The 56,207-nt window shown below is 65.6% G+C and carries 49 protein-coding genes, 1 tRNA gene and 1 pseudogene (1 of these 51 running past the window's edge); 25 read left to right on the top strand and 26 right to left on the bottom strand.

What is annotated here, in order from left to right; translation table 11 throughout:
• The coding region (locus QO033_RS25355; RefSeq protein WP_456107298.1) for a transposase domain-containing protein at nt 1-92 on the top strand (92 nt) is incomplete at its 5' end.
• Nucleotides 93-183: 91 nt separating this feature from the next.
• Here QO033_RS25355 and QO033_RS12180 read toward each other — a convergent pair.
• Entirely contained in the window at nt 184-1,248 is a 1,065-nt protein-coding gene (locus tag QO033_RS12180) for a DUF262 domain-containing protein (protein ID WP_284481254.1), read from the bottom strand.
• Between the two features lie 354 nt (nt 1,249-1,602).
• Entirely contained in the window at nt 1,603-2,607 is a 1,005-nt protein-coding gene (locus QO033_RS12185) for a hypothetical protein (RefSeq protein WP_284481255.1), read from the bottom strand.
• 120 nt (nt 2,608-2,727) lie between these two features.
• Here QO033_RS12185 and QO033_RS12190 point away from each other — a divergent pair, with 120 nt between their 5' ends.
• The 4 genes from QO033_RS12190 (at nt 2,728) to preA (ending at nt 7,472) form a co-directional block, all read left to right on the top strand.
• Nucleotides 2,728-3,387 carry a hypothetical protein gene (locus tag QO033_RS12190; protein WP_284481256.1) on the top strand — a complete coding sequence of 220 codons (660 nt, stop codon included), beginning with the start codon at nt 2,728-2,730 and terminating at the stop codon, nt 3,385-3,387.
• 157 nt (nt 3,388-3,544) lie between these two features.
• On the top strand, nt 3,545-4,882 hold the full coding sequence (locus tag QO033_RS12195) for an NAD(P)-dependent oxidoreductase (protein ID WP_284481257.1): 1,338 nt from the start codon (nt 3,545-3,547) through the stop codon (nt 4,880-4,882).
• 55 nt (nt 4,883-4,937) lie between these two features.
• Nucleotides 4,938-6,164: a glycosyltransferase gene (locus QO033_RS12200; protein WP_284481258.1), complete on the top strand. Its 1,227-nt coding sequence runs from the start codon at nt 4,938-4,940 to the stop codon at nt 6,162-6,164.
• Nucleotides 6,165-7,472, top strand: coding sequence for an NAD-dependent dihydropyrimidine dehydrogenase subunit PreA (preA, locus tag QO033_RS12205; protein WP_284481259.1), 1,308 nt, complete (start codon nt 6,165-6,167; stop codon nt 7,470-7,472). It begins immediately after the preceding gene.
• 175 nt (nt 7,473-7,647) lie between these two features.
• Here the strand turns inward: preA and QO033_RS12210 are convergent, their stop codons facing one another.
• From QO033_RS12210 to QO033_RS12225, 4 genes are all read right to left on the bottom strand, one after another.
• Nucleotides 7,648-8,859, bottom strand: coding sequence for a multidrug effflux MFS transporter (locus QO033_RS12210; RefSeq protein ID WP_284481260.1), 1,212 nt, complete (start codon nt 8,857-8,859; stop codon nt 7,648-7,650).
• A 76-nt stretch (nt 8,860-8,935) separates the two neighbouring features.
• On the bottom strand, nt 8,936-9,325 hold the full coding sequence (locus tag QO033_RS12215; protein ID WP_284481261.1) for a potassium channel family protein: 390 nt from the start codon (nt 9,323-9,325) through the stop codon (nt 8,936-8,938).
• The gene (locus QO033_RS12220) at nt 9,325-10,014 is read right to left on the bottom strand and encodes a DsbA family oxidoreductase (protein ID WP_284481262.1); all 690 of its coding nucleotides are present in this window, start codon (nt 10,012-10,014) and stop codon (nt 9,325-9,327) included. Before QO033_RS12220 ends, QO033_RS12215 begins: the two co-directional genes overlap by 1 nt.
• The gene (locus QO033_RS12225; RefSeq protein ID WP_284481263.1) at nt 10,011-11,540 is read right to left on the bottom strand and encodes a class I adenylate-forming enzyme family protein; all 1,530 of its coding nucleotides are present in this window, start codon (nt 11,538-11,540) and stop codon (nt 10,011-10,013) included. Before QO033_RS12225 ends, QO033_RS12220 begins: the two co-directional genes overlap by 4 nt.
• 65 nt (nt 11,541-11,605) lie before the next feature.
• On the opposite strand from QO033_RS12225, the gene QO033_RS12230 reads away from it, so the two are divergent.
• Nucleotides 11,606-12,229 carry a helix-turn-helix domain-containing protein gene (locus QO033_RS12230; protein ID WP_284481264.1) on the top strand — a complete coding sequence of 208 codons (624 nt, stop codon included), beginning with the start codon at nt 11,606-11,608 and terminating at the stop codon, nt 12,227-12,229.
• 99 nt (nt 12,230-12,328) lie between these two features.
• On the opposite strand, the gene QO033_RS12235 is transcribed toward QO033_RS12230, so the two are convergent.
• The 3 genes from QO033_RS12235 to QO033_RS12245 all read right to left on the bottom strand — a co-directional run bounded on the left by QO033_RS12235 (nt 12,329) and on the right by QO033_RS12245 (nt 15,262).
• Nucleotides 12,329-14,116, bottom strand: coding sequence for an extracellular solute-binding protein (locus QO033_RS12235; RefSeq protein ID WP_284481265.1), 1,788 nt, complete (start codon nt 14,114-14,116; stop codon nt 12,329-12,331).
• A 325-nt stretch (nt 14,117-14,441) separates the two neighbouring features.
• Nucleotides 14,442-14,927: a hypothetical protein gene (locus tag QO033_RS12240; RefSeq protein WP_284481266.1), complete on the bottom strand. Its 486-nt coding sequence runs from the start codon at nt 14,925-14,927 to the stop codon at nt 14,442-14,444.
• 47 nt (nt 14,928-14,974) lie between these two features.
• A complete protein-coding gene (locus QO033_RS12245; RefSeq protein ID WP_284481267.1) occupies nt 14,975-15,262 on the bottom strand; it encodes a sll1863 family stress response protein in 288 nt (95 codons plus the stop codon).
• Between the two features lie 310 nt (nt 15,263-15,572).
• Here QO033_RS12245 and QO033_RS12250 point away from each other — a divergent pair, with 310 nt between their 5' ends.
• Nucleotides 15,573-16,346 (top strand): 3-hydroxybutyrate dehydrogenase, encoded by a 774-nt coding sequence (locus tag QO033_RS12250; protein WP_284481268.1) that lies wholly within the window; start codon nt 15,573-15,575, stop codon nt 16,344-16,346.
• A gap of 166 nt (nt 16,347-16,512) precedes the next feature.
• Nucleotides 16,513-17,547, top strand: coding sequence for a patatin-like phospholipase family protein (locus tag QO033_RS12255; protein ID WP_284481269.1), 1,035 nt, complete (start codon nt 16,513-16,515; stop codon nt 17,545-17,547).
• 54 nt (nt 17,548-17,601) lie between these two features.
• On the opposite strand, the gene QO033_RS12260 is transcribed toward QO033_RS12255, so the two are convergent.
• The 6 genes from QO033_RS12260 to QO033_RS12285 all read right to left on the bottom strand — a co-directional run bounded on the left by QO033_RS12260 (nt 17,602) and on the right by QO033_RS12285 (nt 23,419).
• A complete protein-coding gene (locus QO033_RS12260) occupies nt 17,602-18,267 on the bottom strand; it encodes a cytochrome b/b6 domain-containing protein (protein WP_284481270.1) in 666 nt (221 codons plus the stop codon).
• Entirely contained in the window at nt 18,260-19,927 is a 1,668-nt protein-coding gene (locus QO033_RS12265) for a tetrathionate reductase family octaheme c-type cytochrome (protein WP_284481271.1), read from the bottom strand. The genes QO033_RS12260 and QO033_RS12265 overlap by 8 nt, the downstream gene beginning before the upstream one ends.
• Nucleotides 19,928-20,128: 201 nt before the next feature.
• On the bottom strand, nt 20,129-20,806 hold the full coding sequence (locus QO033_RS12270; protein WP_284481272.1) for a DUF502 domain-containing protein: 678 nt from the start codon (nt 20,804-20,806) through the stop codon (nt 20,129-20,131).
• Nucleotides 20,807-20,884: 78 nt separating this feature from the next.
• Nucleotides 20,885-21,799, bottom strand: coding sequence for a pseudouridine-5'-phosphate glycosidase (locus QO033_RS12275; RefSeq protein WP_284481273.1), 915 nt, complete (start codon nt 21,797-21,799; stop codon nt 20,885-20,887).
• Nucleotides 21,796-22,695, bottom strand: coding sequence for a PfkB family carbohydrate kinase (locus QO033_RS12280; RefSeq protein WP_284481274.1), 900 nt, complete (start codon nt 22,693-22,695; stop codon nt 21,796-21,798). The genes QO033_RS12275 and QO033_RS12280 overlap by 4 nt, the downstream gene beginning before the upstream one ends.
• Before the next feature lie 103 nt (nt 22,696-22,798).
• Nucleotides 22,799-23,419, bottom strand: coding sequence for a thiamine phosphate synthase (locus QO033_RS12285; protein ID WP_284481275.1), 621 nt, complete (start codon nt 23,417-23,419; stop codon nt 22,799-22,801).
• A 183-nt stretch (nt 23,420-23,602) separates the two neighbouring features.
• Between QO033_RS12285 and QO033_RS12290 the strand changes: the two genes are divergently transcribed.
• Complete coding sequence (locus tag QO033_RS12290; RefSeq protein WP_284481276.1) at nt 23,603-24,349, top strand: RNA methyltransferase; 747 nt, start codon at nt 23,603-23,605, stop codon at nt 24,347-24,349.
• 31 nt (nt 24,350-24,380) lie between these two features.
• On the opposite strand, the gene QO033_RS12295 is transcribed toward QO033_RS12290, so the two are convergent.
• Nucleotides 24,381-25,196 carry an SH3 domain-containing protein gene (locus QO033_RS12295; protein ID WP_284481277.1) on the bottom strand — a complete coding sequence of 272 codons (816 nt, stop codon included), beginning with the start codon at nt 25,194-25,196 and terminating at the stop codon, nt 24,381-24,383.
• 213 nt (nt 25,197-25,409) lie between these two features.
• A complete protein-coding gene (locus tag QO033_RS12300; RefSeq protein WP_284481278.1) occupies nt 25,410-25,853 on the bottom strand; it encodes an SH3 domain-containing protein in 444 nt (147 codons plus the stop codon).
• Between the two features lie 207 nt (nt 25,854-26,060).
• Between QO033_RS12300 and ctaA the strand changes: the two genes are divergently transcribed.
• A complete protein-coding gene (ctaA, locus tag QO033_RS12305; RefSeq protein WP_284481417.1) occupies nt 26,061-27,215 on the top strand; it encodes a heme A synthase in 1,155 nt (384 codons plus the stop codon).
• On the top strand, nt 27,212-28,681 hold the full coding sequence (locus QO033_RS12310) for a carboxypeptidase M32 (protein WP_284481279.1): 1,470 nt from the start codon (nt 27,212-27,214) through the stop codon (nt 28,679-28,681). The genes ctaA and QO033_RS12310 overlap by 4 nt, the downstream gene beginning before the upstream one ends.
• 39 nt (nt 28,682-28,720) lie before the next feature.
• Here QO033_RS12310 and QO033_RS12315 read toward each other — a convergent pair whose 3' ends face one another.
• The 3 genes from QO033_RS12315 to gyrA all read right to left on the bottom strand — a co-directional run bounded on the left by QO033_RS12315 (nt 28,721) and on the right by gyrA (nt 32,725).
• On the bottom strand, nt 28,721-29,164 hold the full coding sequence (locus QO033_RS12315; RefSeq protein WP_284481280.1) for a GNAT family N-acetyltransferase: 444 nt from the start codon (nt 29,162-29,164) through the stop codon (nt 28,721-28,723).
• Nucleotides 29,165-29,229: 65 nt separating this feature from the next.
• Entirely contained in the window at nt 29,230-29,937 is a 708-nt protein-coding gene (locus QO033_RS12320) for a BUD32 family EKC/KEOPS complex subunit (RefSeq protein ID WP_284481281.1), read from the bottom strand.
• A gap of 82 nt (nt 29,938-30,019) precedes the next feature.
• Nucleotides 30,020-32,725 carry a DNA gyrase subunit A gene (gene gyrA / locus QO033_RS12325; protein ID WP_284481282.1) on the bottom strand — a complete coding sequence of 902 codons (2,706 nt, stop codon included), beginning with the start codon at nt 32,723-32,725 and terminating at the stop codon, nt 30,020-30,022.
• Nucleotides 32,726-32,960: 235 nt separating this feature from the next.
• Here gyrA and QO033_RS12330 point away from each other — a divergent pair, with 235 nt between their 5' ends.
• Together QO033_RS12330 and QO033_RS12335 are read left to right on the top strand one after the other, a co-directional pair.
• Nucleotides 32,961-33,242, top strand: a complete 282-nt coding sequence (locus QO033_RS12330; protein WP_284481283.1) for an usg protein — start codon at nt 32,961-32,963, stop codon at nt 33,240-33,242.
• A gap of 182 nt (nt 33,243-33,424) precedes the next feature.
• Nucleotides 33,425-34,486, top strand: coding sequence for a hypothetical protein (locus tag QO033_RS12335; protein WP_284481284.1), 1,062 nt, complete (start codon nt 33,425-33,427; stop codon nt 34,484-34,486).
• An 18-nt stretch (nt 34,487-34,504) separates the two neighbouring features.
• Here the strand turns inward: QO033_RS12335 and QO033_RS12340 are convergent, their stop codons facing one another.
• Nucleotides 34,505-35,455, bottom strand: coding sequence for a radical SAM protein (locus QO033_RS12340; RefSeq protein WP_284481285.1), 951 nt, complete (start codon nt 35,453-35,455; stop codon nt 34,505-34,507).
• Nucleotides 35,456-35,616: 161 nt separating this feature from the next.
• Here QO033_RS12340 and zwf point away from each other — a divergent pair, with 161 nt between their 5' ends.
• Genes zwf through pgi form a run of 3 tightly spaced genes read left to right on the top strand, consistent with a single transcriptional unit; the run spans nt 35,617 to nt 39,397 of the window.
• Nucleotides 35,617-37,083, top strand: coding sequence for a glucose-6-phosphate dehydrogenase (gene zwf / locus QO033_RS12345; RefSeq protein WP_284481286.1), 1,467 nt, complete (start codon nt 35,617-35,619; stop codon nt 37,081-37,083).
• The gene (gene pgl / locus QO033_RS12350; protein ID WP_284481287.1) at nt 37,080-37,751 is read left to right on the top strand and encodes a 6-phosphogluconolactonase; all 672 of its coding nucleotides are present in this window, start codon (nt 37,080-37,082) and stop codon (nt 37,749-37,751) included. The genes zwf and pgl overlap by 4 nt, the downstream gene beginning before the upstream one ends.
• 29 nt (nt 37,752-37,780) lie before the next feature.
• On the top strand, nt 37,781-39,397 hold the full coding sequence (gene pgi, locus QO033_RS12355) for a glucose-6-phosphate isomerase (RefSeq protein WP_284481288.1): 1,617 nt from the start codon (nt 37,781-37,783) through the stop codon (nt 39,395-39,397).
• A gap of 88 nt (nt 39,398-39,485) precedes the next feature.
• On the opposite strand, the gene QO033_RS12360 is transcribed toward pgi, so the two are convergent.
• Nucleotides 39,486-39,962: an acyl-CoA thioesterase gene (locus QO033_RS12360; RefSeq protein ID WP_284481289.1), complete on the bottom strand. Its 477-nt coding sequence runs from the start codon at nt 39,960-39,962 to the stop codon at nt 39,486-39,488.
• Nucleotides 39,963-40,240: 278 nt separating this feature from the next.
• Between QO033_RS12360 and QO033_RS12365 the strand changes: the two genes are divergently transcribed.
• Nucleotides 40,241-41,878: a long-chain-fatty-acid--CoA ligase gene (locus QO033_RS12365; protein WP_284481290.1), complete on the top strand. Its 1,638-nt coding sequence runs from the start codon at nt 40,241-40,243 to the stop codon at nt 41,876-41,878.
• Between the two features lie 102 nt (nt 41,879-41,980).
• Here the strand turns inward: QO033_RS12365 and QO033_RS12370 are convergent, their stop codons facing one another.
• Complete coding sequence (locus QO033_RS12370; RefSeq protein ID WP_284481291.1) at nt 41,981-42,610, bottom strand: MSMEG_1061 family FMN-dependent PPOX-type flavoprotein; 630 nt, start codon at nt 42,608-42,610, stop codon at nt 41,981-41,983.
• A 475-nt stretch (nt 42,611-43,085) separates the two neighbouring features.
• On the opposite strand from QO033_RS12370, the pseudogene QO033_RS12375 reads away from it, so the two are divergent.
• From QO033_RS12375 to QO033_RS12385, 3 genes and pseudogenes are all read left to right on the top strand, one after another.
• A pseudogene (locus QO033_RS12375) lies at nt 43,086-43,725 on the top strand (transposase).
• Between the two features lie 217 nt (nt 43,726-43,942).
• Nucleotides 43,943-45,727 carry a GAF domain-containing protein gene (locus QO033_RS12380; RefSeq protein WP_284481292.1) on the top strand — a complete coding sequence of 595 codons (1,785 nt, stop codon included), beginning with the start codon at nt 43,943-43,945 and terminating at the stop codon, nt 45,725-45,727.
• A gap of 175 nt (nt 45,728-45,902) precedes the next feature.
• Entirely contained in the window at nt 45,903-46,052 is a 150-nt protein-coding gene (locus QO033_RS12385; protein WP_284481293.1) for a helix-turn-helix domain-containing protein, read from the top strand.
• Nucleotides 46,053-46,151: 99 nt separating this feature from the next.
• Here QO033_RS12385 and QO033_RS12390 read toward each other — a convergent pair.
• Nucleotides 46,152-46,225, bottom strand: a tRNA-Gly gene (locus QO033_RS12390).
• 185 nt (nt 46,226-46,410) lie between these two features.
• Nucleotides 46,411-48,447, bottom strand: coding sequence for an ASKHA domain-containing protein (locus QO033_RS12395; RefSeq protein ID WP_284481294.1), 2,037 nt, complete (start codon nt 48,445-48,447; stop codon nt 46,411-46,413).
• Between the two features lie 305 nt (nt 48,448-48,752).
• On the opposite strand from QO033_RS12395, the gene guaB reads away from it, so the two are divergent.
• The 4 genes from guaB to QO033_RS12415 all read left to right on the top strand — a co-directional run bounded on the left by guaB (nt 48,753) and on the right by QO033_RS12415 (nt 54,595).
• Nucleotides 48,753-50,201: an IMP dehydrogenase gene (gene guaB / locus QO033_RS12400; RefSeq protein ID WP_284481295.1), complete on the top strand. Its 1,449-nt coding sequence runs from the start codon at nt 48,753-48,755 to the stop codon at nt 50,199-50,201.
• Nucleotides 50,198-50,998 (top strand): MBL fold metallo-hydrolase, encoded by an 801-nt coding sequence (locus tag QO033_RS12405; protein ID WP_284481296.1) that lies wholly within the window; start codon nt 50,198-50,200, stop codon nt 50,996-50,998. The genes guaB and QO033_RS12405 overlap by 4 nt, the downstream gene beginning before the upstream one ends.
• Entirely contained in the window at nt 50,995-52,170 is a 1,176-nt protein-coding gene (locus tag QO033_RS12410; protein WP_284481297.1) for an RsmB/NOP family class I SAM-dependent RNA methyltransferase, read from the top strand. Before QO033_RS12405 ends, QO033_RS12410 begins: the two co-directional genes overlap by 4 nt.
• 118 nt (nt 52,171-52,288) lie before the next feature.
• A complete protein-coding gene (locus QO033_RS12415) occupies nt 52,289-54,595 on the top strand; it encodes an ATP-binding protein (protein ID WP_284481298.1) in 2,307 nt (768 codons plus the stop codon).
• A gap of 18 nt (nt 54,596-54,613) precedes the next feature.
• On the opposite strand, the gene QO033_RS12420 is transcribed toward QO033_RS12415, so the two are convergent.
• Nucleotides 54,614-55,207, bottom strand: coding sequence for a gamma-glutamyl kinase (locus QO033_RS12420; RefSeq protein ID WP_284481299.1), 594 nt, complete (start codon nt 55,205-55,207; stop codon nt 54,614-54,616).
• 193 nt (nt 55,208-55,400) lie between these two features.
• Between QO033_RS12420 and recA the strand changes: the two genes are divergently transcribed.
• Nucleotides 55,401-56,207 carry the 5' portion of a recombinase RecA gene (gene recA / locus QO033_RS12425; protein WP_284481300.1) on the top strand. Its footprint extends 273 nt past the window's final position, so 807 of the gene's 1,080 nt are visible here — the first part of the coding sequence; its start codon is at nt 55,401-55,403; its stop codon lies off the right edge, out of view.

Consider the following 56,207-nt stretch of genomic DNA (forward strand, 5'->3'; position numbering starts at 1 on the left):
ATCTCAAGACCACCCTCGAGGCCATCGCCGCCGGCCATCCGCAAGGCCGCATCGACGAACTTCTCCCGTGGAACTTCAAGCCGTCAAGCTGAACCTGAGGTGGGATGCAGCCGCCGCTTACATTCATCTCATCAACTAAAGAGTTGATCCTAGAAAAGTGCTCTCGAAGCTCATCCGGCAGCATTAGATAATCTGCTTTGCTATCTCTATTCTTTTTTGAACCATGAGGGTGTCAGTGGTTCCGCCTGTTATCCGCTCGAGGAATGCCGCATTATTCAAGAGGGCTTCATAACCCACTTTAAGCCTAGTTCCGTCAATCGAGGGGTCTTCGAGCAAGGTTACCATCACGGCTTCTAGAACGGCGGAGTTTATCACGCCCTTTGGTCGAAATGGCTTGGGGATATTAATATTTACAAGCGCCGCAACGACTGGGAAGCGTTCGAAGAACTCCAGATCAGAATCAGATTCAAAATCTCTATTCTGCTTCATGAACTTATTCAAATGGCTAAGCATTGGCTTCTCGTACTCAGTCCACCTGTGATAAAGGGACAAAAGGCGCAAAACTAGCTCTACATCTTTCTGGTTTTTATCTGGCTTCTTCAAGCCAAGGATGTTTTGCCAGTCCTCATTCTCATTGAGCTCCCAAAGCCGGTCAACGATTTCACCTCGATACACGGCGTTTCTGATTTCTTGTGGTTTAAGCTGCGTTCCACCCGTGTTGAGCCTTTCGAAAATATGGAAAACGCTATCGCCGCTGCCGCTTGGTGTTAGCTGGCGGATATTAATTGCCCTCAAGGTGGAGTTTCTTAGTTTTCGTTGATATTTAGGGGGGAGATCATCAAACCGCTTCCCGTTAAATTCCGATCTCTCGGACAACCCTTTGAGGCGGAATACTTTTCGGTTTCCTTTGTCATCGGGCTCCCCGAAATACCCCTCAATAAAATACTTGACTGACATCAGTCTTTGCTGGCCATCTATGACCTCAAGCTCCCCCTCATCATTCTCGTAAAGAAAAACTTGCGGAACAGGAAGTCCCATCAGGAAAGACTCAATCAGTCTTGATGATTGCTCAATCTTCCAGACGAATTTTCTCTGGTAGAATGGAACGACGATGTCGCCGCGTTCAATTTGCGAAGATAGAAGTTCCAAAGATGGGTCTGATGGAGCAACGGAGATATCGAATTCAACATATGGCTGATCATCATTTTCTTCGACTACTTCGAGAAGTGCGTCATCTTCCTCAGCCACTATTCACCTCAAAAGTGCATTTCATAAGGATTGCCTCTCGCTGAAGGTAAGACTTTATGTGGGACACATGCAAGCCCCCTCGCGGAGCGCCTATACACGCATGTATGCGAAGTAGTGGGTGTCAAGAGAAGTAGCTAGGCTGCGTCTTCGACAAGGCGGCTCGCCCGGCGCATCTGGCCAACGTCCGCTTCGTTGCGCGGTGCTGCCGTTCGTGCAGGACGCAGCGAACTTCCGCTCCCCGCCCTTCGTTCTAGTGCGACTTGCCTTTCCGAATTGAGCATTCTGGCCCGAGAAGCGATGGAAACACGCCCTCATGCGGTTATCCCCGAAGCGGATGCCCCGTCCCGAAAGCCGTCACCGCATCCAGAACCCGTTCGCCTTGATCCTGTTGCGGATCGCCTGTTCCTTGCGGGGCAGGTTGTCCCGGTCGAACAGCGCCCGCACCTTGGTGCCGCGGCCCTGATAGATCAGCCGCTTGATCGGTTCGTATTGCTTCAGCACCTTCTTGATCCGGTTCGGTGCCGTGACCGTTTCCAGCACCTCGACCACCCGGTCGCTTTCGCGGGCGTAGAGCAGTGGGAACAGCCTGTAGTGGCAGCTGACCGACCCGTCGAGATAGCCCTGCGGCAGCGCATCGCGGCTGCCGCCGAAGGAATGGATCACCAGCGGCAGCGCCACCTGGTCCAGCCAGGGATCTAGGCTCTGGCCGGCCAGTTCCACCGGCGGATCGTCGCGGATCGACAGCGCGTATTCGCGGAACCTCTCCCCGAACAGCCTGGGGCAGCGGTAATAGAACCAGCCGGCGTTGAAATAGAGATAGCGCTCCCAGTATTCGTCCGGCTGGTTGAGGTCGAGGCTGCTGTCGAAATCCAGCCCGAAGCGGTCGTAGAGCGATTTCCAGATACCGCCGTAGCCGGGGCCATAGAGCGTCGGTTCGGGCCAGGTGCCCTCACGCCGCAGCGAGGCGGCGGGGCGGTCGAAATCGAAGGGCACATCGGCAAGCTCGCCGGTGATCAGCGTGTCGGTGTCGAAGAAGACGAAGGGTTCGCCCGCGGGCAGGGCGGCCAGCGCCTCGATCTTGTTGCCCTGGGGATAGCTCTCGCCGAAGGCGCGGCATTCGAATGGCAGGATCTCGGCCCCGAGGTCGTCCAGCGCCTGCAGCACCGGGGCGTTGCGGATGGCCGGATCGCCGGACCACAGCGGCCCGGGTTGCGGCACCGCGACGAACAGGCGACCGGCGAAGCCTGGGCTCATCGCCCGCAGCGCGGCGGCGAACAGCACCGCCTCATATTGCAGCCGGCCGGACTGGCCGACGATCAGAATATTGAACCCTTGGCGGGATGCGGGATTATTTGCCATAGTTTTTCCTGCCGCGCCGGTATTTCTGCGGCGACTGCCTGTTTTGACTATAGGGGGTGAGGGCGTCTCCCTAAACCCCGCAAACGCATGATTTTGAGGTCGGATTTCGGGAGGATCACGATGTTGGACATTATTCTGTTTCTGGTTGCCGCCGCCGCGCAGGCGGCGGGGCAGGACGTGCCCCCGCCACGGGCGAGCGCCGTCCCCGGGATCGCGCCCCCGAGCTTTCTGGCGATCGATGTCGCACAGGCCCCCGCATCTGTGGCGCCCCCCAGTTTCCTGAGCCCGACGCCCGCCCAGAGCGCGCAGGGAGAGGCGCCGCCCAGCTTCCTCGCCCCGGCGCCGGCGCAGCAGGGAGCCACGGCGCCACCGGTATTCCTCGCCCCAGATCCGTCGGGGCTGGTGGCGGAGCCGCAGGTGCCCAGCGGCCAGTTCACCACCGCGGTGGAGGTCAAGCCGATCCTGACCTTGACCCGGGCGAATTGGGTGGCGCTGCGCGCATATGACGGGCAGGATCTTCTCTATCTGACCCAATTGCTGTCCTGGCGCTGCGGCCTCCTGCAGATCCGGCTGGGGATCAACGGCGGACCGCTGCAGGTCTTTCCGCTGCCGCCCTGCCATCTGGACACCGCCGCGCCCAATGCGGTGACAGACGGCGACGGGCCGATCTACCTCAGCTATCCGCTCGGCGCGGTGCAGAGCGTCGAGGTCGAACTGACCTATGACGATCTGACCACCGACCGCGCTGGTTTCCCGCGGTCCAGCGTGCTGATGCCCTGATCGGCGCCCCGCGTCGGGGTCTGTCGCGACCGCCTGCCTGTTTTAGCAGCAGCTCGCCGGAGAGGCTGCATTTTTCTGCCCGCCGGCAAATTTTACCAATTGATAAAAAATATGGCTGTGTCAGTCTGACCAAAAGATCAAAACAGGGAGACACCCAATGGCGAATGGCCATCAGGCATCCGGGGTCGTGGCGCAGCGCCTGGCGCCCGAGGAGATTGCCGCCAATTTTTCCGATCTGCACGCGCCGCTGGCGCCGCATGAGGCCGCTGTGGCAGCGGACCGGTGCTATTTCTGCTATGACGCGCCCTGCGTGACCGCCTGTCCGACCGACATCGATATCCCGATGTTCATCCGTCAGATCCAGACCGGCCACCCGGAAGCGGCGGCGAAGACGATCTTCGATCAGAACATCCTGGGAGGCATGTGCGCCCGGGTCTGCCCGACCGAGACCCTGTGTGAACAATCCTGCGTGCGCGAAACTGCCGAGGGCAACCCGGTGGAGATCGGCCGACTGCAGCGCTATGCCACCGATCAGCTGATGGCTGCGGAGGTGCATCCCTTCTCCCGCGCGGCGGCGACCGGCAAGACCGTGGCGGTGGTAGGTGCGGGGCCGGCAGGGCTCTCCTGTGCGCATCGTCTGGCGATGCTGGGCCATGACGTCACCGTCTTCGATGCCCGCCCCAAGGCCGGTGGCCTGAACGAATATGGCATCGCCGCTTACAAGAGCACCGAGGATTTTGCCGCGAAAGAGGTGGAGTGGCTGCTGAAGATCGGCGGCATCACGCTGGAGGCCGGCAAATCGCTGGGGGCGGAACTGACGCTCGCCGCGCTGCAGGCCGACTACGACGCGGTGTTCCTCTCCATTGGTCTGGCCGGGGTCAATGCATTGCGCCTGGCGCAGGAGGAGATGCCCGGTGTTCTGGACGCGGTGGCCTTTATCGCCGAGCTGCGCCAGGCCGAAGACAAGGGCGCGCTGCCGGTGGGGCGCAATGTGGTGGTGATCGGTGGCGGCATGACCGCGATCGACGTCGCGGTGCAGGCGAAACTTCTGGGGGCGGAGAATGTCACCATCGCCTATCGCCGCGACCGCGCCGCGATGCCGGCCAGCCGGTTCGAACAGGATCTGGCCGCCAGCCACGGGGTCAAGCTGATGTTCAACGTGATGCCGACGGCGATCCTGGGCGATGGCGCGGTGACCGGGATCGAGCTGGAATACACCCGTATTCACGACGGCCGGGTCACCGGCACCGGCGAAAAGCTGACGCTGGCGGCGGATCAGATCTTCAAGGCCATCGGCCAGACGCTGGAAGGCGTGCCCGAAGGTCTCGCCATCGTCGGGGGCAAGCTGGCGGTGACCGGGCCGGGCCGCACCAGTCTGGACGGGGTCTGGGCCGGCGGCGACTGCGCCAGCGGTGGTGAGGATTTGACCGTTACCGCCGTTGCCGAAGGCCGCGATGCGGCGATGGATATCCATTCGACGCTGACTTCATGCTAGGTTTCCGCGGGGGGAAGCTGTTCCCCCGCTCTGGACCTGCACGGGAGACTGCATCTTGGAGACCATTTTTCTGACGCTGGGGGCGCCCTTTTTTCGCCATGAGGGCCGGCTTTTCATCGAAGCGCAGACCGCAAGCGGTCTGAAGGCCTGGCAACGGGAATTCTCCAGGGTGATCACCTGCTCGATCTGCCACGCCGGCCCGCCGCCGGCGGGCTGGATCGATGCCGAGACGGGGGGGCTTGTCCTGCCGGAATATGAACTGATCGAACTGCCGGATGGCTATCGCATGCCGACCTATGTCAAAACCAGACCGCAGGTGAAAGCGCTGCTGCGCGACGCGCTCCGGCGTGCCGATTATAGGCTGTTCGCCATTGGCGGCTGGATCGGCGACTGGGGCATCTTCGGCGCCCGGCTGGCCGCGGCAGAGGGGCTGTCGCATGGCATCTGGTTCGACCGGGTGGAATCTCAGGTCTTTGCCACCACCCATGACGGCTCTCTCAAGGGCCGGCTGCGGGCCTGGCTGAAATCCCGCATCACCGCCGTGCGCGAGGACGAGGTCCTGGCCAAGGCCGATCTGGCCTTGCTGCACGGGCAGACCGTCTTCGACCAGTTCCGGGACAAGACCCGCAACCCGCAGATCGTCGAGGATATCCATCTCGAGGAAAGCGACCGCATCCCGGCGGAGGCGCTGCAGCGCAAGCTCTCCGGCGCGGCGACGGATGTGCTGAGGATCCGCTATGTCGGGCGGGCCGACCGGATGAAGGGCGGGCTGCTGTGGGTTCAGGCGCTGGAGGCGCTGGCCCGCGCCGGTGTGCCGTTCGAGGCCGAATGGGCCGGGGACGGGCCGCAGCTGGAGGAGATGCGCCAGCAGGTGGGGCAGGCGGGGTTGGCGGACCGGGTGGTGTTCCACGGTTTCGTCTCCGACCGCCAGAAGGTCCTGGAGATCCTGCGCGGCGCCCATGTCCTGATGTTCTGCCACATGACGGATGAATCCCCCCGTAACCTGATCGAAGCGCTGCACGCCGCGACGCCGTTGGTCGGGTTCCGGGATACCTATGCCCAGCGGCTCGTTTCCGAACGGGGCGCGGGATGTCTGGTCGACCGCGGCGATGCGGAGGCGCTGGCCCGGGCTGTGGCCAGTCTGAATGCCGACCGCGCCGCGCTGCGCGACCTGATCGAAAAGGCCAGCCAATCGGGCCGGCACCTGACGCGAAGCCAGGTCTTCGCGGATCGGGCAAGAATTGTCAGGGACAACCTGGGATATCGAAGGGAGGCCGCATAGATGGCTGATTTGACGACAGAATTTCTGGGCATCAAGAGCCCCAACCCGTTCTGGCTGGCCTCGGCGCCGCCGACTGACAAGGAATATAACGTGCGCCGCGCCTATGAGGCCGGCTGGGGCGGCGTGGTATGGAAGACGCTCGGCGCCGAAGGGCCGCCGGTGGTCAATGTGAACGGCCCGCGCTATGGCGCCATCTACGGCGCCGACCGCCGCCTGCTGGGGCTGAACAACATCGAGCTGATCACCGACCGGCCCTTGCAGACCAATCTGGAGGAAATCACCCGGGTCAAGAAGGACTATCCCGACCGGGCGCTGATCGTGTCGATCATGGTCCCCTGCGACGAGGAGAGCTGGAAGGCGATCCTGCCGATGGTCGAGGCCACCGGCGCCGACGGGATCGAGCTGAACTTCGGCTGTCCGCATGGCATGGCGGAACGCGGCATGGGCTCGGCCGTCGGTCAGGTGCCGGAGTACATCACCATGGTGACGGAGTGGTGCAAACAGTATTACTCCAAACCGGTGATCGTGAAGCTGACGCCGAATATCACCGATATCCGCCGCCCGGCGCAGGCGGCCTTCGCCGGCAATGCCGATGCGGTGTCACTGATCAACACGATCAACTCGATCACCTCGGTCAACCTGGACATGATGTCGCCGGAACCGATGATCGACGGCAAGGGCACCCATGGCGGCTATTGCGGCCCGGCGGTGAAACCCATCGCGCTGAACATGGTGGCAGAGATCGCCCGCGATCCGGTCACCCATGGCAAGCCGATCAGCGCCATTGGCGGCATCACCACCTGGCGCGACGCGGCGGAGTTCATGGTGATGGGTGCCGGCAACGTACAGGTCTGCACCGCTGCCATGACCTATGGGTTCCGCGTGGTGCAGGAGATGATCTCTGGCCTCAGCCAGTGGATGGATGAGAAGGGATATACCTCCACCGCCGATTTCATCGGTGCCGCCGTTCCCAATGTGGTGGACTGGAAGGACCTGAACCTCAATTACATCTCCAAGGCCAAGATCGACCAGGACGCCTGCATCAAGTGTGGCCGCTGCTATGCAGCCTGCGAGGACACCAGCCACCAGGCAATCTGGATGAAGGAAGACCGGGTGTTCGAGGTCAACGATGCCGAATGCGTCGCCTGCAACCTCTGCGTCGATGTCTGCCCGATCGAAGGCTGCATCACCATGGAGCGGGTGGCCCCGGGCCAGGTGGACCTGCGCACGGGCAAGGTGGTCGAGGAGGAATATGCCAACTGGACCATGCACCCCAACAACCCGATGGCGGTGCAGGCGGCAGAGTAAGCCCGTTCGCAATGGAACCGCAAACGCGCAGGTCTCGGCCTGCGCGTTTTGTTTTGTATCAGTGTGTTAAGGGTGATTCATGATGTGTCGCGCAAGGCGGGAGCCGGCTGGGCGGCGAGGCATTCACTGAACCTTATGCATGAGGATGTTGGTTTAGTGAGCTGTATTTTATTGACTATTGTTCCTGTCGCCGTTCCAGCCGGCCCATGATCAGCATCAGCCCGAAGGCGATGGCGGAGAAGATCAGCACACCGGCGGTCATCGGCCGCAGCGTGCCGTCGAAGACCATGCCCACCGGTGTCGAGAGCACCGCCGCCCCGACCGTCGACAGTGCCCCCATGATCGAGGCCGCCATGCCGGCGATATGGCCCATCGGTTCCATCGCGATGGCGTTGAGGTTACCCATCAGCATGCCGCCGAAGAAGAACACCACCGTCTGCCACAGCACGAAGCCCCAGAACAGGATACGCGGATGCATCCCGGAGAGCGCGGCGATGACCAGCATCACCAGCGTCATCGCGATCTGCGCCGCCAGCGCCCAGGTGACGATGCGGCGCATGCCCACGCGCACCACGATGGCCGCGTTCAGCAGGCTGGCGGAACCGGAAAACAGCGCGATGGCCCCGAAGTAGATCGGGAAGTTCTCGGCCTCGCCGAAGATGACGTCATAGGCCGGTTGCACCGTCAGGATCATCACGAACATCGACGCGAGGCAGAGGGTCTGCACCAGGATCGACAGCCGCACGGTGGGATGTCCGGCCATCTCCCTCAGGGCCGCGATCATCAGTGGCAGCCGCATCGGCCGGCGGTTTTCCGGCGCCAGCGTCTCGGGCAGCCGCAGCCCCAGCCAGAACACCGAGATCAGCGAAAACAGGATGAAGGCCAGGAAGATGCCGCGCCAGCCGGTCAGCGCGATGATGCCCTGACCCATCAGCGGTGCGAAGGCGGGGAAGATGGTGAAGATCATCATCGCGAAGGAGACCGTCTTGGCCATCTCGCGCCCGGAATAGAGATCGCGCACCACCGCCAGCGCCACCACCCGGGGGCCGGCGGCGCCGATCCCCTGCAGCAGCCGCGCCGCCAGAACCACCTCGAGACTGTCGCTCCACCACGCCAGCGCGGCGGCGACGATATAGGTTGCGGCTCCGGCCAGGATCACCGGCTTGCGGCCGAAGGCATCTGACAGCGGCCCGGTGAAAAAGGTCCCGGCCCCCATGCCCAGCACGAAGGCGCTGATCAGCATCTGCGCCCGGTTGACGTTTTCCGGGCTCAGCTCACGGCCGATTTCCGGCAGCGCCGGCAGCATGGAATCGATCGAAAAGGCGATGGTGGCGAACATCATTGCGATCAGCGCAATGAATTCGGGGCGCGACATATGCGTTTTCATGGGAGCTCCAGGTTACGGAGCGCCGGTATCATGTGTCGGGGGCAAGCGCCAGACGCGACGGGCCGTCAGCCCGGGCTCATTCCGCGGGCGCGTGGTGCGGGCGCTGCTCCCGTGGGCGATCGTCCTCGTTGGCGATCGGGCCTTCCTCGATCTCCTCGTCGTGACGATGGCCGAGACGGGCGATCAGCCACTCGGTCTCCTCCTCGCGCTTGCGCATGTTGTAGAGCGCGAATTGCTGGATCGCGACGGCAAAGACGCCGAGACCGAAGAAGATCAGGAACGTGGTGCCGAGCTTGCCCAGCAGGGTCACCGGCACCAGGTTGCCGTAGCCCACGGTCGAAATCGTGACGACGGTGAAGAAATAGCTGTCGATCCAGCTCCAGCCCTCGACGTAGCGAAAGAACAGCGTGCCGAGCGTCAAAATGAACACGACACTGTAGATCACTGTCAAAGGCTTGAAATTCATCACTGCGCGAGCTGCTCCCCGATCTCCTCAATCACCTTTTGCCACAATTCAGCCGGCTGTGCACCCGGTACGGCATGTTTGCCGGCGACGATGAAGGTCGGCACCGAGTTCACCCCCATCTCGCGGCTGTGGGCATCGCGGGCGCGGATCGCGTCGCAATCGGCATCGGAGGCCAGCAGCTTGCGCACCACGGAGGCATCCATGCCGACGCTGTCGGCGATATCGCTCAGCACCTCGCGGTCGCCGATATCGCGCCCATCGGTGAAATAGGCGGTGAACAGCGCCTCGGCGGTCTCGTACTGGCAGCCCTCGATCCCGGCCCAATGCACCAGCCGGTGGGCATCCAGCGTGTTGGGGGTGCGGGTCATCGCGTCGAAGTTGATCGGCAGCCCCAGCGCCTCGGCCCGCTCGACGATCGGGGCATAGGCCTGAACCGCGCGCTCCTTGCCGCCGAATTTCGCCTCCAGATAGCTGCGCCGGTCCATGCCGCCGGCCGGCATCTCCGGGTTCAGCTGAAACGGGTGCAGTTCGATCACGAAAGGGTGGTCCGGCACTGCCGCCAGCGCCCGGTCCAGCTGCGCCTTGCCGATATAGCACCAGGGGCAGATCGGGTCCCACAGGATATCGAGCTTGACCCGCTGCGGGGTCGTGTCTTCGGCGACGGGGTCTTGCTGGGGCGCGGTGGTCATGCGGGCGGCGGGCTCCGGTCGGGGTAATAGGCCGGCAGCGCCCGGCGCAGAAGCTTGCCATTGGCGCCGGTCGGCAGGCTGGGCAGATGCACAAAGGCGCGCGGCTGTTTGTAGCGCGCCAGGCGGTCCCCGATATAGGCATGCAGATCGTCTTCGTCCAGTGCCGCGGGGCCGGCGTAGAAGGCGACAATCACCGTGGTGCCGGGTTTCACCTCCACCTCGGCAGCACCGACCTGGTCGATCCCGGGATAGGCGGCGAGGGCGCTTTCCACCTCGACCGGAGAGACCCGATAGCCGCCGGCATTCATCATGTCGTCGTTGCGGCCGAGATAGGTGATCTCTCCATCCACCGCCATGGCGCCCTGATCGCCGGTCAGGAACCAGTCGCCATGGATACGGGCTGCGCTTTCCTCGGGCGCGTTCAGATAGCCCAGCATCAGCCCGGGATCGGCGCGGTGGATGGCGATGGTGCCGGGCTCGCCCTGTGGCACCGGCTGGTCGTCGGGGCCCAGGATGGCGATGCGGCGGCCCACCTGCGGCCGTCCCAGCGCCGCCCCCCGCGCCGGATGGGTCGGGCTGGAGGAGATGAAGGTCGAACATTCCGACATGCCATAGGCCTCGTGCAGTTCGGTCCCGGTCAGGGCGGTCCACTGCCGGTGCAGATCGGGAGAGAGCTTTTCCCCGGCGCTGAGCCCGTGGCGCAGGTGCGGCAGAGTCAATGTCTCGCGCCCGCGCAGCATGCGGCGATAGACACCGGGCGCGGCGGCGAAGAGGGTGGCGCGATGGGCGGCGAGGATCTCGGGCAGGCGGTCGATCTCGGTTCCCGGCTCGGGGATCAGGGCGGTGGCGCCGATGGTCCAGGGGTCCATCAGCCCGGTGCCCAGCGTATAGGTCCAGTTGAAGGCGCCGGCATGGCACAGCCGGTCCTCGGCACGCAGCCCGTACCAGCCCCCGACCATCATCTGCCGCGCCCAGATGGCGCGATGGGCGTGGGCGACGGCGCGCGGATTGCCCGAGGTGCCGGAGGTATAGACGATATAGGCGAGCCGCTCCGGATCGCCCATGTCCCAGTCGCAGGGCGGCAGATCGCGCATCGCCGCCAGTTCCTCCAGCCCGATCTGGTCCGGGTGACCGGCGCAGGCGATCGCGGGATCGCGCAGCACCGCCGCCGGTGCCAGATCGTCGATCATCTTCTGCGTCTCGGGCGCGGTCAGCTGCGACGAGGTCGGCACCGGCACCAGACCCACGGCCATGGCGCCGAGATAGGCGATCGGGAATTCCACCGAATTGCCCAGCCGCATCAGCAGGATCTGCCCCGGTTGCAGGCCGCGCTCCAACAGTCCGGTGCCGGTGCCGCGCACCGCCTGGGCCAGCCGGGCATAGCTCCAGTCGTCCGATCCGCCTGGACGCAGGACCGATAGGGCGATCTTCTCCGGCAGGGCTTCGGCCTGCCGCAGCACGAAGGCGGCCAGATTGAACGGGGCGGGGCAGGGCGGCGGCGGCCCCTGATCAAAGATGGAAAGCATGGGCTATCGCTAGCCTGCCTCGGGGCGCGTTGCAAGCGACCCCCGGCGCGCTTATAGAAGCGGCCATGACAGCCCGGGACCCGAAATCCATCATCCGTATCGCTCGCAGCGGCGAACCCGAGATCGCGGCCGAACCGCTCGATCTCGGCGCACGGGTGCGCGATCTGCGCAAGGCGCGCAACTGGACGCTGGAACAGGCCGCCACTCAGGCCGGGCTGGCGCGCTCGACGTTGTCGAAGATCGAGAACGGCCAGATGTCACCGACCTATGAGGCGCTGAAGAAGCTCGCCGTCGGGCTGGAAATCTCGGTGCCGCAGCTCTTCACCCCGCCGCAGAAGGATCAGGTCAACGGCCGCATGGCGCTGACCCGCTCGGGCGAGGGGGCGGATTATGCCACCGCCACCTATGAGCACGAACTGCTGGCCGAGACGCTGACCAAGAAGCAGATGCTGCCCTATCGCGCCCGGGTGCGCGCCCGCAGCATGGAGGAGTTCGACGGCTGGGTCCGCCATGACGGCGAGGAATTCCTCTATGTGCTGACCGGCGTCATCATGCTCTACACCGAATTCTACGAACCGATCGAGATGCGCCGCGGCGACAGCGCCTATTACGACGCCAGCATGGGCCATAACGTGGTCTCGGTCAGCGAGGAGGATGCCACCATCCTCTGGGTCACCTCGCTGGTCTGAGCCTCAGAGCCCGCCCGGCGTCTTCCCCGCCCAAATACTCTTGCCGAAGGCACGCGTCGGCGGCGCGTCCCTTCCATTGCCGGGTCCGGGCGCGGCGGTTCAGTCGTCCTGCCACCACCAGACATCGGGCATGTATTCCACCCCGTCGCCATAGATCGGCAGCCGGTCGGCGGGGTAGCGCATCTGCCGCACATGGGCGATGCGGCTGACGTCATAGGCCCAGATCGGGATCACGTAGCGCCCGGCCATCAGCACCCGGTCGAGCGCGCGGGTGGCGGCGGTGAAATCCTCGGAGGTCTCCGAGGTCAGCATCGCGTCGATCATCGCGTCGACGGCCGGAGAGGCAACCCCCATGAGGTTGCGGGTGCCCTGCTGCCCGGCGCCGGCGCTGCCCCAGTAGAGCCGCTGTTCGTTGCCCGGCGACAGCGACAGATCGCGGCGGAAACTGGTCATGTCGAAATCCAGCGCCGCGGTGCGGGTGGTGTATTGGGCGTCGTCCACCGTCTCAACCTGCATTGCGATCCCCAGCCGTTTCAGCGCCCGGTCATAAAGGTCGGCGACGCGCTGCATCTCGCTGTCGGCCTGGCGCAGCAGCAGGCTAAAGCGGAACGGCCGGCCGTCGGCGTCGCGCAGCTCACCGTCCTGTACCTGCCAGCCCGCGTCCGCCAGCAGCGCCACCGCCCGCCGCAGGCTGGCGCGGTTGCGCGCCGTGCCATCGCCCTGGGGCAGGCTGTAGCCCTCCAGCGCGCCGGGCGGCAGCTGGTCCGCGAAGGGCGTCAGCAACGCCCTGACGCGGCCTTCCGCCGGCCCGGGATGCATCGCCAGCACCGAGTTGGAGAAATAGGAGGTGATACGCGGCTGCGCCCCGCCGGTCATGGTGTCGTTGATATAGTCGAAGTTGAAGGCCTCGATCAGCGCCTGCCGCACCCGCCAGTCGGCGAAGGGCCGGTGCCGGCTGTTCATCACCAGGCCGGTCATGCCCGAGGGGCGCTGGTTCGGGATCACCGATTTGACCACATCGCCCCGGGCGACGGCGGGGAAATCGTACTGGCTTTGCCATTTCTCTGCGTTGAACTCCCGCACCGCCGACAGTGCCCCGGCCTTGAACGCCTCGAACAACACGGTGCCGTCGCCGTAGAATTCGATCCGCATTTCATCGAAATTCCGGGTGCCGCGGCGCAGCGGCAGATCCTTGCCCCAGTAATCGGGATTGCGGCGGAAGCTGACATAGCGGCCCGGCTCGAAATCCGAGATCACATAGGCGCCGGTGCCGATCGGGATGTCGGTGAGGCCCGAGGCGGTGAAATCCTTGCCCTCCCATTGCGCTTTTTTCAGGATCGGCCGCATTCCGGCGATCAGCGCCAGTTCGCGGTCCTTGCTGGTGAAGCTCAGCCGCAGGCTGCGCGGCCCGGTCTGCTCGATACGGGCGACCTGGCTCCAGAACCCGCGATAGCGCAGGTGCCCCTCGGTCCCCAGCGTCCGGTAGGACCAGATCACATCCTCGACCGTCACCGGGCTGCCGTCGGAGAACCGCGCCTCCGGCCGCAGGGTGAATTCCACCCAGGAGCGGTCCGGTGCGGTCTCGACCGATTCGGCCAGAAGGCCGTAGAGCGTGAAGGGTTCGTCCTGCGACCGGCCCATCAGGGACTCGTAGCTCCAGAACCGCATCTGCCAGGGCGCCGTGCCTTTCTGAACGAAGGGGTTCAGGGAATCGAAGCCGCCGGTATTGCCGAACACCACCTTTCCGCCCTTGGGCGCATCGGGGTTGGCATAGGGCAGGGCCACAAAATCCGGTGGCAGCGCCGGGTCACCATACATAGCTATGCCATGGCTCGGCGCGGCGGCACCGGCGGTGGCGGTGAAAAACAGGGTGATTCCGCAAATCATCCCGCGAATGCGAAGGAATGGGCTTGGCCGCACCTTGGAAACAATCCTGCTCTGGTCGTTATCATTGGCGGCAGGCTACTTGCGGATTCTCGTGATATCAAACTTTTAGCTTGGAGAACTGCGGCAGATTGCTTATAAAGACCTCACTGCTCGATAGGTTTCTTGCCTGTATGAAACCTGCCTCAATAACTTAACGCCCGCTTCGCGCGGGCGTTTTTTTTGGGCGAAAATCTCCTGTCGAAACGCGAGCGGGGCAGGTCCGACGGACCCGCCCCTGAGTGCGATTTAACCATAAGACAAAGGGTCTCCGCCCTTTGCGGCGGGGTTACTTCGGCGAGTCCGCCTCCGGTGCCGGGCCTTCGTCGTTCCACAGGTCGCGCAGCGAGTCATATGCCTCGGCAAAGCCTTGCTTCAGATCGTCCCAGGCCGAATCTGCCCCCGATTCCAGGGCGCCGTAGCGCTCGCTCAGCCGGTAGCGGGCCGCCTGCAGCTGTTGCAGCCCCTCCCGCGCCTTGTCCCGCGCAGCCTCGCTCATGTCGCTCCAGCCGTCGCGCAGGGCGTCCTGACGGCGGTCGATTTCGGCGTCGAGCCGTGTCATCGCCTCGCGGGCGGCGGCCAACGCCTCGTCGCGCTGCTCGGCGCTGTAATCGCCGATGGCGGCAAAGGCCTCGGAAATCTCCTGGCGCACCTCCTGCGAGGTGGTGGTGTCGGCTTGCGGCGCGCTGTCGGCGGCAAGACCGAGGGAGGGCACCGCCAGGGCGGTGGCGATAAGGGCGGCGCGGGCGGTCGGGGCGATGGAAAAACGGGTCATCATGGTCTCCTTTGATCGGGAAAGCGTCGGGGCGATCGGGCGCGGGATCAGTGAAAACGGTCTGCGGCCTGCCGCAGCGCGCCGCTCATCTGATCCCATGCGCTGTCCAGCCCGTCGCGGATATCCTCCCAGGCCGCGCCGCTGCTGTCGCGCAGGCGGGCGATCTGCTGGTCGATCTCGCGGCGCTTGCTGCGGGCCTCATCCAGGGCCTGTTGCGCCTCGATGCGCGCGTCGGCTTCCGCTTCCTCAACTCTGGCGCCCAAACGGGCGATTTCGGCGTCGATTTGTTTCAGGCGGGCCTGAGCCTTGTCGATATATGCCGTGCGATCCGTCATCGGTTTCGCGTCGAACCTCCTTTGTGGTTTCGGATGCCGGCAGAGGTAAGACCGATCGCCGTTGTCGCAACGGGCCCGGTGCGGCGGGGGCGGCGACCCGCGGGATCCTGCCGGAATGGACGAAACCGCTTGGCGAAAACCGGCCGAGCGGGCGCACAATCGCGTGACCGGGGTTGGTTGGGGGCCGGTTGGGGCGGGGTGGGCGCTCGCGCGTCTGTCACGCCGGCTCACGTCTTTTGGCGTTCCTTTCGCACATGCAGCGTGGCAGACTACATCCGACTGCGAGAACCACCAAGAAAGAGGGCATGTTATGTCGCTGACCGGAAAAACCGCTATCGTCACCGGATCGAACTCGGGCATCGGGCTGGGAATCGCCTGGGAGCTGGCCCGGGCCGGCGCCGATGTGGTGCTGAACTCCTTCACCGACAGCGAAGAGGATCACGCGCTGGCCGCTGAAATGGCGGCAGAGACCGGGGTGAGTGTGCGCTATATCCAAGCCGATATGTCGAAGGGCGAGGACTGCCGGGCGCTGATCGAGAAAGCCGGCCGCTGCGATATCCTGGTGAACAACGCCGGTATCCAGCATGTGGCGCCGATTGACGATTTCCCGGTCGACAAGTGGAATGCGATCATCGCGATCAACCTGAATTCCGCCTTCCACACCATGGCGGCGGCGTTGCCGATGATGCGCGCGGCCGGCTGGGGCCGGATCGTCAACATCGCCTCGGCGCACGGGCTGACCGCCTCGCCCTACAAAGCGGCCTATGTGGCGGCCAAGCACGGCATCGTCGGCATGACCAAGACCGTGGCGCTGGAAACCGCGCAGGAGCCGATCACCTGCAACGCCATCTGCCCGGGCTACGTGTTGACCCCGCTGGTTGAGGCGCAAATCCCCGACACCATGAAGGAATACAACATGAGCCGGGAAGACGTGATCAAGAACGTCATGCTGGAGCGTCAGCCCAGCAAGGAATTCGCCACCGTGGAGCAGCTGGGCGGCACCGCCGTCTTCCTCTGCTCGGACGCGGCGGCACAGATCACCGGCACCACCATCTCGGTCGACGGCGGCTGGACCGCGCTTTGACCGCACCGAACGCCGGCCCGGGGCACGGGCCGGCGTCCTTCGTCTGCGGCACCGGCGGGCAGGGCGGGTCTCTCACGCGCCCGGTGGCCGCCGGTGACGGGACAGGGCGTGGCAGGCCGGGCGCCGTCCGGCGCCGTCGCCGCGAGCTTCAGGAACAGGACAGCAGATGACCGAGACACGCCGGATCAACCTCGCCCTTCAGGGGGGCGGCGCGCATGGCGCCTATACCTGGGGGGTGCTCGACCGTCTGTTGGAGGAGGAGGACCTCGAAATCGCCTCGATCACCGGCACCTCGGCCGGGGCGCTGAATGCCGCGGCCTTCAAGGCTGGGCTGATCGAGGGCGGCCGCGCGGGCGCGCGAGAGAAGCTGGACTGGCTCTGGGGCCGGATGCACGGCATGGGCGACATGCGGCTCAGTCACTGGCTGGGGGTGCTGGAGCCGGCGCAGGTGGCGCAGGCGATCGAATACTCACTGCCCTTTTCGCTGGCCGATGCCTGGTCGCGCATGGTCTCACCCTATGCCTATGGGCCGTTCTACATGAACCCGCTCGAGCCGCTGGTGAAATCGCTCGATTTCGACCATGTCTGCGCCGCCGCCCTGCCGGAGCTGTTCATCTGCGCCACCAAGGTGCACAGCGGCAAGATCCGTGTGTTTTCGGGGGAGGAGATCAGCACCGATGCGATCCTCGCCTCCGCCTGCCTGCCGAACATGTTCCAGGCGGTGGAGATCGCCGATCCCGAGACCGGTGAGCTCGAGGCCTATTGGGACGGCGGCTATACCGGCAATCCGGCGCTGTTCCCGCTGTTCCGCATGGATCTGCCGCCCGATGTGGTAGTGGTCAACATCAACCCGCTGGAGCGGCGCGAGGTGCCGATCACGCCGCAGCAGATCCAGAACCGGATCAACGAGATCAGCTTCAACTCCTCGCTGCTGCGGGAGCTGCGGGCAATCAATTTCGTGCAGCGTCTGATCGACGAGGGCACGGTGGAGCAGGACCGGATGAAACGGGTCTTCGTCCATATGATCGCCGATGACGACCTGATGAACGAACTGTCGGTGGCCACCAAGGTGGTGCCGACGCCGATGATCCTCGGCCATCTGAAGGAGGCGGGGCGCGCCTCGGCCGATGCGTTCCTGTCCGAACACAAGGACAATCTGGGCAAGCGCAACAGCGTCGATCTGGAAAAGATGTTCGGCTGATCGCCGGGACACGGGCAGGGGCGGCGGCAGCCCTCCGGGGCCTGCGCCGCCGGCTCAGTCGCCGCGCGGGCGCAGCCGGCCGGGTTCGTCGGCGGCCAGATAGGCCTCTTCCTCGGGGGTCAGATCGATGGTGTCGAAGCCGGTGATCATCGGTCGCACATGGGCGCGGAACGAATGGCCCACCGTCAGCAGATAGACATGCGCCATGACGAAGGCGGCGATGGCATAGGCGGCTAGCAGATGCAGGTTGGCGACGATCCCCAGCCAGAAGCTGGCCTCCGGCCCGCTGTCCCAGAAATTATAGGTCAGATAGATCACGCCGGTGATCCAGATCAGCGGGAAGAGGACGACCTTCAGCGCCAGATAGGTCAGCGCCTGCAGCGGATTGTGCTTGCGCCAGTAGGCCTTGCGATAGGGGTGGTGTTCGCCCTTGAAGATGCCCCAGGCGTAGAAGCGGGCGACCTTGACCAACCCTTCGCCGGTGGGCAGGTAGTGGCGCCAGGTGCCGGTGGTGAGATGCCAGAAGATGGCGAAGATCCACAGCACGATCAGCGCCCCCGCCGCCAGCACATGCAGCATCACCGCCGGGCCGAAGGGGATCAGCTGATGCAGCCCGTTCACCGCCAGTCCGGTGAACAGCAGCAGAAAGATCAGCGCCATCTGGCTCCAGTGCCAGAAGCGTTCGAAGCGGGGATAGATCTTGACGGAACGTTCAGTCATGGTCCCCGCCCTCCCTGCGGGTGAAGAGCCGGCCGAGCGCGTGGATCAGCAGCGCCAGCGCGGTGGCCGCGATCAGCGACAGCCCGAGGATGCCGGCGCTGCTGAACGGGGTGCGCCCCGGCATGTAGACGCCTTCGATTCCGTTGAGCCGGCCATTCCGGGCGTGGCATTCGGCGCAGTCCAGCGCCTGATCGGCGGGCGCCACCATATGGGTGATCGGCCAGTACATATGGGTGTCGACGAAATCGAAATGGCCCGAATAGGGCGCCCCGGCGGCCTTCATCCCGGCGGCGATCGACTTGCTCCAGTCGTAGTTGCTCCACAGCGCGGTATCGGTGGTGGGGCCCCAGACGTGGTTGTAGACCAGATGCTTCAGCTCGCTGTCATAGGCCTGCTTGCCGATCATCCGCTTGAACGGCCAGATCCGGCTCTGGCCATCCTCGGGGCTGCCGCCGATCCGGTTGACCTCGACCACCTGGGTGGGGTCGATGGTGTCCCCGGCGGTGGTGTATTCGACCTGACCGTTGAACCAGGCGTAATAGGGGGTGACGTTCTCGCCCCACTGGAAATCGCCCTTGATCGACAGATAGGTGTGCAGCGGCGTGCCGTCGGACTGGATGAATTCCTCCTCGGCATAGGGTTTGCCGTCCTTCAGCTTGCCGGCGGTGGACCAGTCCCAGAAGGTCTTGGTCGCCACCCCGCCGCGCGCGAAGGAGGGGATGTGACAGGTCTGGCAGGCCAGCTTGTTCACATGGTCGTTCAGCTTGACACCCTTGAGCGAGACCGGATGCGGCTGGGTGCCGTGGCAGCTTTCGCAGGTGGCGACATCGCGGCGCTGGTGCGGCATGCCGACGCCGATGGTGTCGAGCACGGTGACGTCATAGCGCGAGCCGGCCCATTGGTGCTGGTTGGTGACGTGGCAGTCGGAACAGACCATGTCCTGGCCCTCGGGCGACATGTGGACATCGACCTCGCGCGCCGGGGAATAGAGCACCGAGGACAGATCGCCGTGTTTCACATTGTCGCCGCCGCCGCCGTAGAAATGGCACTGGCCGCAATTCTCGCGCCCCGGCATGCCGACACTCTGCGCCGCGCGGGCCAGATCGACCGGCCAGGCCTCGGCCCCGGTGATGGTCTTGGTTCCGGGTTTCACCGGGTCGAGCGGCGGATGGCCGGCGCCGGTGGCCGTCTTGGTGTATTGGCCGGAACGGTCGTGGCAAACCAGGCAATCGACGCTGACATCTTCCTGCTGCGGAGACCGATGCATGTCGTCCCAGCCATAGCCGGCGTGGCAGGAGGTACAGCGCGGCTCGTTGCCGACGACATTGCCGCAGAAGGCGTTGATCACATGCCGCTTGCCCAGAAGCTGGCCGGTCCTGGGGTTTTCGAATTCCCAGTTGAAATGGATCGAATGCATCATCTGATCGTCTGCCTCGGTATGGCAGGTCAGACAGGCGCGGGTAACCTCCGGTCCGGAGGCGAAGGGACCCTTGAGGATGTCGAACCGGGTGTGGTCCGCCGTGGTGCCGGCGCCGGGAATCACCGGGGCGGCGCTGTCCTGCGCCCCGGCAGGGCCGCCGGGAGCGAGCCAGAGCCCGATCGCCATCAGCAGGCTGAGCGCCAAGGCGGGCATCCGCTGCCCGAACGTTCTGGGTCGCATGGGAGACCTCCCCGGCTGCCACGACAATATTCCAACTTCGGAATATCAGTGTCGCCCGGGAGGGGGGCGGAGGTCAACGGTCAAGCAACCTAAAGGCGTCCCCTGCGGCGAGACGTCCCGTATTGGCAGCAGGGCCGTGCCGGTGCAGGGGCTTTGGATTCGGCCCGCAATCGACCCGGAATTGGCCCGGAGACGGGAGGATCAGTCTTCCTCCGGCTCCAGCGCCTTGGAATTGGGATAAACAAGCCCGGCGGAGATCACCAGCTTCGCCGCGTCCTCCACCGACATGTCGAGCTCGATCACATCCTCTTCAGGAAAATAGAGCAGAAAGCCCGAGGTGGGGTTCGGTGTGGTGGGCACGAAGATGCTCATCAGCTTGCCGCCGGTCTCGGCCCGGTCGGAAATCTCGCCGCGAGCGGTGGTGGAGATGAAGCCGATCGCCCAGATGCCACGCCGCGGATATTGTACCAGGCAGGCCTTTTCAAAGCTGCGCTCGGTCTGGGCGAAGACGGTTTCCGAGATTTGCTTGATGCCGGAATAGACCGAGCGGACCACCGGCATGCGATCCACCAGACCCTCAGCGAAATTGATCAGCGACCGGCCGATCAGCCCCTTGGCGACCCAGCCGACGATGATGGTGAAGATCAGGAAGATGATGACGCCGACACCGCGCAGGTTGATGCCGATATAGCGTTCCGGCCGCATCTGATGCGGCACCAGCGGCAGCACCACGCCATCGATCCAGCCGACCACGCTCCAGATCAGCCAGATCGTCAGCCCGACCGGGGCGATCACCACCAGGCCGGTCAGAAATGCCCCGCGCAACCGGGCCAGCATCCCGGGTCTGCGGTGCGGTTCCTCGTCAAATGGGCTGTTCATCTGTTTCCCGTCCCTGTGCTTCGGGAAAATATGGTCTTTCCCTTGCCGGTACAATGGGACGCAGAGAGGGATTTCACATCAGTCTGTCAGCTTGCGCAAGGCTTGGGCGATCTGGGCGGCCAGCCGGGCATTGTTACGCACCAGCGCGATATTGGCCTGCAGCGACCGACCCCGGGTATGGGCATAGATCCGTTCCAGCAGGAAGGGGGTGACTGCCTTGCCGGTTATGCCGGCTTCCTCGGCCTCAGCCTGGGCGAAGGCGATGACGGGCCGCATTTCCTCGGCGGTGATCTCATCCTCGACGGGCACCGGATTGGCGACCAGCTGACCGCCGGGCAGTTCCAGCGCGCCGCGGGCGGCATGGGCGCGGGCGATGGCAGCGGGATCGTCCATCCGCAGCGGTGCGGGGAACGGCGAATGACGCGACCAGAAGGCCGGCACCATGTCCTGGCCGTAGACGATCACCGGCACGCCGAGGGTTTCCAGCACCTCCAGCGTCTTGGAGATATCGAGGATCGCCTTGGCTCCGGCCGAGACCACGGTGACCGGGGTCTGCGCCAGCTCCTGCAGGTCGGCGGAGATGTCGAAGCTCTGCTCGGCGCCGCGGTGCACGCCGCCGATCCCGCCGGTGGCAAAGACATGGATACCGGCGTGATGCGCGGCGATCATCGTCGCCGCCACCGTGGTGGCGCCGGTGCCGCCGGTGGCGAGGCAGGCGGCCAGATCGGCGCGCGACAGTTTCGCCACGTTGCGCGACTGGCCCAGCCGCTGCAGCTGTTCCGGCTCCAGCCCGATATGCAGCCGCCCGTCCAGCACCGCGATGGTCGCGGGGGTGGCGCCGGCGGCCCGGATGTCTGCCTCCACCTGGGTGGCGACGGCGACGTTCTGCGGATAGGGCATGCCGTGGGTGATGATGGTGCTTTCCAGCGCCACCAGCGGTTGACCGGAGGATTTGGCGCGTGCCGCCTCGGCCGAAAAGGTCATATAGATCATGGGTCTGACTCTCCTGAGACGAATTTCGCCGCCGCCTCCAGCGCGCAGGCAAGGGATTCGGCCTCTGCCGCGCCGACCAGTTCGGCGGCGATATGGCTGGCCATGAAGGTATCTCCGGCGCCGGTGACCCGGCGGATCGTCACCGTGGGCGGTGTCAGGCTGATCAGCCCCTCCGAAGCGGCGACGGTGGCGGCGCGGGGGCCGTCGGTCACCAGCACCCGGGCGCCGCCCCGGTCGTGGAGCGCGGCCGCCGCAGTGCGGGACTCGGCGAAGCTGCGGTCGCAGAGCAGCCCGGCTTCCTCGAGATTGACATAGAGCGTGGCGCGGGCATGTCCCAGGAATGGCCGCAGCCGCAGCGCCTTGCCGGGAGAGGCCGGTGCCACCCTGAGATCGGCCAGCGCAAAGGCCGGGCTGCCGGCAATCTCGCCCAGCAGATCCTCGGTCAGGTTGCCGTCCAGCGCCACCAATCCCGCAAAGGGTGCCTCCGGCCGGCCCAGCGGCCCGTCGGTCAGCGGGGCGAGGATCCGCGCGCCGGCGGCCTCCAGCGTGTGGGCGGCGGCGATGGCGGCGATCAGCCCGGCGCTGTCCTCGATCGCCATATAGACATCGGTGGGCAGATCGGCGGGGCGGTGGATGTGATCGGTGATCAGCCCCAGCGCGGCACAGGCGGCGATCAGTTCGTCGCCTTCGGCATCGCGGCCTACCGCACTCAGCAGGGTCGGATGCAGCCCGCGCCCGGCCAGCCCGCGGGCGATATTCAGCGCCACGCCCCCCGGCAGCCGGCGGATATGCCCGGGCACATCCGCCCCCGGCCGCATCGGCTGCGGCGCGTGGCCGATCACGTCCCAGAGGACGCTGCCGATGCAGAGAAGCGGGGCAGGCGTGACATCATTCATGTCAAAACTTCTGCCGTTATTCGGATCAACGTGCAAGGGTGCGCGGGCAGGGGCCGCAACCGGCGCGGGAGGCTTTCTCCGTCCCGGGCCGGCACAGACGCGATCAGCCCAGCGGCGCGATCAGCGCCCGGAAGGCGGCGACCGGATCGGCGGCGTCCCAGATTTCGCTGCCGATGCCGAAGAAATCGGTCTGCGGGGCCAGCGCCGCCACCAGCTCGGGCGTCAGCCCGCCCTCGGCCACCACGGGGAGTTCGATCATCTCGGTCCACCACTGGAACAGCTCCGGTTCGGCGACGCTGCCGTCACCGAGCGCCGAGGCGCCGACCGGCCCGAAGGCGACGTAATCGGCCCCGGCCTCGCCCGCGGTCATGCCGTCGTGGCGCGAGGTGGCGCAGAAGCTGCCGACGATCGCATCCGGCCCCAGCGTCTTGCGGGCGGCGCGGACGGAACGGGCGGCATCGCTCAGGTGCACGCCGTCGAGACCCAGCCGCTGCGCCAGCAGCACGTGATCGGTGATCACCACGGCGATATCGCGGGCATGGGCCACCTCGCGCAGCGCATCGGCGGCGCGGGCGATCTCATCCTCGTCGCGGGTGGCGAGGGTCAGGCGGATGCAGGCGATCTCGGCGGCTTCGAGAATCCGGGCGATCCGGTCGGGGAAGGTCTCCGGATCCAGAACGGGCGGGGTGATCAGGTAAAGCTGCGGCTGCTCGGGGGCGTCCATGGCGGCGGTCCTTGGGTCTGTTTCAGCGCGGTGTAGCGGATTGGCGCGGGGTTGAAAACGGTTTTGCGGCGGGCTGGCGGTGGACTGGCGGCGGCGGTTGCAGCCCCGGTGGCGGATCACCCATGCTTGCCCCGGCGGACGCAGGGCAGTAAGGGCAGGCGCAGTTACCCGCAAGGAGCCTTCATGCCCACCGACAGCCCGCAGCCCGCCTTCGTTCTGGTCCGCCCGCAGATGGGCGAGAATATCGGCGCCGCGGCGCGCGCGATGTGGAACTTCGGTCTGGACCGGATGCGGCTGGTGGCGCCGCGCGATGGTTGGCCGAACCCCAAATCCGTTGCCATGGCCAGCGGCGCCGGCCGGCTTCTGGACGAGGCGACGCTGCATGGCGATCTGGCCGATGCGGTGGGTGACTGTTCCTACGTCTTTGCCACCACGGCGCGGCAGCGCGGGCTGACCAAGCCGGTGTTCAGCCCGGAGCGCGCCATGGCGCTGGCGGCGGAGAAGATCGCGGCGGGGGAAAAGGTGGCGGTGCTGTTCGGGCCGGAGCGGGCCGGGCTGGAGAACGAGGACGTGGCCCGCGCCAATGCCATCATCTCGGTGCCGGTGAACCCGGAGTTCGCCTCTCTCAACCTGGCGCAATGCGTGCTGCTCACCGCCTATGAATGGCGCCGGCAGGTGAGCGAGGTTCAGCACGAGGTGACCGAGATGGGCCGCGCCGACTGGGCCAGCACGCTGGAGGTCGAGAAGCTCTCGGAACATTACGAGGAGCGGCTGCAGCAGGCCGGGTTCTTCTTCCCGCCCGAGAAGGCAGAGAACATGAAGATCAACCTGCGCAACCTGTGGAGCCGGATGCGCCTGACCCGGGCCGACGTGCAGATGCTGCATGGGGTCATGCGTCAGATGGTGCGCTGGAAAGAGCGCGGCGACTGATCCGCCGCCGCGCAGAGCCTTTGTCCGGCGGTTACGGCCCCTTGTAGATGATCTTGCCATCGGGCCCGACGACTTCGTCCGGGCCGTGAACCTGCGGCTGTGGTCTCTGTTGCACGCGAGGCTGCTGAAACTGTTGCTGCGGGCGTTGTTTCAGCTGTTGCTGTGGATGTTGTTTCAGCTGCTGTTGCGGATGTTGCTGCAGGTTCTGCCGCGGTTGCTGCTGCATCTGCTGTTGCTGGGGAGCGGGCCGCTGCTGCTTCTGCAACTGGGGGCGCTGCTGCTGTTGCTGCATCTGCTGTTGAAACCGCGGCTCCTGCGATGGCCGCATCTGCAGGTTCTGTTGGTACTGGGGTTGCTGGATCGCCGGTTGGCCGGGCCGCGTGGGCTGGCCGGGCATCGGCCGCACCGGTATCTGTCCCGGGATCATCTGTTGCCCGGGTGTCATGTGCTGCCCGGGCACCATGTGCTGGCCGGGAAGCGGGCGGTTTTGCGGCACCACCACACCGGGATACCGGTGCTGCTGCTCGACCGGCAGCGGCCGCAGGATGATCGGGCGGCCAGGGGTGTGAATATGCCGGGACGGCGTGGTCATCAGGTAGCTGGCGAACACCCAGAGCAGCGCGCCTTCCGGCGTGCGCACCTGGGCCCAGTCGCCCAGCCGGTTGATCATCGTCACCCGGGTGCCCGGACGCAGCATCTGATAGGCGACATAGCGGGTGCCGGGGCCACCGCGGGCGTTCAGCGTGACGCCATCGCGCACGTAAAGGTAGCTGTCGGCATGGGCGGCGACGGCCCCCAGGGCCAGCGAGGTTGAGAGAAGAAGCGGGGCCAACAGTTTGCGGAACATGATCTGTCCTCCTCTGGGCGGGCTGGAGTGCGGGCTCTAGGGCCGGGAGGGGACAGTGTCGACCCCCAAGGCCATCGAACCGCGGGAAATTGCGTTACTTCAGAGTCTAAGCATTTGTGACGCGGATAAAAACCGCCGCGCCGGCCATCGGCCAACTGTGGCCGACGACAAGGCCGTGCCGTCCCCCTGGGATCGGAGCCGGGGGACCGCGGGTCAGGAGTTCGGCTTGCGCGGGGTCTCCTGCTGCGGCGCGGTCGGGGCGGGCTTTTGCGGCTGCTGTTGCGATTGGGCGGCCTGCGGTTTCGCCTGCTGTTGCGGCGGCTGCTTCTGCGGCGCCCGCACCTGTTGCTTGACCGGCTGCTGCGGTGCCGGCGCGGTCTTCGATTGCGGGGCCTGATCCATCAGGTAGCTGGAAAATACCCACAGCAGCAGCCCATCCGCCGTCCGGATCCGGGCCCAGTCGCCCTGCGTCCCGATGACGGTGATCTTGGTTCCCGGCGCCAGCACCCGTTTCGCGGCATAGCTCGACCCGGGGCCGGACCGGGCGTTCAGGGACACCCCCTCGCGGACATAGCGCAGGCTGTCGGCGCTGGCGGTCCCAGTGCTGAGGGCGATGGCGACGGCAAGCGTGACGGGGGTGAGGAGAGTGCGGACCATGGAACGGTTCCTTCTGCGTGGTTTCGGCGCGATACCTCTCTTTCACGCGGCAGCGGCGCGGTTCCGTCGCCGGGGGGGCGAGATTTCCTGCGGGTCCGCCCGGAGCGCGGGTGCCAGGGTCCCGGGGCGGAGGTGCATTGTCTGCGCCCGGCGCCCGGTCTACATGGGGTCTGATACATGTTGGACAGACAAGAGGTTGGCGAGGCGATGGCGACCAAACGCTCTATTTTCGAAGAGGTGGGCGAAGGCAGCAGCCCGGCGGCTCCGGCAGAGACCGGCGTGATCGACCGTGGCCGGCGCGGCGCGCGCCGGGGCATCCGGGCCTGGCTGGCGATCATCTTCGTGCTGGTGGTGGCGATGATCGTCGTCGGCGGCCTCACCCGGCTGACCGACAGCGGGCTCAGCATCACCGAATGGCGCCCGGTCACCGGCGCCATCCCGCCCCTGACCGAAGTCGAGTGGCAGGCCGAGTTCGACAAATACAAGCAGATCGACCAGTGGCGGATCGAAAACCAGTGGATGCAGCTGAGCGATTTCAAATCGATCTACTGGTGGGAATGGAGCCATCGTCAGCTGGGCCGGCTGATCGGCCTGGTCTGGGCGCTGGGGTTCTTCGGGTTCCTGATCGCCCGGCGCATTCCCGCCGGCTGGACCGGGCGGCTGATCCTGCCCGGGGCACTCGGCGGGCTGCAGGGGGCGATCGGCTGGTGGATGGTGTCCTCCGGCGTTACCCAGGGCGAGGGCATGACCTCGGTTGCCTCCTACCGGCTGGCGACGCATCTGGGGCTGGCCTTCGTCATCCTCGGGCTGGTGGCCTGGTACATCTTCCAGCTCGGCCGTGAGGAACGCGACCTGATGCAGGCGCGCCGGCTGCGCGAGGCGAAGCTCTTCTCGCTCTCCACCGGCTGGATGCATTTCGCCTTCCTGCAGATCCTGCTGGGGGCGCTGGTGGCGGGGATCGATGCGGGCCGCTCCTATACCGACTGGCCGCTGATGGGCGGGCAGATCCTGCCGCCCGATCCGTTCCTGTTCGAACCGGCCTGGCGCAACTTCTTCGAAAACCCGGGACTGGTGCAGTTCATTCACCGGGTCAGCGGCTATCTGCTGTTCCTTTTCGGCATCATGGTCTGGCTGAAGGGGCGCCGGTCGGCCCATGCCGCCACCCGCTTCGCCTTCAATGCGGCCTTTGCGGCGCTGCTGGTGCAGGTCGGCCTGGGTATCATGACGGTGATCTATGCCGCGCCGCTGCATGCGGCAATCACCCACCAGCTGGTGGCCGTTTTGGTCTGGGTGCTGATCCTGCGCGCCCGCTTCCTGTCGGCCTATCCCCGGGCGCAATCGGTCAGAGGAGATGTGAAATGACCGCTTTCGACGATCTGATGGCCTTCACCCGCGACACCGTCGCGCTGGGAGAAATCGCCGGCCGGATGGGCTGGGATCAGGAAACGGTGATGCCGCGCGGCGCCGCGCCGCAGCGGGGGGAGGAGATGGCCGCGATCGAGGCGGTGCTGCATGCCCGCCGCTCCGATCCGCGGGTGGGCGACTGGCTGGCGACAGCCGTGGCCCCCGATGCCGCCGGCGCCGCCCAGCTGCGCGAAATCCGCCGCAGCTATGAGCGGACGGTGAAGATCCCCGCCGATCTGGCGACGCGGCTGGCGCAGGTGACCTCGGTGGCGCAGGGCAAATGGGCGGCGGCGCGGGCAGCCGAGGATATCGCCGCCTTCCTGCCGGTGCTGGAAGAGGTCGTCGCGCTGAAACGCGAGGAAGGGGCGGCGCTGGCCGCCGGCGGGCCGCTCTATGACGCGATGTTGGAGGATTACGAACCCGGCACCAGCGCGGCGGAGATCGCGGCGATCTTCGACGCCATGCGTCCACGTCTGGTGGCGCTGCGCGCGGCGATCCTGGAACGGCCGGATCCCGCGGCGCTGAGCGGTTACTATCCGGCCGAGACCCAGCTGCGGATGACCCACGAACTGGCGACGGTGTTCGGCTACGATCTGTCGCGCGGTCGCATCGACAAGGCGGTGCATCCCTTCAGCTCCGGGTCGGGCAACGACGTGCGGATTACCACCCGCACCAATGAGGACGACCCGTTCAACTGCATCTATTCGACCATCCACGAGACCGGCCACGCCTGTTACGAGCAGAACATCGACCAGGCCTATCTGTTGACCGCGCTTGGCCGCGGCGTCTCCATGGGGGTGCACGAGAGCCAGAGCCGGATCTACGAAAACCAGCTGGGCCGCTCGCGCGCCTTCACCGGCTGGCTGTTCGGGCAGATGACAGAGGCCTATGGCGACATCGGCGTGGGCGACGCGGAGGCCTTCTATGCCGCCGCCAACCGGGTGCATCCGGGTTATATCCGCACCGAGGCGGACGAGGTGCAGTACAACCTGCATATCATGCTGCGCTTCGATCTGGAGCGTGCGCTGATGGCCGGCGATCTGCAGGTCGCCGATCTGGAGGCGGCCTGGAACGACCGGTTCCTCAGGGACTTCGGCTACGCGGTCGACAAGCCGTCGAACGGGGTGCTGCAGGATGTGCACTGGTCGGTGGGGCTGTTCGGCTATTTCCCGACCTATGCGTTGGGGAATGTCTATGCCGGCTGCCTGCATGCGGCGCTGCGCCAGGCGGTACCGGATCTCGACACCCAGCTGGCGGCGGGCGACACCGCGGCGGCGACCGGCTGGCTCAGGGACAACCTGCAGCGTCACGGCAGCCTTTATGAACCGCGTGAGATCATCACCCGCGCCAGCGGGGCCGCCCCGACCGAGGCGCCGCTGATGGATTATCTCGAAGCCAAGTTCGGGGCGCTCTACGGGCTGTGACCCGCCCCGGCGCTGCCCTGGCGGGACGGCGCCTGCCGGTCAGCGCAGCGGCTTTTCGAAGAAGACCCGGTGAAAGCCGTCCTCTTGCCGGCGGCCGGTCTCGCGGTAGCCCATCTTCGGGTAGATCGTCAGGTTCGCGACCATCTTCTCATTGGTATAGAGCGCCACGGCCGGCAGCTTCAGTCGTCGCGCCTCCGCCTCGCAAAAGCCGATCAGCGCCTTGCCGATGCCCTGTCCGGCGGCGCTTGGATCGACGGCGACATTCTCCAGAAACATCTGTCCCGCCCTGGGAAAGAACACGATGAAACCGGTCAACGCGTCACCGGTCTCTGCCACATGCACCTGTCCGGCGGCGATCTGGGTCGCGAAATCGGCCACCATCGGCGCCGGCTCACGGCCGATCGCGGCGACATAGTGCCGATAGGCGGCCCGGGCGCAGAGGCGGATGGCGGCTTCGTCTTCGGGGCGGGCAGGGCGAATCATGGCAGGGCTCCTCCGGGGAGGGCCAGAAGATCATGGCGGTGGGGGTGGCGGAACCGCGACCCGGCTCAGCCGTCGCGGAAGAAGGCGAAAAACGGCGAGATCGCCCGGAACTCCCGCTTGTTGCGCAGAAAGACCAGGAAGGGAGAGAGCATCATCTGCAACCCGCGCAGCCGCAGCGCCCGGCTGCGGGCGCAGGCCCGCGGCCAGACGCCATTGGGGGCTTCGGCGCGATAGGCCTCGCGGGCGGCGATCACCGCCGGCCCGGCGCCGCCGGTCTCTGAAATCGCGCTGAAGAAGAAGACCATGACATCGCGGGCGCAGGCGTCCAGGCCGGCCGGTTCCGCCGGGCTGCGTTCCAGATCGATGAAGACCACCTTGCCGTCCTGCCAGCAGATATCCTTCAACGCTGGCCGGCCGTGGCTGTAGCCGGCGCGGTGAAACCGGCCGAGCGCCCGGGCGGCGTCGATCATCGCGGCGTCGAACACCTCGGGGCGATCCGCAGTCAGGGTCTTCAGCTGGGTCAGGGTGGGGCCGGCATCCAGCGTCACCACGTAATCCGGCCCCTCGTCGAGGATTTCCGGGATCGGCAGCCCCTTGCCCTGCAACGCCCGATAGGCCTGCCGTTCGCGGTCGAAGGCGGCAACGGGATCGCCCTTTTGCAGGCGCATCCGGCCGCTCAGCTGCTCGGGCCGTTTCAGCCAGGCCCGGCGCCCGTCGATCTCCACCGGTTCGACACGGGGCAACGGCGGTGTTTCGGGCTCTGTCTTACGCATCACATATCCTGTCGGCGGCTTTGCCAACGAAAAGGGGCGGGCCCTGAGACCCGCCCGGTACACTTGTTTGCAGCGGGGCAGATCAGCTTTCTGCGTCGCCGGCTTCTTCGTCCTCGCCCTGATCGGCGATCCAGGCGACGCTGACGACTTCCTCGTCGCCGCCGGTGTTGAACACCTTCACCCCGCCGGCGCTGCGCGAACGGAACGAGATGCCCTCGACCGGGACCCGGATCGATTGCCCGGTCGAGGTCGCCAGCATGATCTGGTCGTCCAGCTCCACCGGGAAGGAGGCGACGATGGGCCCGCCGCGCATCGATTTCTCCCAGGCGGCGACGCCCTGGCCGCCACGGCCGCGAACCGGGTAATCATGCGACGAGCTGAGCTTGCCCAGACCGCCGGCGGTGATCGTCAGGATCAGGTTTTCCGCCGCCGACATCTCGGCATAGCGCTCCTGGCTGATGGTGGCGTTGTCGCTGATCGCCTCGTCGTCGCTGTCGCCGTCGTCGGTCAGCCCGGCGACCGCGCGTCGCATCTTCAGATAGGCGCTGCGTTCGTCCGATTCCGCCTCGAAGTGCCGGATCACCGACATCGATACCACCCGGTCGTCGCCATTCAGGCGAATGCCGCGCACCCCGGTGGAATCGCGGCCCTTGAAGATTCGCACGTCGGTCGAGGGGAAACGGATGGCGCGGCCGGAATCGGTGACCAGCATCACGTCTTCCTCCTCGGTGCAGATGCGCACGTTGACCAGCTGAACCGAATTGTCCTCGGGCAGCTTCATCGCGATCTTGCCGTTGCGCTTCACATTGGTGAAATCGCTGAGCGCATTGCGCCGCACGTCGCCGGCGGTGGTGGCGAAGACCACCTGCAGGTCGGCCCATTCCTCCTCGGGGCGGTCCACCGGCATGATCGCGGCGATGGAGACGCCCTGCGGGATCGGCAGGATGTTGACGATCGCCTTGCCCTTGGAGGTGCGCCCGCCGGCGGGAAGGCGCCAGCACTTGAGCTGATAGACCATGCCATCGGTGGTGAAGAACAAAAGCGCGGTATGGGTATTGGCGACGAAGAGCGTGGTGACCACGTCCTCATCCTTGGTCTGCATGCCGCTCAGCCCCTTGCCGCCGCGCTTCTGGGCGCGGAAATCGGCCAGCGGGGTGCGCTTGATATAGCCGCCGGAGGTGACGGTGACGACCATGTCCTCGCGCTCGATCAGGTCCTCGTCTTCCATATCGCCGGACCAGTCGACGATCTCGGTGCGACGGGGCACCGCGAAGAGGTCTTTGACCTCCTGCAGCTCGTTCGAGATGATCTCGAGGATCCGCTCGCGCGAGCCGAGGATTTCCAGGTAGTCCTTGATCTTGGCAGCGAGGTCTTCGAGCTCGTCGGTGATCTCTTTGACACCGAGCTGGGTCAGCCGCTGTAGCCGCAGATCGAGAATGGCACGGGCCTGAAGTTCGGACAGGTTATAGGTCCCGTCGTCGTTCATCGTATGTGTCGGATCGTCGATCAGCCGGATATAGCCGGCGATCTCATGCGCCGGCCAGCGCCGTTCCATCAGCCGCCGCCGGGCCTCGGAGGCATCGGCGGAGGAGCGGATGGTGGCGACCACTTCGTCGACGTTCGATACCGCCACAGCCAGACCGCAGAGGATATGGCTGCGGTCGCGCGCCTTGCGCAGGTCGAAGGCGGTGCGGCGCACCACCACTTCCTCACGGAAATCGAGGAAGGAGGTCAGGAACCGGCGCAGCGTCAGCTGCTCCGGCCGGCCGCCGTTCAGCGCCAGCATGTTGCAGCCGAAGGAGGTCTGCATCGGGCTGAAGCGATAGAGCTGGTTCAGCACCACCTCGGGCGTCGCATCGCGCTTCAGCTCGATGACGACCCGCACCCCGTTGCGGTCGGATTCGTCCTGCACATGGGCCACGCCCTCGATCCGCTTGTCGCGCACCTGTTCGGCGATCTTTTCGATCATCGAGGCCTTGTTGACCTGATAGGGGATCTCCTCGACGATGATCGCGTAGCGATCCTTGCGCAGCTCCTCGATCCGGGTCTTGGCGCGGATGATGACGCTGCCGCGCCCCTCGAGATAGGCCTTGCGCGCGCCGGAGCGGCCCAGCATCAGCCCGCCGGTGGGGAAATCGGGGCCGGGGATATACTGGATCAGCTGTTCGCTGCTCAGATCCGGATCCTGGATCAGTGCCAGGGTGGCATCGACCACCTCGCCCAGGTTGTGCGGCGGGATGTTGGTGGCCATGCCGACGGCGATGCCGCCGGCGCCATTGACCAGCATGTTCGGGAACCGCGCCGGCAGCACCGTGGGTTCGCGGTCCTTGCCGTCGTAGTTGTCCTGGAAGTCGACGGTTTCTTTCTCGATGTCGGCCAGCATGAAGGCGGCCGGCTTGTCCATCCGCACCTCGGTATAGCGCATGGCGGCCGGGCTGTCGCCGTCCATCGAGCCGAAGTTGCCCTGACCGTCCAGCAGTGGCAGCGACATCGAGAAGTCCTGCGCCATCCGCACAAGGGCGTCATAGATCGAGGCATCGCCATGGGGGTGGTATTTCCCCATGGTGTCGCCGACGGGCCGCGCGGACTTGCGATAGGGTTTGTCATGGGTGTTGCCGGTCTCGTGCATCGCGAAGAGGATGCGGCGGTGCACCGGTTTCAGCCCGTCGCGCAGATCGGGGATCGCGCGGGACACGATGACCGACATGGCATAGTCCAGATAGGACGTGCGCATCTCGGATTCGATGGTGACGGTCGGACCGTCGTATTCCGGCCGCTCGGGCGGCATTTCATCCGTATTTTCAGGAGGTTCCGGCGTATCGCTCAAAGCTCGTGCCCGTTTCTTGTGCAGGGTCTATATCTTGTGGGATTACCATAACAGACCCGGCATATAGGGTGCAATGGCCCTTTCCCGAGGAGTTTGGCAGCCGGGCGAGAGGACTGATAACATACTGTTTTTGTTGAAAACGCGGATTTCTGTCGGATCATGGGGGTGGGAAACAGCGAACAGAGGAGAGCCGCGAATGGCGCAACCCGAAGGGATGACCGAAACCGAACTGATGCTGAAGGGTTATGGGCTGACCACGGCCGAGTTCTTCTATCACATGCCCGACTATACCCATGTGCTGAACAGTTTCGTCTGGCAGGATTACGACCTGGCCCCCGATCATCCCAGGTTGTTCCGTTTCGTCGAATTCTGGCAGAAGGAAATCGACGGGCCGCTGCATTCTGTTCGCTTCACCCATCGCCGGATGATCGGCCCCGGCGAATGGCGCAATGTGGTGGGCGAGCTGCCGCTGCACTGAGGCGCGCGCATCGGTGCCGTTCGGGGCGGGGCGGATCGCAGGAGCGGGGGCGCCGCCCCCGCACCCCCGGGATATTTGAGCCAGATCGAAGGGGCCCCTAACCGCGGCTTAACCTCCTGCATGCTTGTGTTGCCTCCGGGCGGCCCATAGGGTCGGCGCAACCAGCAGGAGGGCTTGAGATCATGCGGATTACTTATTCCGGCACGGACCGCGACGACGTGATGTCGGCCACATCGGCCATCCGCGAGAGCCTTTACGGGCTGGGCGGCGACGATGTGTTCTATTTCTACGGCCCCTCCGGCGTCGATCCGGAATACGATGTGTCCGACCGGTTCTTCGGCGGCAACGGCGCGGACCTGCTGCAGAACATCACGCTCGGCTTCGACGGAATCGGCGGGCTGGGGCAGCTGGCGCAGCTGAGTTTCGATGGCGGCCGGGGCTATGATACCCTGGCGGTGACCGTCGCGGCGGATCTCTCGGTCTATGGCGAGAAGGCGGCGGAGATGGACCTGGGGGAGATCGCGCCGCTGTTGCGATCGGTGGAACACCGGGACTATCGGATCAACCTGGGCGCGGTGAATGATGCGCTGCGGGAGCTGACCATCACCGGCAGCGCGCTGGACGAGACGGTGACGCTGTCTCAGACCGCATCGCTGTCGGGGGCGGGGGAGATCACCGTCAGACTGGGCGGCGGTGCCGATGAATTCAATTTCGCCGCGTCGATCTTTGTCGAGACCGCGCTGCTGGTCGATACCGGGCGCGGCGCCGATCTGGTGCGGATGAACGGCTCTGCCACCAGCTATGCCGATGAGTTCACCGCGGTGATCCGCACCCGCGCCGGCGCCGATACCATTGTGCTGGAGGGGATGTATTCGGAGAAGCTGAACGCCGGTGCCGGGGATGACCGGATTTTCGTGCTGACCGGCAGTTTCGCCGAGGCGCCGGATGTGATCCGCACCGGCACCGGCAAGGATCGCGTCTATCTCGAGCTCGACAGTTATTCCAGCGTGGCGAAAATCACCGATTTCTCCGCCCGCTGGGACCGGATCGTCTTCGACGCGGACGAGACCCGCGATACCGGGGTGACCTTCAGTCGCGCGATCTGGACGGCGGCGACGGAGGATGTGCTCTATATGAACAACGCCGCCGGCAAGCTCTATTACGGCGATACCGTGCTGGTGGATTTCGGCGGCGAGACGACGCTGAGCGACAAGAATTTCATCACCGACAGCTGGGATCTGTGACGCCGCGGGCGCGCCGCGTCAGACCGAGCAGCTGGCGCCGCCGAGGACGCAGAACTTGGCGCAATGCGGGTGGTTGAGGGCGACGGCGCGCTCCGCCTCGGCGAGAGTCTCGCCCAGTTCGAACTGCGGGTCGTAGGGGATCAGCGTGCAGGCCAGCACGCTGGGGCGGGCGGCACCGCGGCGCTTGATCACCATCCGTGAGGAGGCGCACATCACCTGATCGGGCGATGTGTTCAGGATGTCCCAGCAGGCGGTGGTGATTTCCGGCACCTCGACGCTGAGGTCCATCTCCGGGAAAAGAAGGGTCTGGCCGGGGTCGGCGGCGTCGATGGCATAGCCGCGGGCGGCGAACAGCGCGGCATAGCCGGCGCGCGCCGTGGCCTCGTCCTCGTGCCAGAGCTGGCGGCCGGCCACTGCCATGCGGATGCCGGTCTCGCGCAGCCAGTCCATGCCCTGCACCGCCCGGTCGAAGCTGCCGGCGCCGCGTTCGCTGTCGTGCCGGGGCGCGGCATAGTGATCGAGGGACACCCGCAGCGTCAGCCGGTCGCCGAAGCGGGCGTTGAGATCGCTGAGCCCGGCCTTCACCCGCGGCCGCATCATCGGCAGCATCGCATTGGTCAGGATCAGCACGGCGAAGCCGCGCGACAGGGCGGTCTCGGCCATGGCGATCATCTGCGGGTTCATGAAGGGCTCGCCGCCGGTGAAGGCGATCTCATGCACGGGCCAGCCGCGCTCCGCCAGCTGGTCGAGATAGCCGGCGACCTCGGCCGCTGTCAGATAGACCAGCGCGTCGTTGCTGGGGCTGCTTTCGATATAGCAATTGGCGCAGGTGATGTTGCAGAGCGTGCCGGTGTTGAACCAGAGCGTTTCCGGATGGCTCAGGGCGACGGTGGCGCGGGGCTGACCGTCGGCGGTGATCCGCGGATCGCGGAACTTGCCGGTGTTGGCGATCTCTGCGTTGTCTTTCATCCTGACATTCCCTTTCGTCAGCGGCAGTTTGATCTAGCCTGAGGGCACAGGAAAGGTAAAACTGGGTCAAAACACCTGACAGAGATGTGACGTGCTGTCACCCCGGCCCCGGACCGTGCTAGGAAGGGGGTGCCGCAGGACGGAACGGCAGGAGGTTCGACATGAAGGCGCGCGCGATACCGGTCGATCCCTTCGATCTGGTGATCTTCGGTGCGACAGGCGATCTGGCGCGGCGCAAGATTCTGCCGGCGCTGTTCAAACGCTATTGCGCCGGCCAGATGGAGCCGGGGGCGCGGGTGATCGGCGCCGCCCGGTCGGAGCTGAGCCAGGAGGAATTCCGCAATCTGGTCCGCGAGAGCGTTGAGGAATTCACCCCCGAACGCGCCCGCCGGCCGGGCATGCTGGCCGGTTTCCTCGATTGCCTGAGCTATCTGCCGGTCGATGCGCGCGGCAGCTCCGGCTGGCCGGAGCTGGCGGCGATGATGACCGGAGACCGGGTGCGGGCGTTCTATTTTTCGGTCGGCCCCAGCCTGTTCGGCGATCTGGCGCGGCGGATCCGCGAATACGGCATGGTCACCGAGCAGACCCGGATCGTGGTGGAGAAACCCTTCGGTCACGATCTGGACAGCGCCCGGGCGCTGAACGCCACCCTGGCGGAGCATTTCGACGAAAGCGTGATCTACCGGATCGACCATTACCTGGGCAAGGAAACGGTGCAGAACCTGATGGTCGTGCGCTTTGGCAACATGCTGTTCGAACCGCTGTGGAACAGCCAGTATGTCGATCACATCCAGATCACCGTGGCCGAGACCGTCGGGGTCGGCGGTCGTGGCGATTATTACGAACGCGCCGGCGCCATGCGCGACATGGTGCAGAACCACCTGATGCAGCTGCTTTGCCTGATCGCGATGGAGCCGCCGGCGAAATTCGATCCCGACGCGGTGCGCGACGAGAAGCTGAAGGTGATCCGCGCCCTGGATGCGGTGAAGCCGCATCATATCGTGCGTGGCCAGTACGTCGCCGATCCGACGCAGCCGCAGCTGGGGCAGGGCTATCGCGAGGAGGTGGGCAATCCGCGCAGCAGCACCGAAAGCTATATCGCGCTGAAGGCGCATATCAGCAACTGGCGGTGGGCCGGTACGCCGTTCTACCTGCGCACCGGCAAACGGCTGGTGGCCCGCTCCTCGGTGATCAACGTGCGGTTCAAGGATGCGCCGCATTCGATCTTCGGCGCCGAGGCCGGGCAGCATTCCAACGTGCTGTCGATCCGGCTGCAGCCGAACGAGGGAATCACGCTGCAGGTGACCATCAAGGAACCCGGCCCGGGCGGCATGCGGCTGGTCGACGTGCCGCTGGACATGAGCTTTGCCGAGGCGCTGGGGCCGGACGGGCGTGATACCGCCGATGCCTATGAACGGCTGATCATGGATGTGATCCGGGGCAATCAGACGCTTTTCATGCGCGGTGACGAGGTCGAGGCCGCCTGGGCCTGGACCGATCCGGTGATCGCGGGCTGGCAATCGCTGGGCGATGTGCCTAAACCCTATACCATCGGCAGCACCGGCCCGCTCGATGCCGATCTGCTGATGCGACGCGATGAACGCAGGTGGCGGGGGATCAACCCATGAAGATCGTCGAATACCCCGACCGGGAGATGCTGGCGATCGATCTGGCCACCCAGCTGGCCGGTGAGCTGAAGATGCATCTGATGGCGCATGAGACCGCGGCGCTGGCGGTGCCCGGCGGCACCACGCCGGGGGCGGTCTTCGATGCGCTCTGCGCCGCCGATCTGGAGTGGGAGCGGGTGCATGTGCTGCCCACCGATGAACGCTGGGTCGCCCCGGATCACCCGCGCTCGAACGGGCGGCTGATCCGCGACCGGCTGATCACCCATCGGGCCGAGCGGGCGGCCTTCCTGCCGCTCTGGGCTCCGGCAGAGACACCGGAACAGGCGCTGGCGGCGATCACCGCGCGGATCGCGCCGGAGTTGCCGATCTCGGTCCTGCTGCTGGGGATGGGCGAGGACATGCACACCGCATCGTTGTTTCCCGGCGCGGCGGGATTGGCCGAGGCACTGGCCGAGGATGCCGCGCCGCTGGCGGTCTTGCGCCCGGACACCGTGCCGGAGGCGCGCATCAGCCTGAGTGCGCCGGTGCTGGCGGGGGCGATGTCGAAACATCTGGTTCTCTATGGTGCTGGCAAGCGCGCCGCGCTAGAAAAGGCCCTGACGCTGCCGCCCGAGGAGGCCCCGGTTCAGGCGATCCTGCAGGGCACGACAGTTCATTGGTCGGATTGATTTCAGTTATAGAATAAAGAGGATATAGGATGTGGGAGGACCTCAAGGTTCTGCACCGGCAGAACCGGGACCGTCACCTGATTGATCTTTTCGCGCAGGATCCCGATCGCGCCGAAACCTACAGCATCGATGGCGCCGACCTGCGCCTCGATCTCTCCAAGACACAGATCGATGCGCCGGTTCTCGCCGCGCTGACGGCACTTTGCGATGTCTCCGGTCTGGCGGCGCGGCGCGCGGCGATGTTCTCGGGCGAGAAGATCAACGAGACCGAGGGGCGGGCGGTGCTGCATACCGCGCTGCGTCGCTCCGACGACAGCCGGGTTCTGGTCGATGGTGCCGATGTGATGCCGGCGGTGCGCGAGACGCTCGACCGCATGGCCGCCTTCGCCGAGGCGGTGCGCAGCGGCCGGCTGGGCGGTGTGGGCGGTTCGATCACCGATGTGGTCAGCATCGGCATCGGCGGCTCCGACCTCGGGCCGGTGATGGCGACCCTGGCACTGGCACCCTACAGCGACGGGCCGCGGCTGCATTACGTGTCCAACGTCGACAGCGCCCATATCGCCGATACGCTGAAATCGCTCGATCCGACGCGAACGCTGATCAACGTCGCCTCCAAGACCTTCACCACGGTGGAGACGATGACCAATGCCCGCACCGCGCGCGACTGGATGGTCGCTGGCGGCGGCGATCCGGCGCGGCAGTTCTCGGCGATTTCCACCGCGCTCGACCTGGCGGCGGAGTTCGGCATTCCGGCTGATCACGTCTTCGGCTTCAGCGACTGGGTCGGTGGCCGGTTCTCGCTCTGGGGGCCGATCGGCCTGCCGGTGATGCTGGCGGTGGGGGCGGGGAATTTCCGCGCCATGCTGGCCGGCGGCGAGGCGATGGACCGGCATTTCCAGACTGCGCCCTGGGCGCGGAACCTGCCGGTGCTGCTGGCGCTGGTCGGGCTCTGGCACAGCCATGTCTGCGGCTACCCGAGCCGCGCCGTCCTGCCCTATGAACAGCGCCTGGCGCGGCTGCCGGCCTATCTGCAGCAGCTGGAGATGGAATCGAACGGCAAATCGGTGGCGATGGACGGCAGCGATGTCGATGGGCCAACCGGCGCCATCGTCTGGGGCGAGCCGGGCACCAACGGCCAGCACGCTTTCTTCCAACTGCTGCATCAGGGCACGGCAGTGGTGCCCTGCGAATTCATCGTCGGCGCCCGTGGTCACGAAGCGGACCTGGCCGATCATCACCGGCTGCTGGTCGCCAACTGCCTGGCGCAGTCGCAGGCGCTGATGACCGGTCGCGGGCTGGAGGAGGCGCGCGCCAAGGCGGCGGCGGCCGGCTTCACCGGCGCGGAACTGGAACGGCAGGCGCGGCACCGGGTGTTCCCGGGCAACCGCCCCTCGGTCACGCTGGTCTATCCGCAGCTGACCCCGGCGGTGCTGGGCCAGATCGTGGCACTCTACGAACATCGGGTCTTCGCCGAAGGGGTGATCCTGGGCATCAACTCCTTCGATCAGTTCGGCGTCGAGCTGGGCAAGGAAATCGCCACCTCGCTGGGGCCGCTGCTGGCCGAGGGGGGCAGCACCGCGGCGCTCGACGGCTCCACCGCGGCGCTGATCGGCTATCTGCGCGAGCACGGCTGCTGCGTGGTCTGAGCCGGCACTGACAGACCCCGGGCAGCTGGCTGCCCGGGCCCCGGTCTCTCGGGCCTCCCTGAGGCCGGTCCTTACCTGAAGCCTGCCCTCAGGCGTCGGCGCGGGCGCCCTCGACCTCGATCATATGGGCGCGCAGCGCCTCGGGCACCGGATAGCGGCCCTTGCCGTCCGGCGTCTGCATCACCGCCACCAGCTTCAGCGTCGCCCTGAGATCGCCCGACCAGATCTGCTGATCGAGTACGATAGAACTGGTTCGGAAGCTCTCTGCCCGCGAGGTGACGATGTAGGATTCATTTTCCTTCATCTCTTTCAGATAGCGGATGGTGGCGCTGTGCACCGCCACGCGCGGGCGCGGCAGATCGACGAAGAAGCGGCGCCAGACCTGGAACATATGTTCGACGCGGGCGCGTTCGAACCAGTCCATATAGGCCTTGTTGTTGACGTGGTTCTGGGTGTCCAGTTCGGAAAACCGCACCCGGTCGGCGATCGCCAGCGGTTGCGGGGCGCTCAGACCGTGAGCCAGTTGCTCCTCGGCCGTCAGCGGGGTGAGATAACGCAGGTTCATGGCGGTTTGCTACTGGTCTGACCGCTTCGGGACAAGAGGATTTCTGCGTTGCGGCATCGGTTCCTCGGGTGACGGAAGGGCAGCGAATGTTCCGCGGGCAATGACGTTTTCTTGCTGTTGTGCCCGTACGTCGCTTATTGCCAAGCCCCCGGCGGATTTGGCAGGACTCCGGTATGGGAGGAGGGGACTGCGGTGGTGGAGAATGCCGCGATTTCTTCCTCATAAGACGGATGGATGACGGGCCATCGCCCGCTCCGAATACATAGGAGGAGTCTGCCATGCTGGGTCAGATGATGACCAAACCCCTGCTGATCTCGTCGCTGATCGAGCACGCTGCGCGCTATCACGGCGACACGCCGATCGTGTCGGTGAACACCACGGGGGGCGGTGTCGAACACACCACCTGGGGCACGGTGGCGATGAATGCGCGCAAGCTCGGCTCGGTGCTGAGCAAGATGGGTCTCGACCCGCAGGACCGCGTCGCCACCATCGCCTGGAACAACCGCCGGCACCTGGAAATCTATTACGGCGTCTCGGGGGCGGGCTTCGTCTGCCACACCATCAACCCGCGCCTGTTCCCCGAACAGCTGGTCTATATCGTCAATCACGCTGAGGATAAGATCCTCTTCATCGAAGAGACCTTCCTGCCGCTGGCGATCAAGCTGCGCGATCAGATGCCGACGCTGGAACACATCGTGATGATGGGGCCGCGCAACGACGCACTCGCCGCCGAACACGACTGGCTGGAGTTCTACGACGATTTCATCGCGCCGGGCGACATGCATTTCGCGTGGCCGGAGTTTGACGAGAACACCGCCTCCAGCCTGTGCTACACCTCCGGGACCACGGGGCATCCGAAGGGCGTGCTCTATTCCCACCGCTCGACCGTGCTGCACAGCTTTTCGACCAATTCGCGCGATGTGATCGGCTATTCGGCCGCCGATGTGGTGATGCCGGTGGTGCCGATGTTCCACGTCAACGCCTGGGGCGCGCCCTATGGCTGTGCGATGTCGGGCAGCGCGCTGGCGATGCCGGGGCCGGACCTGCATGGCGAGGCGCTGGTCAAGCTGATCGACAATCACGGCGTCACCTGCGCCATGGGGGTGCCAACGATCTGGCTGGGGCTCTTGGCCTATGCCAAGAAATCGGGATCGCGGCTGGAAAGCCTGGAACGCACGGTGATCGGCGGCTCTGCCTGCCCGCCGTCGATGATCGAGGAATTCCGCGAACTCTACGGCGTCGACACCATCCACGCCTGGGGGATGACGGAGCTGAGCCCGCTGGGATCGGCCAACCATCCGCTGGCCAAGCACAAGGCGCTGCCGCCGGAAGAGCAGCAGCGGCTGCGCGAAAACCAGGGCCGTCCGCCCTTCGGCATCGACCTGAAGATCGTCGACGACGATTATCACGATCTGCCGATGGACGGGGTGTTGCAGGGCGACCTGCTGGTGCAGGGTCACTGGGTACTCAACAGCTACTTCCGCATGGAAGAGACCGAGATCCTGCATGACGGCTGGTTCGCCACCGGCGATGTCTCGACCCTCGATCCGAACGGCTACATGACCATCCGCGACCGCTCCAAGGATATCATCAAATCGGGCGGCGAATGGATCAGCTCGGTCGAGCTGGAGAATATCGCCGTTGGCCATCCGAAACTGGCCAATGCGGCGGTGATTGGCGTCGAGCATCCGAAGTGGGACGAACGCCCGGTTCTGATCGCGGTGCCGGCCGAGGGCGAAACCCCGACGGCGGAGGAGCTGCTGGCCTATTACGACGGCAAGATCGCCAACTGGCAGGTGCCGGATATGGTGATCTTCACCGATGCGCTGCCGCTGAACGCCACCGGCAAGGTGCTCAAGCGCACCCTGCGCGATCAGTACAAACATGTGCTGGTGGAAGCCGCCGAAGCCGGCTGATCGGCGGCGAACGCGCGTGATGGTATCGAAAGGCGGGCAAGGCCCGCCTTTCTGCGTCTTGGTCCCTGACCGGTGGTGAGGTCCGATACGGTTCTCCGGGGCTCAGTACAGCCGGGCGCGCTCATCGGCGCTGTGATCCTCCTGCACCTCGTCCAGGGTCTGGTCGCAGTCGACCGTGGCAATGACCCATTCGGCCAGGGTCGGCGCGCTCTTGCGGGCGGGCCAGTGGTCGGGATGCCAGAGACGGGACCGGATGAACGCCTTGGAGCAATGCATGAAGGCCTCCTCCACATCGACGACGAGCGCCAGCAGCGGCTCCTTGCCATTGACCGCGTGACGCTTGCTGATGGCGGCATCCCGGACGATCCGCGCCTTGCCGGCGATGCGCAGGGTGTCGCCATGTCCCGGCACCACGAACAGGAGCGCCACGTTGGGATCCTCCAGCAGGTTGTGAAAGCCGTCGACGCGATGATTGCCCAGCCGGTCCGGAATGATCAGCGTCCTGTCGTCGTAGACCTCGACAAACCCCGCCGGATCGCCCCTGGGGGAGACATCGATCAGCCCGTCGGAGGCCTTGGTGGCGATGATGACCATCGGCGCCTGCGCGATGAACTGCCGCGCCACATCGTTGAGCCGGTCAGTCACCTTGAGAAAGGTATTGGTGAACCCCTCGGTGGGAAGCAGTTCCCGGAGGCGGTCGAGGCTGGTGATCTGTTCATCGACTGAAAGCATACGGTCTCTCCAAAATCCTGTCCGGCGCATTCCAGGGCGCGGGCCGGGGCGCGGGTCTGTGCCCGGGACCAGCCTAGCACCTTTGTGGCCGTCTGTCCGGTGCCGGGGGAAGAGCGCGCATCGCCCCGAGGCAGGATTGGGCGCCGATGGGCTGGAGTGTCGGAATTCTGTGCGCGCTCCGGGCAGCCCGGAGCGCACGGCCGCCTCTCGCCCGAAGGGCCTGCCCGGATCAGCTGTGGACCCGTCGGCGCCACGCCACCCGACCGCCTCTGCGCCGCAGACCTCCGCCTTGCGTTGGCGCGAAGGCTGGTGGGGGAGGCCGGCAAGCGAGGATAAGGCCTCCGCTCCCAGCTTTCCGTCATGGCTCTGCGAAACCTAGGCTGAGGAGGCAGTGATTTTGGTTGCTCTGCATGATTCACGGCTCCGAAACCTGAGCGGTGGCAGGCGTGATCTTTCTTGGCTGACCGACGCGCAGATGGCGCGTCTGGCCCCCTTCTTGCTGAAGTCGCACGGAACGCCCTGGGTTGACGACAGGCGCGTGCTGAGCGGGGTTATCCTCATCAACCGCAATGGCTTGCGCTGGCGAGACGCTCCTGCGGTCTATGCCCCGCAGAAGATGCTCAACATCTGGTGGACGCGCAGACGCGAGCCAGGCCGCTTCGCGCGGGTGCTGGCTGGGCCGACTGCCGACCACGGCGACAAGAAGACCGTGATGATCGATGCGTCCTGCCCGAAGGCGCACTGCACGGCATCCAGCCTGTGCGTCAAAAGAGGCGCGGTCGCCTGATCCGCTGCCCGGCAGGCGACCATATCGGAGCGCGGGCACTGCTCCGCAGCTTTCCAAATGTCGACTGGCAGCTCGGGGATCGCGGCTACGACGCGGTTGGCTGCGAGAAGCGTTGCAAGACAAAGGGATACGCGTCTGTGTACCCGGGAGAAAGCAACGCAAGACCCCCATCAAGGACGACAAGCGCCGGCACAAACTGAGAAATCGTATCGAGATCATGTCCGGCAGGCTCAAGGACTGGCGGCGCGTGGCAACCCACTATGACCGGCGTCCGATGGTTTTTCTCTCAGTTATCGCTCTCGCAGCAATCGTCATCCACTGGTCATGAATCCTGACCGCAAGGCATAGCAAACGCCGATTTCGGCCCTGAGCCGCCCGTCGTTGCCATGTGCATCTCTGTTGCGCAGTTTTCCCAGACCTGACCACCCCCGGCGGAACCGCTTCTCGACCATTGCTTATGGCAAATGGCGCCTCGTTTGTTCTAACATCGATGAGGATCCTCGAGTTTTCGGAGCCTTTTGACGGAAATGTCGGACACACCCTCTATGGACGATGCGTTGGCTCGGGGTGAAGCTCGCGAAGCCGCTCTTCAAGACGTGTTGTCTCTCATTCAACTGGGGCGTGGCGACGTACAGCCGGTTCTGGATGCGGTGGCAAGACATGCGACCAAACTGTGTATCGCTGACTTCTGCAACCTGTGGCGCATCGAGGGAGAGATGTTGCACCATGCTGCAACCTATGGGTTTCCAGAGCATGAGCTAACGGGCTATCTGGCTGATTTTCCGAAAATCATGCCGGCGGGATCGGCCAGCCGCCAGGTTTGGGAGACTGGAAAGACGACGCATATTAAGCAGGCCATCGCGCCGGATTATGCCGATAGAGACCTGGCAAAGATCTATGATTTTGAAGAGGTCCTTGGCGTCCCGATCCCCTTCCAGGGGCAGGTTTGGGGCACAATCGTTCTTGGGTTTCGCGCCGAAAACCGCCCGACAAAAGTGGAAATCAGGCTGGTGGAAACCTTTGCGGAGCAGGTTAGCATCGCGATCCAAAATGCCGCGCTTTTGAACCGGACACGCGAAACCCTCGAACAGCAAACAGCGACAGCCGAGGTCCTGGAGATAATCAGCCAAAGCCGGGACAACGAACGGCCGGTTTTTGATGCCATCCTCAAGCGTGCATGCGCGCTTTGCAATGCGCCGCTTTCCGGGCTGATCCTGGGAACGTCAGAGGATGATGTGCAGGTGTTGGCGGCACACAACGGCATGTTTCGAGAGGCCATTGAGCTCTTCGAGACGGGCCAGATGAGGATGGATGGTTCCTTGTCCTATGCTGCGAAGTCGATCATCGAAGGACATTTGATTGCGCACGACGACATGGGTGAAAGCGAACTCTACGCCGCAGGCAGTCCGATTGTCCGCTCCATGGTCGACGCCTCGAACATTCGCAGCGTGCTGTTCGTTCCTTTGATGAAGGACGGCGCCGCACTTGGAACGCTGACAATGTTTCGCCGGGAGGTCCGGGCATTCGACGCACAGGAAATCGCATTGGTCGAGAGCTTCGCGGCGCAGGCCGTCATCGCGATAGAGAATGTTCGCCAGTTCCGGGCACTGGAAAATCTGAACGCGGAACTTGGCGACAGGGTTGCCCGACAGGTCAACGAGCTCGAACGCCTGAGCCGATTGAAAAGGTTCCTGCCCGCCGCAGTTGCCGACACCGTGATTTCCCAAGGCTCGGATAGGCTGCTGTCGAGCCATCGCGCCCTGCTCGGCGTGCTCTTTTGCGACATTCGGGGGTTCACCGCCTTTTGCGAAACTGCAGAGCCCGAAGAAACCATAGAGGTACTTCAAACCTACCATCGGGAAATGGGCCGCTTGATCAACGAACACGGCGCGGGTGTGGATCATCGATCCGGCGACGGAATCATGGTCCTCTTCAATGATCCTCTGCCTTGCGACGAGCCGGCCGGAAACGCGGTCCGCCTTGCACTTGCTATGCGGTCTCGCATGGAAGAACTCTGCATTTCCTGGAAACGCTTGGGGCATCGCCTTGGGTTCGGCGTGGGGGTTTCTTTGGGATATGCGACGGTTGGTATGGTGGGATACGAGGGGCGATACGACTACACGGCCTCGGGGACGGCGGTAAACCTGGCCGCTCGTCTATGCGATCATGCTGATGATGGTGAAATCCTGCTGTCACCACGTGCCGCCATCGCAATTGAAAACGAGTTCCAGACCGTGACTGTCGGAAAGCTGGCGCTAAAAGGCATTCGAGAGCCGGTTGAGGTATTTCGTCTGGACGGTCTCCAGTCGCTTTCGGGTCCCCGTTCATAGCGGACGGCCCATAGCTGGCAGTTCTGCCATTCTCAGCAAACGCGACGACGCAGGTGCGAGATGAATGGCCCCAGGTTTGTTTTGGCCTGGCTGTCCGCCTCGATTAGTAAATGTGCGAAGCCGCCGGCAGAGGGGGGAGAAGCGGCACGAGCACTGAACTCCGAACCCGAGGGGCATGAAGCTGTCGGACGCCACGCGCGTCTATGGTCTCTCCCGCACGACGTTCTATCGGATGATCGGCAAGGGGAAGCTGTCGGCGCGCAAGGTCGAGGGCTCGACCATGCTGAGTATCGCGGAGCTGGACGGTATTTTTCGGGCCGAATAGGCAGCGGCCTATAGGCAATCAAGTGGGGGGCTAAGTGGGGGGCTGGTAAAACAGCCCTCATTTATTTTACTTATTTATCAAGAACTTAAGGGGAGATTTTGGAGCGGGTAACGGGAATCGAACCCGTAACTTAAGCTTGGGAAGCTCGCGTGATACCTTTTCACCATACCCGCGCTCTGGAGCGTCTGGATAATCGCGGCCCGCGGGCACGTCAAGGGCCGAGGCGCGGGTTTCGCGCGGAAATTGCCCGGGGGCCGTCACCGTCTTGACAGCAGATACCGCCATCACCCCTCCGGGCGCGGCGGTGGCTTCTTCTCTGCGAAAATACTCTCGCCGAAGGCGCGCGCCAGAGGCGCGCTCAACTCCGTTTGCGACGCCGGCGTCCGCCGCTGTCGGGGCCGGCGTTGAAGCTGACCTCGGGCAGGGTGACGACACGGGCAAGCTCAGGGAAGGGATCGCTGAAATGCGGGATCGCATTGGCGGCGACGAAATGCTCCTGAAACTTCGGCGCGATGGCGGTTTCGACCTTGGTGATCTGCCGCACCACCCGTTCGATCTCTGCCCGCGCGGCGATGTTGCACAGCGCGATGCGGGCACCGGTGCCGGCGGCATTGCCGGCGCTGGTGACCTTTTCCAGCGGGGCGTCGGGGATCATCCCCAGTACCATCGCGTGCCGGGTGGAGATATGGGCGCCGAAGGCGCCGGCCAGCACGATGCGATCCACCCGCTCGACTCCCATTTCGTCCATCAGCAGTCGCGCCCCGGCATAAAGCGCCGATTTGGCCAGCTGGATGGCGCGGATATCGCCCTGGGTGACGGTGATGCGCGGGCCGCCCTCGGCGCTGGCGTCATGCAGCAGATAGGCGTGGGTGCGTCCCTCGGGCAGCGACCGCGGGCTGCCGGTCTGTTCCGCCGAGCCGATCAGCCCGGAGGCATCCAGAAGCCCGGCCATCCGCATCTCCGCCACCGCCTCGATGATGCCCGATCCGCAGATGCCGGTGATGCCGGTGGCGGCGGTCGCCTCGGCAAAGCCGTCTTCGTTCGACCACAGATCGCAGCCGATGACGCGGAAGCGCGGCTCCTTGCTGACCGGATCGATCTCGACCCGCTCGATGGCGCCGGGGGCGGCGCGCTGGCCGGCGCTGATCTGGGCGCCTTCAAAGGCCGGCCCGGTCGGCGACGAGCAGGCCAGAACCCGTGACCGGTTGCCCAGAAGCAGTTCGGCATTGGTGCCGACATCGACGATCAGCACCAGATCGTCGGAGTTCTGCGGCTCCTCCGCCAGCGCGACGGCGGCGGCATCGGCGCCGACATGGCCGGCGATGCAGGGCAGGATATAGACCCGGGCGCGCGGGTTGATCGCCGTCAGATCCAGCGCGGCGGCGCCGAGGTGCAGCGCCTCGGCGGTGGCCAGCGCGAAGGGCGCCTGGCCCAGTTCCACCGGATCGACCCCGAGCAGCAGGTGGTGCATCACCGGGTTGCAGACGAAAACGGTCTCCACGATCAGCTCCGGCGCGATCTTCGCCTGGGTGGCGAGATCGCCGGCCAGATCGTTCAACGCCGCGCGCACCGCCGCCGTCATCTCCGCCGCGCCGCCGGGATTCATCATCGCATAGGAGACCCGGCTCATCAGATCCTCGCCGAAGCGGATCTGCGGGTTCATCAGCCCGGCCGAGGCGATGACGGCGCCGGTTTCCAGATCGGTCAGATGCGCCGCGATGGTGGTGGAGCCGAGATCGATCGCCAGCCCGAACAGCCCGCCTTCGTGCAGCCCGGGCCAGAGGTCGAGAATGCGGGCGCTGCCGCCCCGGTGATCGCGGTGGAGCGCCACGGTCACCTGCCAGCCGCCCTTGCGCAGCACCTTCTGCAGCTTGCTCAGAAGACTGAGGTCAGCCTCGACCGCGTCGATGTCCCATTGTTCCTTCAGCGCCCGCTCCAGCCGCTCCAGATCGCCGGTGGGGGAGTGCATGTCGGGCTCCTCCACGTCGACGAGGCAGAGCCGTGTCGCCGGATCCATCGCCACCGCCCGGGTGGAGGCCGCCTTGCGCACCACCTGCCGGTGGACCTGGCTTTCGGGCGGCACATCGATCACCACATCGCCCTGAACCGTGGCCTGACAGCCCAGCCGGCGCCCGGGTTTCAGCCCACGCTTGTCGTCATAGCGCTGCTCGACCGCGTTCCACGCCGACAGCGCGTCTTCTGCCACATGCACCCCGTGTTTCGGGAATTCCCCATAGGCGGGGGTGATCTGGCATTTCGAGCAGATGCCGCGACCGCCGCAGACGGAATCGAGATCGACGCCGAGCTGACGCGCTGCGCTCAGCACCGGGGTGCCGACGGGGAACCGCCCCCGTTTGCCGGAGGGGGTGAAGATGACAAGCGGATCCTGGGACATGCGCGTTCCTTCTTTTACGGGCCAGACTAGGGCGCGCCGGGCGGCGGCACTGTCGGGTTTGCGTCCCTTTGGGGTCAGCGGGCGACCTTCCTCCGGGGCGGCGGCGATCCCGCGGGACGGTGGCAGGGACCGGGGCCGCAGGGGCTGCGGCCGGAATTTCGCCGCCTGTCACGGCGTTTGGCGCAGATCGGCTTTGCGCGCAAGACGGTCGTTCGGGCCGGGGGAACCGGCGAATTGGCCTTTTCACCTCCCCCCATCCATGCAATAGGGAAGCGCCAAACGAACCCACCCCCTGGAGATGTCCGATGGAGATTCGTGAGGCCCTGACCTTCGATGACGTATTGCTTGTTCCGGCGGCCTCGTCGGTGTTGCCGTCCACGGCGATTACCGCGACGCATGTGACCCGCCGCATCAGCATGAATATCCCGCTTTTGTCCAGTGCCATGGACACGGTGACCGAGGCCCGCATGGCGATTGCCATGGCGCAGGCCGGCGGCATCGGGGTGATCCACAAGAACCTCGACGCGCTGGCCCAGGCCGAAGAGGTCCGCCGGGTCAAACGCTTCGAAAGCGGCATCGTCTACAACCCCATCACCCTGACGCCGAACCAGACACTCGCCGATGCCAAGGCGCTGAGCGAGCGTTACGGCTTCACCGGTTTTCCGGTGGTCGATGAGGCCGGCCGCGTGGTGGGTATCGTCACCAACCGCGACATGCGCTTCGCCCGCGACGACGACACGCCGGTTCACGCCATGATGACCGGTGACAATCTGGCGATCCTGAAGGAGCCGGCGGATCGCGAAGAGGCGATCAGCCTGATGAAGGAGCGCCGCATCGAAAAGCTGCTGGTCACCGACGGCGAGGGCAAGCTGACCGGTCTGCTCACTCTGAAGGACACCGAAAAGGCGGTTCTGAACCCCACGGCCTGTAAGGACGAACTGGGCCGGCTGCGGGTGGCCGCGGCGACCTCGGTCGGCGATGCCGGCTTCGAGCGGTCCGAGGCGCTGATCGACGCCGGTGTCGATATTCTGGTGATCGATACCGCACATGGCCATTCCGCCGGCGTGCTGGATGCGGTGACCCGGGCCAAGACACTGTCGAACGACGTGCAGATCATCGCCGGCAACGTCGCCACCTCCGAAGCGACCCGGGCGCTGATCGGGGCCGGCGCCGATGCGGTCAAGGTGGGGATCGGGCCGGGCTCGATCTGCACCACCCGCATGGTCGCCGGCGTCGGCGTGCCGCAGCTGACCGCGATCATGGATTGCGCCGCGGCGGCCGGCGATGTGCCGGTGATCGCCGATGGCGGCATCAAGTTCTCCGGCGATTTCGCCAAGGCGATCGCCGCCGGCGCTTCCTGCGCCATGGTCGGCAGCATGATCGCCGGCACCGATGAAAGCCCGGGCGAGGTCATCCTCTATCAGGGCCGGTCGTTCAAATCCTATCGTGGCATGGGCTCGCTCGGGGCGATGGCGCGCGGCTCGGCCGACCGCTATTTCCAGAAGGATGCCGCCAGTGACAAGCTGGTGCCCGAAGGGATCGAGGGCCAGGTGCCCTACAAGGGGCCGGCGGGCGCGGTGATCCACCAGCTGGTCGGCGGCTTGCGGGCGGCCATGGGCTATACCGGCAACGGCACCATCGAAGAGATGCGCAAGAACTGCCGCTTCGTGAAGATCACCGGCGCCGGGTTGAGCGAAAGCCACGTCCACGACGTGCAGATCACCCGCGAAAGCCCGAACTACCGGATCGGATGACCCGCATGGTGGAGGGGATCGCGCAGCTGTCGGTGGCCCGAACCGAGGTGTTCTGTCTGACCGACGGGCGGATCGACCTGGGCACGGAGGTGTTTCCCGAGGTCGATCCGGCGCGGCGCGAGGCAGCCCATCCCGGCAGCGTGCAGGTGGCGGTGAACTGCCACCTGCTGCGCCACGCCGACGGCCAGCTCGATCTGGTCGACACCGGCTGCGGTCCGGCGATCTATGACGGGGCCGGTGGCCGGCTGATCGCCCGTCTGGCCGAACTCGGCATCGCGCCGGAGCAGATCGACCGTATCCTCTTCACCCATCTGCATGGCGATCATGCCGCGGGCGCACTGACGCCCGACGGCAGCCTGATGTTTCCCCGCGCGCGGATCGTGATGCAGGCGGCGGAGCGGGCCTATTGGCAGGATCGGCCCGACAGCGCCGGCGGCCGGCTGCTGGCGGCGGCGGCCGACCGGATCACCACCGTCGGCCCGGACGCCGATCTGGGGCAGGGGGTCAGCGCCTGGTCGCTGCCCGGCCATACGCCCGGGCATATGGGGCTGATGATCGGCGGGCAACTGGCGCTGATCGGCGACGTCGCGCATTCCTATGCGCTGCAACTGCCCGATCCGGCGGTGCATACCCGATACGACATTGACAGCGCCGTGGCCGATGCCAGCCGTCTGGCCGCCTTCGACCGGATTGCCGCCGCCGGGCTGATCTTCAGCGGCAGCCATCTGCCGGGACCGGAGAAATTCCTCCGCCTGGCCGCCCTGGACGGCGGCGGGTTCCGGAGCCTGCCGCAATGACCCCGGCCGCGCGGGTCGCCGCCGCAATCGAGGTGCTGGACGAGATCCTGGCCGGCAAGGCCGCTGAACAGGCGCTGACCGGCTGGGCCCGGCGCAGCCGTTTCGCCGGATCGAAGGATCGCGCCGCGATCCGCGATCATGTCTTCGACGTGCTGCGCGCGCGCCGTTCTCTGGCTGCGCGCGGCGGGGTGGAGACCGGGCGCGGGCTGATGCTGGGGCTGCTGCGGCGCGACGGCCCGGCGCCGGAGACGCTGTTCACCGGCGAGGGCCATGCTCCGGCGCCGCTGGGACCCCTGGACGGCGCGGGTCACAGCCCGGCACCGGGGCCGGAGGCGCTGGATATCCCCGACTGGCTCTGGCCAGCCTTCTCGGCCAGCCTCGGGGCGGAGGCGGAGCCCGCCGCCCGCGCCCTGCAGAACCGCGCGCCGGTGCATCTGCGGGTCAATCTGTCGAAAACCGATCTGGCCGGTGCCCTGGCGGCTCTGGCCGAGGACGGTATCCTCTGCCAGCCGCATCCGGCGGCGGCGACGGCGCTGGAGGTGACCGAGGGCGCCCGGCGCATCCGCAATGCCGCCGCCTATCTTGACGGTCGGGTGGAGCTGCAGGATGCGGCGAGCCAGGCCGTGGTGGCGGCGCTGCCGCTGCGTGAGGGGCAGCGGGTTCTGGACTATTGCGCCGGCGGCGGCGGCAAGACGCTGGCAATGGCGGCACTGGCCGATGTGACGCTTTTCGCCCATGACGCGGCACCGCGCCGGATGCGCGATCTGCCGGCGCGGGCGGCACGCGCGGGCGCCCGCGTGACGCTGCTGGAGGGGGCCGAGGTCGACCGCGCGGCGCCTTATGATCTCGTGCTCTGCGATGTGCCCTGTTCCGGGAGCGGGTCCTGGCGGCGGGCGCCGGAGGGCAAATGGCTGCTGACGCCGGAGGGGCTCTCCGCCCTCAACGCCACCCAGGACAGCATCCTCGACCGGGCCGCCGGACTGGTGGCGCCGGGCGGCACGCTGGCCTATGCCACCTGTTCGCAGCTCGATTGCGAAAACGGCGACCGGATCGCGGCGTTTCTGGCACGCCACGGCGGCTGGCACTGCGAGGAACGGCAGCGCTGGTCGGTGGCCGAGGGGGCCGATGGGTTCTTTGCCGCCCACTTGACCCGGGACCGGCTTGGCTCATAATCGCCTTCGGGTGGAAAAGAACAGCGTTAAGATGGGCTTAACCGCTATTCCGCCAAAAGAGCAGATGTAGTTCAATCCGAATCCCAGAAAGTCCGACACATCGGACGGAGCAAGACCCGTGACCAGCCGCCCGATTGCCGTCAGAAATCTGTTTCAAGCCGCCGCCCCGGAACCGCCCCGGGTGCTGGGGGTGTTGCTGATCGCGCTGTGTCTGGGGGCAGGCGGGCTGTTCCTGGCGCCCGAGGGGCTGCCGCGGATGGGAATGCTGGTGTCGGCGGTGACGCTGGCGCTGGTCTCGGTCGTGCTGGGGGTACAGCGGATCAGCACGCGGCGCGGGCTCGATCTGGCGAACGATCTGCTGGAGGGCTTCATCGACAAGGATGCGGTTCCCAGTTTCGTCGCCGATGCCGAAGGCCATGTCCATGCCCGCAACGCCGCCGCCGAACAGCAGTTTCCCGAAACCGCCAACGGCACGCTGGCTGGGACGCTCCGGTCGATCTTTGCCAATCCTTCGGCGGTGCTCTACCGGTTGCAGAACCGCGCCGCGCAGACCGGATCGGCGCGTGAAGACCTGGTGACCCGGCGCGGCCATGTGCGGCTGGCGGTGCATCAGATGGGGCAGGAGGGCTATCTCTGGCGGGTCGAGGACATGTCGGAGCGGCCGCATTCCGCCCGCGGAGCCGAAACCCTGCCGGTGCCGGTGATCACGCTGGGCCGCGCCGGCGCGGTGCTGTTCATGAACGAGGCGGCGCGGCAGCTGGCCGGCCAGCGGGTCAAATCGCTCGACCGGCTGTTCCCGGCGCTGCCGGTGCAGACCGGTCAGGTCAATGTGATGTCGACCTCCGAAGGGCTGCGTGACGTGTTGGTGGCGGAATTCACCGGCACCGCCGGACGCAGCGAACTGTTCCTGTTGCCGGTCGACGGTCAGGTCGGCGAGGCGCGCGCCTCGGGCTTCGACACGCTGCCGGTGCCGATGCTGAAACTGGCGCCCTCGGGCCGGATCCTCGCCGCCAACCGCGAGGCGGTGGAGCTGCTGGGCGGCCCGGTCGGCGCCAATGCGATGCTGGGCGGCTTCATGCAGGGGCTGGGCCGGCCGATCCCGGACTGGCTGCGCGAGACGGTGCGCGAGGCCGGCTCGAACCCGTCGGAATTCCTGCGGCTGACGCGCAAGGATCGCGAGACCTTCGTGCAGGTCAGCCTGAGCCGGGTGGTGGAGGGCGGCGAGCCGATCCTGATCGCGGTAATGAACGACGCGACCGAGCTGAAATCGCTGGAGGCGCAATTCGTCCAGAGCCAGAAGATGCAGGCCATCGGCCAGCTGGCTGGCGGCATCGCGCATGACTTCAACAACCTTCTGACCGCGATTTCGGGCCATTGCGACCTGCTGCTGCTGCGCCACGATCAGGGCGATCAGGACTATGGCGATCTGGTGCAGATCCGACAGAACGCCAACCGCGCCGCTGCGCTGGTTGGCCAGCTGCTGGCCTTCTCGCGCAAACAGACGCTGCGCCCGCAGGTTATCGACCTGCGCGACACCCTGTCCGACCTGACCCATCTGCTGAACCGGCTGGTGGGCGAGAAGGTGCGGCTGACGCTGTCGCACGATCCGGTGTTGCGGCCGATCCGCGCCGACAAGCGGCAGCTGGAACAGGTGCTGATGAACCTTGTCGTCAACGCCCGCGACGCGATGCCCCAGGGCGGCGATATCCGGATCGAGACCGAGGTGGTGACGCTGGAGGCGCCGCTGGAGCGCGACCGGGCCACCGTGCCGGCGGGCGATTACGTCACCGTGCGGGTGCGCGACGAGGGCGTCGGCATCCCACGTGACAAGCTGCAGGCGATTTTTGAGCCGTTCTATACCACCAAGCGCACCGGCGAGGGCACCGGGCTGGGGCTGTCGACCGCCTATGGCATCGTCAAGCAGACCGGCGGCTTTATCTTCGTCGATTCCATCGAAGGCTCCGGCACCGAATTCACCCTCTATTTCCCGGCCTATGAGCCGGTGGAGGAGGACCAGCCCGCCCCCGTGGCGCAGGTGGAGCCGGAGGCACCGAAACAGGGGGAGGGCGTGGTGTTGCTGGTCGAGGACGAGGCGCCAGTGCGCGCCTTCGCCTCCCGTGCGCTGCGGCTGCGCGGCTATACCGTGCTGGAGGCGGAATCGGCGGAAGACGCGCTGAAGATGCTGGAGGACCCCGATCTGGTGGTCGATGTCTTCGTCACCGATGTGGTGATGCCGGGCATGGACGGCCCCAGCTGGGTGCGCAAGGCGCAGGAACTGCGGCCCGACGTGCGGGTGGTCTTCGTCTCCGGCTACGCCGAGGGTGCGTTGGACGCGGACGGGCCGGAGGTGCCGAATTCGGTGTTCCTGCCCAAGCCCTTCTCTCTCACTCAGTTGGCCGAAACTGTCTATGAGCAGATGCACTGAGCCGGGCGCGGCGGCGCCTCAGGCGATCGAGTCGTAGAGCGCGAATTCCTCGGCGCATTTGCGGCGCAGCTTCTCCTCCACCCGTGGCGACAGGCTGAGCGGCATCTCGGGCGAGACATTCTCCCGCGCGGTGGCAATCTCCATGTCCAGCCGGTCCTGCAGGAAGGCCCGCAGCCGGTCCTGCGCCTCATAGCGGAACAGGTGCATGACCCGGGTGCCGTTGGGCCGCGGTTCGAGGAACTTGGCCTGGCTGCCGACCCGGGCGAACCCCGGCGGATCGCCCTTGGCATAGGCCTCGACGAAATCGTCGAAGCTGATGTCATGGGTCGAATTGGGCTTGCCTGCCATGAACGGGCGCCGGCGATAACGATACCAGCTGCCGAGCCAGCTGATCGGTTCGCGCATCACCGCCAGCGTTTCCATCTCCGCATGACAAACCTTGTCGAACATCGGCCGGAAAAACCGGTTGTAGCGGTAGACAGGGGCGTGTTTCAGCTCCGGTGGATCGGAGATCACCATGTCGGCCCGATCGCGCAGCGCGCTTTCATAGGCAGTGGTGCCGGTCTTGGGGACCGAGAGGAAGACAAGCCGTTCCTTATAGAAAACAAGCATTTATATCCGATCCTTTCGCGGCCGGCGATGGTTCGTCCCGGGGCGGGACCGCTGTCAGTAAAATAGAAAAGACCGGTGGCGCGCAAGATTTCCGTTGAAATGTTCCACTTTTGTGCTCATAAAGAACAAGGCGGGAACAAACACGCGATTGCCGCCCGCTGGCGGGTGTGACAAACATAGGGCGAACGGGACAATGGCGGATCTTTTGACGATGAGCAGCAAGAACGACAAAACCAGCGCGGACAAGCAAAAGGCGCTGGACAGTGCGCTGGCCCAGATCGAACGGCAGTTCGGCAAGGGGTCGATCATGAAGCTGGGCGGCGAGAACGCCATTCAGGAGATCGAGGCGAGTTCGACCGGTTCTCTGGGCCTGGATATCGCGCTGGGGATCGGTGGCCTGCCGATGGGCCGGATCGTCGAAATCTACGGGCCGGAAAGCTCGGGCAAGACCACGCTGACGCTGCATTGCATCGCCGAACAGCAAAAGCGGGGCGGCGTCTGCGCCTTTGTCGACGCCGAACATGCGCTCGACCCGCAATATGCCCGCAAGCTCGGCGTCGATCTGAACGAACTGCTGATTTCGCAGCCCGACACCGGCGAACAGGCGCTTGAGATCACCGATACGCTGGTGCGCTCGGGGGCGGTCAACATGGTGGTGGTCGACTCGGTCGCCGCACTGACGCCGAAATCCGAACTCGAAGGCGATATGGGCGATTCCAGCGTCGGCGTGCAGGCCCGGCTGATGAGCCAGGCGATGCGCAAGCTGACCGGCTCGATCAGCCGGTCGAACTGCATGGTGATCTTCATCAACCAGATCCGGATGAAGATCGGCGTCATGTTCGGCAGCCCGGAAACCACCACCGGCGGCAATGCGCTGAAGTTCTATTCCTCGGTGCGGCTGGATATTCGCCGGATCGGCGCGATCAAGGACCGCGACGAGGTGGTCGGCAACGCGACCCGGGTGAAGATCGTCAAGAACAAGGTGGCGCCGCCGTTCAAG

Source organism: Pseudodonghicola flavimaris, from assembly GCF_030164425.1.
GTDB classification, from domain to species: Bacteria; Pseudomonadota; Alphaproteobacteria; order Rhodobacterales; family Rhodobacteraceae; genus Pseudodonghicola; species Pseudodonghicola flavimaris.

What these genes read in the sequence shown, in the direction of transcription:
- QO033_RS12185 (WP_284481255.1), bottom strand. Translation starts at nt 2,607, where the DNA reads ATGGCAAATAATCCCGCATCCCGCCAAGGGTTCAATATTCTGATCGTC.
- QO033_RS12190 (WP_284481256.1), top strand. Translation starts at nt 2,728, where the DNA reads ATGTTGGACATTATTCTGTTTCTGGTTGCCGCCGCCGCGCAGGCGGCG.
- QO033_RS12195 (WP_284481257.1), top strand. Translation starts at nt 3,545, where the DNA reads ATGGCGAATGGCCATCAGGCATCCGGGGTCGTGGCGCAGCGCCTGGCG.
- preA (WP_284481259.1), top strand. Translation starts at nt 6,165, where the DNA reads ATGGCTGATTTGACGACAGAATTTCTGGGCATCAAGAGCCCCAACCCG.
- QO033_RS12210 (WP_284481260.1), bottom strand. Translation starts at nt 8,859, where the DNA reads ATGAAAACGCATATGTCGCGCCCCGAATTCATTGCGCTGATCGCAATG.
- QO033_RS12215 (WP_284481261.1), bottom strand. Translation starts at nt 9,325, where the DNA reads ATGAATTTCAAGCCTTTGACAGTGATCTACAGTGTCGTGTTCATTTTG.
- QO033_RS12220 (WP_284481262.1), bottom strand. Translation starts at nt 10,014, where the DNA reads ATGACCACCGCGCCCCAGCAAGACCCCGTCGCCGAAGACACGACCCCG.
- QO033_RS12225 (WP_284481263.1), bottom strand. Translation starts at nt 11,540, where the DNA reads ATGCTTTCCATCTTTGATCAGGGGCCGCCGCCGCCCTGCCCCGCCCCG.
- QO033_RS12230 (WP_284481264.1), top strand. Translation starts at nt 11,606, where the DNA reads ATGACAGCCCGGGACCCGAAATCCATCATCCGTATCGCTCGCAGCGGC.
- QO033_RS12235 (WP_284481265.1), bottom strand. Translation starts at nt 14,116, where the DNA reads ATGATTTGCGGAATCACCCTGTTTTTCACCGCCACCGCCGGTGCCGCC.
- QO033_RS12240 (WP_284481266.1), bottom strand. Translation starts at nt 14,927, where the DNA reads ATGACCCGTTTTTCCATCGCCCCGACCGCCCGCGCCGCCCTTATCGCC.
- QO033_RS12245 (WP_284481267.1), bottom strand. Translation starts at nt 15,262, where the DNA reads ATGACGGATCGCACGGCATATATCGACAAGGCTCAGGCCCGCCTGAAA.
- QO033_RS12250 (WP_284481268.1), top strand. Translation starts at nt 15,573, where the DNA reads ATGTCGCTGACCGGAAAAACCGCTATCGTCACCGGATCGAACTCGGGC.
- QO033_RS12255 (WP_284481269.1), top strand. Translation starts at nt 16,513, where the DNA reads ATGACCGAGACACGCCGGATCAACCTCGCCCTTCAGGGGGGCGGCGCG.
- QO033_RS12260 (WP_284481270.1), bottom strand. Translation starts at nt 18,267, where the DNA reads ATGACTGAACGTTCCGTCAAGATCTATCCCCGCTTCGAACGCTTCTGG.
- QO033_RS12265 (WP_284481271.1), bottom strand. Translation starts at nt 19,927, where the DNA reads ATGCGACCCAGAACGTTCGGGCAGCGGATGCCCGCCTTGGCGCTCAGC.
- QO033_RS12270 (WP_284481272.1), bottom strand. Translation starts at nt 20,806, where the DNA reads ATGAACAGCCCATTTGACGAGGAACCGCACCGCAGACCCGGGATGCTG.
- QO033_RS12275 (WP_284481273.1), bottom strand. Translation starts at nt 21,799, where the DNA reads ATGATCTATATGACCTTTTCGGCCGAGGCGGCACGCGCCAAATCCTCC.
- QO033_RS12280 (WP_284481274.1), bottom strand. Translation starts at nt 22,695, where the DNA reads ATGAATGATGTCACGCCTGCCCCGCTTCTCTGCATCGGCAGCGTCCTC.
- QO033_RS12285 (WP_284481275.1), bottom strand. Translation starts at nt 23,419, where the DNA reads ATGGACGCCCCCGAGCAGCCGCAGCTTTACCTGATCACCCCGCCCGTT.
- QO033_RS12290 (WP_284481276.1), top strand. Translation starts at nt 23,603, where the DNA reads ATGCCCACCGACAGCCCGCAGCCCGCCTTCGTTCTGGTCCGCCCGCAG.
- QO033_RS12295 (WP_284481277.1), bottom strand. Translation starts at nt 25,196, where the DNA reads ATGTTCCGCAAACTGTTGGCCCCGCTTCTTCTCTCAACCTCGCTGGCC.
- QO033_RS12300 (WP_284481278.1), bottom strand. Translation starts at nt 25,853, where the DNA reads ATGGTCCGCACTCTCCTCACCCCCGTCACGCTTGCCGTCGCCATCGCC.
- ctaA (WP_284481417.1), top strand. Translation starts at nt 26,061, where the DNA reads ATGGCGACCAAACGCTCTATTTTCGAAGAGGTGGGCGAAGGCAGCAGC.
- QO033_RS12310 (WP_284481279.1), top strand. Translation starts at nt 27,212, where the DNA reads ATGACCGCTTTCGACGATCTGATGGCCTTCACCCGCGACACCGTCGCG.
- QO033_RS12315 (WP_284481280.1), bottom strand. Translation starts at nt 29,164, where the DNA reads ATGATTCGCCCTGCCCGCCCCGAAGACGAAGCCGCCATCCGCCTCTGC.
- QO033_RS12320 (WP_284481281.1), bottom strand. Translation starts at nt 29,937, where the DNA reads ATGCGTAAGACAGAGCCCGAAACACCGCCGTTGCCCCGTGTCGAACCG.
- gyrA (WP_284481282.1), bottom strand. Translation starts at nt 32,725, where the DNA reads ATGCCGCCCGAGCGGCCGGAATACGACGGTCCGACCGTCACCATCGAA.
- QO033_RS12330 (WP_284481283.1), top strand. Translation starts at nt 32,961, where the DNA reads ATGGCGCAACCCGAAGGGATGACCGAAACCGAACTGATGCTGAAGGGT.
- QO033_RS12335 (WP_284481284.1), top strand. Translation starts at nt 33,425, where the DNA reads ATGCGGATTACTTATTCCGGCACGGACCGCGACGACGTGATGTCGGCC.
- QO033_RS12340 (WP_284481285.1), bottom strand. Translation starts at nt 35,455, where the DNA reads ATGAAAGACAACGCAGAGATCGCCAACACCGGCAAGTTCCGCGATCCG.
- zwf (WP_284481286.1), top strand. Translation starts at nt 35,617, where the DNA reads ATGAAGGCGCGCGCGATACCGGTCGATCCCTTCGATCTGGTGATCTTC.
- pgl (WP_284481287.1), top strand. Translation starts at nt 37,080, where the DNA reads ATGAAGATCGTCGAATACCCCGACCGGGAGATGCTGGCGATCGATCTG.
- pgi (WP_284481288.1), top strand. Translation starts at nt 37,781, where the DNA reads ATGTGGGAGGACCTCAAGGTTCTGCACCGGCAGAACCGGGACCGTCAC.
- QO033_RS12360 (WP_284481289.1), bottom strand. Translation starts at nt 39,962, where the DNA reads ATGAACCTGCGTTATCTCACCCCGCTGACGGCCGAGGAGCAACTGGCT.
- QO033_RS12365 (WP_284481290.1), top strand. Translation starts at nt 40,241, where the DNA reads ATGCTGGGTCAGATGATGACCAAACCCCTGCTGATCTCGTCGCTGATC.
- QO033_RS12370 (WP_284481291.1), bottom strand. Translation starts at nt 42,610, where the DNA reads ATGCTTTCAGTCGATGAACAGATCACCAGCCTCGACCGCCTCCGGGAA.
- QO033_RS12380 (WP_284481292.1), top strand. Translation starts at nt 43,943, where the DNA reads ATGGACGATGCGTTGGCTCGGGGTGAAGCTCGCGAAGCCGCTCTTCAA.
- QO033_RS12385 (WP_284481293.1), top strand. Translation starts at nt 45,903, where the DNA reads ATGAAGCTGTCGGACGCCACGCGCGTCTATGGTCTCTCCCGCACGACG.
- QO033_RS12395 (WP_284481294.1), bottom strand. Translation starts at nt 48,447, where the DNA reads ATGTCCCAGGATCCGCTTGTCATCTTCACCCCCTCCGGCAAACGGGGG.
- guaB (WP_284481295.1), top strand. Translation starts at nt 48,753, where the DNA reads ATGGAGATTCGTGAGGCCCTGACCTTCGATGACGTATTGCTTGTTCCG.
- QO033_RS12405 (WP_284481296.1), top strand. Translation starts at nt 50,198, where the DNA reads ATGACCCGCATGGTGGAGGGGATCGCGCAGCTGTCGGTGGCCCGAACC.
- QO033_RS12410 (WP_284481297.1), top strand. Translation starts at nt 50,995, where the DNA reads ATGACCCCGGCCGCGCGGGTCGCCGCCGCAATCGAGGTGCTGGACGAG.
- QO033_RS12420 (WP_284481299.1), bottom strand. Translation starts at nt 55,207, where the DNA reads ATGCTTGTTTTCTATAAGGAACGGCTTGTCTTCCTCTCGGTCCCCAAG.